This window comes from Amycolatopsis sp. NPDC057786 (assembly GCF_042797905.1).
GTDB lineage: Bacteria > Actinomycetota > Actinomycetes > Mycobacteriales > Pseudonocardiaceae > Amycolatopsis.
On sequence record NZ_JBHVKW010000042.1, the window covers coordinates 1 to 54,892 of the forward strand.

The window sequence follows — 54,892 nt, forward strand, 5'->3', positions numbered from 1 at the left end:
TCCCTTCACCGCACGAGACGCGGCCCAAGTGCCATGATGGGGCCTTTCATCGCAAATTTCGCGATGAAAGGCCCCTTCATGGCGTCGGTCTCTCTAGTCCTCGTCCTCGTCCTTCTGGTTCCGCATCGCGATCGGGACCCCGGCCAGGTCCTCTTCGTTGCAGAGAAGTTTCACGTCGTAGTACGGCGAACCCTTGCGGTCGTCGTAGTCGAGATGGACGGCCAGCACATCGACCGGTTCCCCGAGCCACTCCTGAGCCTGGCGTAGCCATGTCGCGCACCGTTCGAGCGCCGTGGGCAGGTCGTCGTCACGGAAGCCCACCGGGCGGTAGGGGACGTCCTGCACCTGATCACGGGGGTTCGAAGGCACCGGCAACGCCGGCGAGAGACCCGAGTCGTCCAGTTCGAGTTGGATCGTTTGCTCAGTCACCCTTCGAGCGTCCCCCAGAGAAGCCGTCTGAGCAAGGCGTACGGCCCTAAAGTCGCCGCTAAACGGGCACTCGCCACACTCCCGAGACCACTTCACGGCAGTTTTGCAAAGCCGTGACGTCCAGCCTGCCTGCACAGGCGAGCGCCCGCAGCGCCAGTTCCGCGTAATGCGCGGCCAGCTGATCCAGGGAAAGCGGCCCCGACGGCGAATACCAGCGCGCGACCCCGCTGCACATCTCCACCAGTGCGAGCCGGGTCACGGAAGGCTGGTCGGTGTGGAAGACGCCCGCCGCGACACCGTCCTCGATGGCGTCCGCCCACAGTCTTTCGTAGGCGTCGCGCAGCCCCACCACTTCCGCCCTGGCACCCGGGGTCAGCGCGTGGACCTCGTTGTCCACCACGCGGGTGTCATCCGGCTGGATGGCGTGTGCGAGCACGTGCAGCGCCACCAGGGAGCCGAGCCGCGACACGGGATCGGTGAGCCCGGCGGTCGCCCGCTCGGCCGCGTCGAGCAGGCGCCGCAGGGACTCGTTCATGATGGCGACCAGCAGATCTTCTTTGGTGCCCATGTAGTGGTACAGGCTGGCGGACGACAGCTCCGCCTCCTGCGCCAGATCCCGGATGCCGGTGCCGTGGAACCCCTTGGCGGCGAACAGTTTCACCGCCGCCTGGCGGACGCGTTCGCGGGTGCTCACAACCATGTTCCGGTGGTCCTGTCCCAGGAACCGGCGCGGAGGTCGCCCGCCTTCTTCAGCTCGCCCTTCGCGACCCGTTCCGACGGTGTCATCGGCAGTTCCGCCGCGATGGCCCAGAACCGGGGAACCTTGAAGTAGGCCAGTTTCGCCGAGCAGAACTCCGCCAGCTCGGCGGGCTCGCACCGGTGCCCCTCGTTCTCGTCGAGGACGATGTACGCCTTGACCTCCTCGCCGCGGATGTCGTCCGGCACCGCGATGACGGCGGCGAGCTTGACCGCCGGGTGCAGTTGCAGCGCCCGTTCGACCTCGTCCGCGGAGATGTTCTCGCCGCTGCGGCGGATCATGTCCTTGGTGCGGCCCACGTAGTACACGCGGCCTTCGGCGTCCATTGTGGCCAGGTCGCCGGTGTGGAACCAGCCGCCGTCGAACGCGCGCCTGGTGGCTTCGGGATCGTCGTGGTAGCCGTGCATCAGGCCGACCCCGCGGATCAGCAGCTCACCGGTTTCCCCGCGTGGCAGCGGTTTCCCGTCCTCGCCGGCGATCATCACCTCGCGCGAGGGTGTCGGCCTGCCGAGGCAGCCGGTGCCGACGGTCTCCTCGTGATCCGCCGGGTACATCCGGATGTCGCCGCCGGTCTCGGTCATGCCGAAAGCCTCGTACCACGGTGTGCCCCAGCGTGCTTCGAGCGCGGCGTGCAGGTCGCGCGGGATGGCCGAAGCGCAGATCGCGCGGACCTGGTGCGCCTTGTCCAGCTCGCTTTCCGGCTGCCGCAGCAGGAGGGTGGGCATCAGGCCGAGGCAGTAGAACCAGGTGACACCGTGTTCGCGGATCTTGTCCCAGAACTTCGACGGATGGAAGCGGTCGAGCACCACCAGGGTCGCGCCGCCCGCGAGCCCCAGCGCGACGTTCCACTGTGGATCGATGTAATGGAACGGTTGCGCGGTCAGGATGACGTCGTCCGTGCCGACCGACGGGTAGTCCGTGGCCAGGCCGGTCGCGAGGGTCGTCCAATACCGGTTCGGCAGCACGCAGCCCTTGGGCGCGCCCGTGGTCCCCGAGGTGTACTGGATGTTGACCGGGCGTTCGGCTTCGCTCGTGAAGACCGGGGCGGTACCGGAGCCGGTGAGTTCGCCGGGCGTGAGCACGCGTTCCAGCGAGGTCTCCGGCGCGATCTTGTCCAGCAGCTCCAGGAATTCCTCGGCGGCGACGGCGAACCTGGCGCCGGAGTGCCGGAGCACGTGGGCGCCGTCGAACTCGCGATATCCGGTGTTGACCGGGACGAGTACCCCGCCGATCTTGGCCAACGCCAGCCACAGCAAGGGGAACTCGGGCTGGTTGCGCAGCATCACCGCGACCCGGTCACCCGGTTCCACCCCGAGCTCCAGCAGCGCGCGGGCGAACTCGGTGCTGCGCGCGTCGACGTCGGCGAACGTGAAGCTCTCCCCGGTGGAGTCGAAGATCCACGCCGTCTTGTCCGGCCAGAGCGCGGCGGCCCTGGTGGTCAGTCCGAGGAGGGTGTCGATCCCGGCGAGCGAGGTCATGTCCGGCTCCGGAAGGCTTCGGCCGAGGCGGCGACCTCGGCGGAGTGCTCGGTGATCAGCGCGTGGCTGACTTCCAGTTCGAGTGCGGCGTCGAGGGAGCTGTCGATGCCGGAATCGAGGGCGCGTTTGGCCATCGTGGCCGCGGCCGCCGGATGCGCGGCGATCTTGGCCGCCCAGGCGAGGGCGGTGTCCATCAGGTCGTCGACGGGCAGGGCGGCGTTGACCAGGCCGAGCCGGGCCGCTTCGGCGCCGCTCACGCGTTCGCCCAGCAGCAGGAGCTCCTTGGCTTTCAGCGGGCCGACCAGCAGCGGCAGCAATCGCGACGCCGCGCCTGTGACGCTCAGGCCCAAGGAGACCTCGGGGAAGGCGAACACCGCGTCTTCGGCGGCGAGGATCAGGTCGCAGCCCATCGCGAACTCGGCGCCCGCGCCGATCGCGTAGCCGTGGACCGCGGCGATGACGGGCTGGCGCAGTCCGCGAAGACGGCGGGTCACGTCCTGTAGCCGGTCGAGCCGGGGGCGTGAGTCACCCTCCGGGGTGGGCTCCTTGAGGTCGTGACCGGCGCAGAACGCCCGCCCCCGGCCGGCAAGCACGACGGCGCGCGCGTCCGATTTGGCGGCCGCGTCGAGGGCCTCCAGCAGGTCGTCGACCAGTTCGGCGACCACCGCGTTGAGCCGCTCCGGGCGGTTCAGCCGGATCACGGCGATGCCGTCGTCGAGTGCGTAGTCCACGGTGCTCATGACAGCGAGCCTAGACGACCGATCGATCGATCGATAGAGTCGGATTCATGCGGGTCGACACGGTCTACGAGAACGCCCGGTTCCTCACTGGAACGGAGGAATCCGTAGCGCTGGCGGCACTGAACGGAAGAATCGTCGCTTTGGGTGACGACGCCGCCGAGCTTTCCGCGAAACGCCGTGTGGATCTCAGTGGCTCGGTCGTCGTGCCCGGATTCCACGACGCGCACAACCACATGGCCTGGTTCGGCATGGCCCTCGACGACGTCGCCCTGTCCGATTGCCGCAGCGTCGACGAGGTGTACGACGCCGTCGCGCGGCGCGCGGCCGAAACCTCGCCGGGCGGCTGGATCATCGGCAGCGGTTACGACCAGAACAAGCTCGTCGGCGGCCATCCGACGCGGCAGGGGCTCGATCGCGCCGCCCCCGGCCACCTCGTGCGGCTCAAGCACACGTCCGGGCATATGACCGTGGTCAACTCCGCGGTACTGGAGCGGCTGGACCTGGGGAACGTGCCGGTGGGCGGCGACGTCGTCCGCGACGAGGACGGTTCGCCGACCGGTCTGCTGCGCGAGCAGGCCCAGCTCATGCTGCGGCCGCTGACCTACCCGACGCCGGTGGAGCGGGTCGTCCGCGGCCTGGACAGGGCGAGCGAGCGGTACCTGGCCGAGGGCATCACCAGTGTCCAGGAGGCCGGGATCGGCGGGGGCCTCGTGGGGGAGACCCCCGCCGAACTCGCCGCGTACCAGCTGGCACGCGAACGCGGGGTGCTGCGCGTGCGGAGCACGGTGATGGTCGCGGCGAGCGTGCTCCACGACCTCGACGCGGGGGCAGGCTTCGGTCTCGACCTGGGGATGCGCACCGGGTTCGGCGACGAATGGCTGCGGCTCGGCGCGATGAAGCTGTTCGCCGACGGATCGCTGATCGGCCGGACCTGCGCGATGCACGAGCCGTTCGCGGGCGAGCCGGGCAACGTCGGCTACTTCCAGGTGCCCGAGGACGAGATCGCGCGGACCATCGCCGCCGCGCACAAGTCGGGCTGGCAGATCGCGACGCACGCCATCGGTGACCGCGCGATCACCGTCGTCCTCGACGCCTACGAGGCCGCGCTCAAGGCCGACCCGCGGCCCGACCACCGGCACCGCATCGAGCACTGCGCGGTGCTGCGGCCAGGGGAACTGAAGCGGCTGGCGTCGCTGGGGCTGATCGCCTCGCCGCAGGGCCGGTTCGTCAACGAGATCGGCGACGGAATGCGGGCCGCGCTGGGCCCCGAACGCGAGCCGTGGTGCTACCGGCTCAAGAGCCTGCTCGACGCGGGATGCGTGCTGCCGGCCAGCTCGGACCGCCCGGTCGTCGAGGGCGCGCCACTGCTCGCGCTGGCCGACATGGTGCGGCGCAAGACCGCGTCCGGCGTCGTACTGGGTCCCGATGAGCGGCTCACGCCCGCCGAAGCCCTGCGCGCGTACACGTACGGATCCGCGTACGCCGCTTTCGCCGAGGAGGACCTGGGCACGCTGGAGGTCGGCAAGCTCGCGGACTTCGCCGTCCTCTCGGCCGACCCGACCGACGAGTCCACTTTGGATTCGATCACCGTCGTCGCCACCGCCGTCGGCGGCGACATCGTCTACGAACGGAGCTGAGACCCATGCCGGTACGGGACGCGGTCGCGGACGACATCGAGGAGATCTGCGCGCTCATCGAGGAGCACGCGGTCTACGAGGACAAACACGATCTGAAGCTCGACAGGCAGGAGATGGCCGGGTTCCTCTTCGGGCCCGACCCGAAGGCCTGGGTGCTGCTGGCCACCCCTCCGGGTGAACCGGACAAGATCGCGGGCTTCGCCTTCTGCAGCTGGAACTTCTCCACCTGGGAGGCCCGGCCGGGGATCTGGCTCGACGACCTCTTCGTGCGCCCGGAACACCGCCGCTTCGGCCTCGGGCGGGAACTGCTCGACGAGCTGAGCGCGCGGACGCCCGGCCGGGTCGAATGGGACATGCAGGAGGGCAACGAGAAGGGCGAGGCGTTCTACGCTCAGCTCGGCGCCGAACCCGTCCCCGGCTGGATCCGGTACCGCTGGCGACCCCACGCTGGGTGAGTCGCAGATGAGCGGCAAGCCGTAAACTCGCACACATGGGTGAAGGGGCAAGCCGCAGGTCGTCGTCCGTGGAGGACTACGTCCGGGTGATCTACGGACTGGTGGAACGCGGTGAGGCCGTCACCAACACGTCGCTGGCCGGACGGCTGGAGGTCAGCCCGTCGTCGGCGTCCGGCATGGTCACCAAGCTGTCCCAGCTCGGGCTGGTCGCGCACGTCCCGTACCGGGGGATCGAGCTGACCACCGACGGCAGGCTGCTCGCCCGCTCGGTGCTCCGCCGCCACCGGCTGATCGAGACGTATCTGGTGTCCGAACTCGGCTACACCTGGGACGAGGTCCACGCCGAGGCCGACGCGCTCGAACACGCGGTGTCGGACAGGCTCGTCGAGCGGATCGCCGCGAAGCTCGGGAACCCGGTGCGAGACCCGCACGGCGACCCGATCCCCGCGCCCGACGGCAGCGTCGAGGAGATGCCGATGCGCATCCTCGACGACCTCCCGCCCGGCGCGGTCGGCGAGATCGTCCGCGTCTGGGACACCGATCCGGAGCTCCTGCGCTACCTCACCGAGCACTCCATCGGCCTCGGCGAGCGGATCGAGGTCGTCGAGCGCCAGCCGTTCGGCGGCCCGATGGTGGTCAAGGTCGGCTCGCCGCCGGACGCGGCGACCCACGCCATCGGCAAGGAGATCGCGCAGGCGCTGTCGGTCGCGCTGCGCTGAGCAGCCCGTGTCCGCCGTGTCCACAGTGGACGAGTACCGGCCGCGGTGGGAATTTTCCCTACGTCTCTGCATAATTACGTCACCCGGCTGCCGCGCCGACAGGTGATCCAAGACCCTTCCGATCATGTGATCCCGCGCCTAGGCTGCGCTATTCCGGGTGGCTAGCGAGCGTACGAAGGCGATGAAGATGACCGGTCAGCGGACACACACCATCGACCGGGGGGTGGCGGAAGGACGTGAACTCAGGCGGCTGCTGGAGACGGGGCCGTTCGCGGACGCCCTCAGGGCGGCGATCAGGGCGCGAGGCCTCGGCCTCGATCGGATCCGGTACCGGCTCAGAGGGCGGGGGTGCTCGGTCAGTCTCGCGACACTGAGCCACTGGCAGTCGGGCCGCTGCCGTCCGGAACGGCCGGAGTCCCTGCTGGTGCTCAAGAATCTCGAGGAGGTCCTCGGGGTGCCGCCGGAGTCCCTGTCACGGCTTCTGGGGCCGCCGCGAGGGCGGGCGGCCCGGTGTACGGTGCCCGGCGAGGGCATCGTGACGCAGCGAGGCCGGGACACATAGGGAGCGCGGGTGCGGGCGGTCGTCTTCGAGGAGTTCGGGGTGCTGCCCGAGGTACGCGAGGTGCCGGATCCGGTCGCGCCGCCGGGCGGGGTGGTGATCGCCGTCGAGGCGACCGGGGTGTGCCGCAGCGACTGGCACTCCTGGCAGGGGCACGACACGTCGGTGAAGCTGCCGCACGTCGCGGGGCACGAACTCGCCGGCCGGATCGCGTCGCTCGGCGAGGGCGTCCGAGGCTGGTCGGCCGGCGACCGGGTGACGGTGCCGTTCGTCTGCGCCTGCGGCACCTGCGCCCAGTGCGCGGCCGGTGACCAGCAGATCTGCGACCGCGAGTTCCAGCCGGGCGCGACCCACTGGGGCTCGTTCGCCGAGTACGTCGCCATCGAAAACGCCGAGGTCAACCTCGTGGCGCTGCCGGACTCGCTCTCCGCGGCCGAAGCGGCGGCGCTGGGCTGCCGGTTCGGGACGGCGTTCCGGGCCGTGCTGCGCCAGGGCGGGGTCCGGCCTGGGCAGCAGGTCGCGGTGTACGGCTGCGGTGGGGTCGGCGTCTCGGCGATCCTGCTGGCCGTCGCGGCCGGTGCGACGGTCGTCGCCGTCGACCCGTCTCCGCAGGCCAGGGCGCTGGCCGTGCGGATGGGGGCTGCTTCGACCGTCGATCCGTCCGCGTTCGAAGCCCACGAAGCCGTGGCTCTCCATGTCCGGGAGTTGACCGGCGGCGGCGCGCACGTCTCCCTCGACTGCCTCGGTTCGCCGACCACCTGTGCCGCCTCGATCGGCAGCCTCCGGAAGCGGGGACGGCACGTCCAGGCCGGGCTGATGCCGCCCGCGCAGGGCATCGCGCCGATCCCGATGCACCGGGTGATCGGCGGGGAGCTGGAGATCGTCGGCATCCACGGGCTGCAAGCGCACGAGTACCCCGAGATGCTGAGGGTGGTGGAGACGGCCGGAATCGACCTCGAAGGCATGATCGGCGACCGGATCGGCCTCGACGACGTCCCCGCGGTGCTGGCGGCGATGAACGACCCGGTGCCCGCGCGGGCCGGGGTGACGGTGGTCGAATTCGCACCGTGACCGGGTGAACGCACCGTGGTCAACCGGCCGATCGGAGTAGTCCGAAAGGTGGCGTCTCCCGGCACTTTGTGGCAGCTTGCTTGGCCGTGACAGTCATGGACGCTCCGTCCCGGCCGCGGTTCGGCAGGTCCGTGCTGCGCTGGTTCGTCGCGGCGGGTGTCCTGGTGCGGGGCCATCGGATCGTCGGCGCGCGCCCTGGCAAACTCGAGGCGTGGACGCGCTGATCCCTCGCCCGCGTACCGAAGTCGCGCCCGGCGCGGTGCATGTTCCCGACTGGCTCGACCTCGACGGGCAACGTCGCCTGGTCGAAGCGTGCCGCGGCTGGCGTGGCTACCGGCGGACGCGGCTGCCGAACGGCGGCGTCATGTCGGTGCGGACGGTCTGCCTCGGCTGGCACTGGCACCCGTACCGGTATTCGAAGGTGACCGCGGACGGCTCCCCGGTGCTGCCGTTCCCCTCGTGGCTGGGCGATCTCGGGCGGCGTGCCGTTTCCGCCGCGTATGGTCCGTCGTCGTACGAGCCGGACATCGCGCTGGTGAACTTCTACGACTCCGCGGCGAAGATGGGCCTGCACCAGGACAAGGACGAGGCTTCGCTGGAACCCGTCGTGTCGCTGAGCCTGGGGGACGCTTGCGTTTTCCGGTTCGGGAACACGGTCGATCGCGGGCGGCCGTACACGGATGTGGATCTCCGGTCGGGGGATCTGTTCGTGTTCGGCGGGGAGTCCCGGCTGGCCTTCCACGGGGTGCCTCGGATCCTGGCGGGGACCGCTGATCCGGCGCTGGGGCTGGTGGGGCGATTGAACATCACTTTGCGGGTATCGGGACTCGTCAGTGGTCAGGACGGTTCTATTGAGGGGTAAGGCAAAGGTGGTGTAGGGGTTCACCGCGCTCTGCCGGTCCGTGAAGGCCTCCTCGCCTACCCTGAGGGTAGGGAAGGAGGCCTTCACGGGCTTCCAACCTGTCGAACGTGTCGTGAAAGCCACTTTCGGGACATCAGGCGTCGCGAACGTGGCTTTCGCGACACGGGCGCCGGCGGCGAGGTGGTCGGCGCGGGTGAGTGGCCGGGGCGAAGGCTCCCTTCACCACATTAGACGCGGCGAAGGGAGCCTTCAGCCCACCACCGGCCCCGCCCGCGACCACGACGCCTTTGACTTACCCCTCAAAGAGAACCGTCCTCACCACTCACGAGAGCCGGAACCGCACCCGCTGCCCCGGCCGCACCTGCGCGGCCAGATCCAGATCCGCTTCCTCCACCACCGCGATCACCGGGTAGCCCCCGGTCACCGGATGGTCGGCCAGGAACAGGATCGGCTGCCCCGAAGGAGGGACCTGCACCGCGCCCGGCACGGCGGCTTCGGGCGGCAACTCGCCGCCACGCGCCCGCGACAGCACGCGACCCTCGAGCCGTACACCCACCCGATCGACGTCGGCGGTGGCGACGTAACCGGAGGAGACCAAAGTGGACAGTGCGCCGGGAACGAACCACGAAACCCGAGGCCCCGGAGTGACCCGCAGAACGGGGACGCCGGGCAAGGGAGCGCGAGGGGCGAGATCCACCCCGGGATGGGCCAGCACCTCCTGTCCCACCGGCAGGGTCATCCCCGCCGAAAGCGCGGGCGGGCCGAGTTCGCCGAGGGTGTCGGTCGCCCGCGCGCCCAGCACCGGAGGGACGTCGACGCCGCCACGCACCGCGACATAGCAACGCAAACCGTGAGCAGCCATCCCGAGAACGAGTTCGTCGCCGGGGCCGACCGGGATCGGCGCGTCCGAACCGAAAGCCCGTCCGCCGACGGTGATCGAGCAGGGCGCGCCGGTGACGGCGACGGTCGCCGGAGCCGGGAACCGCAGGACGAGACCGCCGAGAACGCATTCCAGGGCCGCGTGGCTCTCGGGGTTCCCGACCAGCCGGTTCGCCAGCCGCAGCGAACCGCGGTCGGCGGCGCCGGACCGGCCGACGCCGATCGCGGCCAGCCCCGGCCGTCCGAGGTCCTGCACGGTGGTGAAGACCCCGGGGTGGATCACTTCGATCTTCGCGGTCATGAAGTGAACCGGATCCTGGTGCCGGGCGCCAGCAGGTTCGGCGGCTGCCGCTCGACGTCCCACACCGGCAGGGTGGTCCGCCCGATCAGCTGCCAGCCGCCGGGCGAGGCGTTCGGGTACACCGCCGTGTATTCGCCCGCGATCGCGACCGAACCGGCGGGCACCCGCGTGCGCGGGCTCGTTCGGCGCGGCAGGTGCAGCGCGGGGTCGAGCCCGGTCAGGTAGGCGAATCCGGGCGCGAAGCCGCAGAACGCCGAGACGTAGGTCCCGTCCTCGTGCCGCCGGACGACCGCTTCCGCCGACATGCCCGCGGCGGCCGCGACGTCGGCGAGGTCCGGGCCGTCGTAGCGCACCGGCACGACGATCTCGGCGGCCTCGCGCGGTTCGACGTCCACTGTGGACCGATCGAGGACGTCGCCGGCGAGCCGGTCGTGATGGGTCCGGCCGGGGTCGAACCGGATGAGCAGGGTCCGCGCGGCGGGGACCAGCTCGACGACGCCGTCCGGCGGGTCCTGCTCCAGTGACGCGTGCAGCCCGAGCACCTCCGACGGATCGTCGAAGTCGACCATGGCCGCACGCGCCCCATAGGGCAGCACGCGCATCACGCGGCCTCGATGAAGGGTCCGATGTGGACACCGGCGGCGTCGAGTCCGGCGCGGATCCGCCGTGCCAGTTCGACGGCGCCGGGCGTGTCGCCGTGCACGCACAGTGAATGCGGTCGAAGAGCCAGCTCGGTCCCGTCGGCGGCGACGACCTTGCCGGTGGTCGCCATCGTGACCGCCCGGGAGGCGACCTCGTCGGCGTCGTGGAGGACTGCGCCGGGCAGTTTCCGGGAGACCAGGAGGCCTTCGGGCGTGTACGCGCGGTCCGCGAAGGCCTCGGCGTACGCGGGGAGCCCGGCCTTTTCGGCCTGTTCGGCCATTTCCGATCCCGGCGGGCACAGCAGCGCGAGCCCGGGATGGAACCGCCGGATCCCTTCGACCACCGCGGCCGCCTGCTCCGGATCCACCGCGGCCGTGTTGTACAACGCCCCGTGCGGTTTGACGTACCGCACCCGTGAGCCCGCCGCGCGGGCGAACGCGTCCAGCGCGCCGATCTGGTAGAGCACGTCGTCGGCGAGGTCGGCGGGGGCGACGTCCATCGCCCGCCGCCCGAATCCGGCGAGATCGCGGTAGGCGACGTGCGCGCCGATGACGACACCTCGCTCCGCCGCGCGCTCGCAGACACGCCGCATCACCGACGGGTCGCCGGCATGGAAGCCGCACGCGACGTTCGCGCTGGTGACGATGTCGAGCATGGCGTCGTCGTCGCCCATCTTCCAGGCGCCGAAACCCTCGCCCAAATCGCTGTTGAGATCCATCAGGCCACCCTGAACTCACTGTCGAGCTTGTCGGTCACGAACATGTAGCCCGGCGCGTGCGTGATCGCGAACGGTGGCCGCGAGGCCATCAGCGCCGCCTGCGGGGTCACGCCGCACGCCCAGAACACCGGCACGTCACCGGGTTCCGCGTCGACCGGGTCGCCGAAATCGGGCTTGCCGAGATCGGTGATGCCGAGCGCGCCCGGGTCGCCGATGTGCACCGGCGCACCGTGCACGGCGGGCATCCCGCGGGTGATGCGCACGGCGTCGTCCACGCGGTCTTCGGGGATCTGCCGCATCGAGACGACCATGGGGCCGTGCAGGCGCCCGGCCGGGACGCATTCGCGGTTCGTCACGTACATCGCCACGTTGCGGCCCTGGTCGACGTGCCGCAACGGGATGCCCTTCGCGGCCAGCGCCGATTCGAAGGTGAAGCTGCAGCCGATCGAGAACGCGACCATGTCGCTGCGCCACAGCCCGCTCGCGTCCGTGAGTTCGCCGGACAGCGCGCCGTTCTGCCACACGCGGTACCGCGGCAGGTCGGTGCGCAGATCCGCGCCGGGCGCCAGCCGCGTCGCCGGGTCGCCGGGATCGCTGACGTCGAGCACCGGACAGGGCTGCGGGTTCCGCTGGCAGAACAGCAGGACGTCGTAGGCCCAGTCCTCGGGGACGGCGATCAGGTTGGTCTGGGTGAAGCCGTTCGCCCAGCCGGTGGTCGGGCGGGCCGTGCCCGCGCGGAACAGGGCGCGGGCCTCGCCGGGGGACAACGTCGCCGGTTCGTCGAAGGTGGTCATCGCGGTGCCTCCTCTTCCGATTGTGGTCACAGAAGTTCGCGGCCGCGAGTCTCGGGCAGGCCGAGCAGCGCCAGTACGGCGATGCCGTAGCCGACCGCGCCGAACACCATCGCGCCGCCCGCGCCGAGGAAACCGACCACGGCGGGGAAGGTGGCGCCGATGGCCCGGCCGAGGTTGTAGGTGAAGCCCTGCCCGGTCCCGCGCAGCGCCGACGGGTACAGCTCGGCGAGGAAGGCGCCGAACCCGCTGAAGATCGCGGACATCGAGAACCCGAGCGGGAAGCCGAGGAACAGCACGAGTGTGTTCGCGCCCGCCGGGATCTGCGTGTACGCGACGATGAGACCCGCCGACAGCACCGAGAACAGCAGAAACGTCTTCTTGCGCCCCAAGAGGTCCGTGAGATAGCCGCCGGTGACGTACCCGATGAACGCGCCGGAGATCAGGAACGCGAGATAGCCACCGGTCCCGATGACGGTGAGGCCGCGGGTGGTCTTGAGGTAGCTGGGCAGCCAGGTCGCGAGGGTGTAGTAGCCGCCCTGGACACCGGTGGCGAGGAGCGCGGCGAAGAACGTCGTGCGCAGCAGGTCCGGTTTGAAGATGCCCGCCAGCGAACCGCGTTCCTTCTTCGTGGCGCGGGCCGCTTCGGCGACGGGCGCGTCCTGGACGTTGCGGCGGACCCACAGCACCAGCAGCGCGGGGATGACGCCGGTCCAGAACATGACCCGCCAGGCGATGTCCGGGCTCCAGATACTGAAGACGACGGTGTAGACGACGACCGAGAGCGCCCAGCCGACCGCCCACGCGCTCTGCACGAAGGCGACCGTGCGGCCGCGGTACTTCGCCTGCGAGTACTCCGCCACCAGCGCGGCGCCGGCGGCCCATTCGCCACCGAAGCCGAGGCCCTGCAGGGCGCGGAAGACCAGGAGCGTCTCGAAGTTCGGCGCGAACCCGCAGAGCACGGTGAAGATCGTGTACATCGCGATGGTGAGCTGGAGGGTGCGAACGCGGCCGATGCGGTCGGCCAGAATTCCCGCGCCGATCCCGCCGATCGCCGAAACCACCAGCGTCGTGGTGCCGAGCAGGCCCGCCTCGCCGCCGGAGAGGCCGTAGTAGGCGGTGATCGCGGCAAGGCCCAGCGGCAGGGTCTGGTAGTCGAACGAATCGAGCCCGTATCCGCCGAACGCGCCGACGAAGGCCCGGCGGCCTCGCGAACCGAGCGTGCGGAACCAGGCGAAGGGGCGTGTGTCTTCGGTAGTGGCTGTCGCGTTCATCGGCACCTCCAGAGGGTGAATCTCAGGGTGGCACGGGTCACATGGTTAGCCACTGTAGGTATTGTTCAACAATTCCACAAGGGGATCCTTGGCTGAGCCTCTTGTGTCTAGGTAGGATCGGTCACGTGACGATCGCGGAGGGTGGTCCTGCCTCGGTAGAAGGACTCGAGGCGGATCGCGGCATGATCAGCCGGACCAGTACGGCCGAACGGGTCGCGGGCGTCCTCCGCACGCGTATCGCGGAAGGCTTCTTCCTGCCCGGCGTCCGGCTGTCGGAGCAGGACATCGGCTCGGCGCTCGGCGTCTCCCGCAACACACTGCGCGAGGCGTTCCGCCTGCTCACGCACGAACGCCTGCTGACCCACGAGCTCAACCGCGGTGTCTTCGTGCGGGTGCTGCCGGTCGAGGACGTCGTCGACCTCTACAAGGTTCGCAAGGTCGTCGAGTGCTCCGCGGTGCGGGCGGTGACGGAGAAGCCGCCGACGTTCGGGAAGCTCGCGCGTCTCGTCGAGGACGGCAGGGTCGCCGAGCGGAGTGAACGTTGGCAAGACCTCGGCACCGCGAACATCCGGTTCCATTCGGCGATCGCCGAGCTGAGCGGCAGCGAACGGATCGACGAGCTGATGCGCGGCATCCTCGCCGAGCTGCGGCTGGTGTTCCACATGATGGCCGACCCGCGGCGCTTCCACGAGCCGTACCTCAAGCGCAACGCGGAGATCCTCGAGCGTATCGAGGCAGGCGACGGCCTTGGCGCCGAAAAGCTCCTCGCGCAGTACCTCACCGACGCCGAAAACCAACTGGTCGAGGCCTACGCCGAGCGCACCCCCTGACGCGTTTAGTCCTCTGAATGCGGTAGTTCGGGGTGCGAACCACCGCATTCAGAGGACTAAACGCGAGACGGGGCTAGGGGGTGACCCACTTCTGGTTGGCGGCGCCGGTGCAGGACCAGATCTGGAGCCGGGTGCCGTTGGCCGAGGAGTTCCCGGTGGCGTCCAGGCATTTCCCCGAACCGGAGTTCACCAGGTCGCGTGAGGCATTGGCCGCCCATCGCTGATTCGGTCCGCCCGCGCAGTCCCACAGTTGCAGCGGCGCGCCGTCCGCCGTGGACATCCCGGTGACGTCGAGGCATTTGCCCAGCGCCCGCACCGTGCCGTCCGACTGGAACGACCACTGCTGCGCGCCCGAACCGTTGCAGTCGTACAGCTGCACCGCCGTCCCGTTGGCGCTGTTCGCCCCGGCGACGTCGACGCATTTGTCGCCGAGCCCGGTGATCGCGCCGGTGCGGACGCCGCCGCCCGATTGCGTCCCCGACCACGTGAACGTCGCCGACGTCGAAGCGGGCAGGGTATACGTGAAGGACTGCCCGCCCCAGTTGACGCGCACGTTCTGGCTCGCGCCGCTGGTGTTGTACGCGATCAGCGCCTTCGACCCGTCCGGGTTCTTCCAAGCGACGTTACGCACCGCGGAGTTGTCGTTGGACGAGATCCGGTACGCGCCCGGCTTCACGAACTTCGTCAGGTGACCCATCGTGTAGTACTCGACGGTGTAGTCGACCTGCCCGTGCCGCGAATCTCCATTGTGGACGGTGATGAGGCCCGTGCACGTGCCGCAGCCGCCGTTGTGCGGCCCCATGTTCTGGTCCACCGCGAGGCTCCACTTGATGAAGCTCTTGCTCCAGTTCCGCGTGTAGTCGACGATGTTCGCCATGTCTTCGGCCTGCTGATGACTCACCCACGTCCCGCCCGAATGCTCCGTGCTGTACGCGGGCACGTTCGGGTACTGGTTGTGCACCGCGGTCTGCTGGGCGACGTCGCCGCCGTAGCCGTGCCAGGCCATCCCGCCGAAGTTCGGGTCGTCGCGGATCGACGCGTCGTCCATCGTGGGAGCGCCGAATTCCGCGTACTTGTCCCAGTTCCAGTCCAGCGCGAGGACCTTTGTGGACAGTCCCGAGGAACGAAGCGCGGGCAGCAGGTTCGTCTTCGTGAAGTACTGGAGACCCGTACCGTTCCAGTTCATCGACGGATAGCTCGCGCAGCAGGTCGGCTCGTTCTGCACCGACACGTAATGGATCGGCACTCCCTGCGCCTGGTACGCCTGGATGTACTTGACGAAGTACTGCGCATAGACCGGGTAGTACTCGGCCTTCAGCCAGCCCAGTTTGAAGTTCCCGTTGTCCTTCATCCACGGCGGCGCGCTCCACGGCGACGCCATCACCTTGGTCGCCGGATTGATCTCTCGCGCCTGCTTGGTCAGCGGCAGGATGCTGTCGAGATCGTGGCCGATCGAGAACTTCGCCAGGCTCGGATCGGTCTGCCCGGCGGGGAGATCGTCGAACGAGTAGCTGAACCGCGCCAGATCCGAGGAACCGAGCGGGTTGCGGATGAAGTTGACACCGATCCCCGAAACGGGATCGAACAGCTTCCGCATGGTCTCGTCGCGGGTCGCCTGCGACAACGCGCCGCTGCCCTTCATCAGCCACGCCGCGGTGTCGGTGAACGACGCGCCCGCGCCCTCGAACTGCTGGTACGTCGTGTTCTCGTCGACGGTGATGGTCTGCTGGCCGGTCCCCGTGCCCGCGGCGAAGGTGACCGGTGACTGCTGCTGGAGCCCGCGCGTGACGTTCACCCCGCGCGAGTCGTTCGTGGTGGTGAGCCAGATGTTCACGGTTTCCCCGGCGGCTCGCGCCGGGGTCGCGACGAGCGTGGCCGCCGCGATCACCGCGGCGCCGAGCAACGGCAGCCGCTTCACGGCGTCGTCCACTTCTGGTTCGCGCCACCGCCGCAGGTCCAGATCTGGAGTCTCGTTCCGTTCGCGGAGCTGTTTCCGGTGGCGTCGAGGCACTTGTTCGCCTGCGGGTTCACGATGTCGCGCGCACCACTGATCGCCCATTTCTGCGCGCCGGATCCGTTGCAGTCCCACAGCTGCACGGCCGTGCCGTCCGCGGTCCCGCCGCCGGAGACGTCCATGCACTTGCCGAGCGCGCGGATCGTGCCGTCGCCGCCGATGGTCCAGTTCTGCGCGGCGTTGCCGTTGCAGTCGGTGATCTGGATCGGGGTGCCGTTGGCGGTGTTCGCGCCCGCGACGTCGACGCATTTGCCGCCGATACCGGTGATCCGCCCGGTGCGCCCGGCGGTCTCGCTGGAAGTGACGTGCACGTAGTCGACGACGAGACGCTGCGGGAAGACCGTGCTGGAGTTCGGGTCGCCGGGCCAGTAGCCGCCGACGGCGAGGTTCAGGATCAGGTAGAAGGGATGGTCGAAGACCCAGCGGTTGCCGTTGAGGTCGGCGGGGGTTCGGGTCTGGTAGAGGTTGCCGTCCACGTACCACTTGATCTGGTTCGGCGCCCAGTCGACGGCGTAGGTGTGGAAGTCGTCGGAGAAGTTGGGGCCGTTGTAGGCCGCGCCGATGCCGCCCGCGCCCGAGTAACCGGGGCCATGGAGGGTGCCGTGCACCGTGTTCGGCTCGAAGCCGACGTTCTCCATGATGTCGATCTCGCCGCTGTTGGGCCAGCCGACGTTGCCGATGTCGGCGCCGAGCATCCAGAACGCGGGCCACATCCCCTGCCCGCGCGGCAGTTTCATCCGCGCTTCGAACCGGCCGTACGTCTGGGTGAACTGGCCCTGCGTGGATAGCCGCGCCGAGGTGTATTCGCAGCGCCCGTACCAGCAGTTGTAGTTGCCCGGGTTCTCCTTCTTCGCGGTGATGACCAGGTTGCCCTGGCCGTCGAGCGCCGCGTTGTTCGTCCCGGACGTGTACCACTGCCGCTCGTGGTTGTTGACGTTGTCGCCGGTCTCGAAATGCCACTTCGACGTGTCGATACCCGCACCGGCGGGGCCGGTGAAGTCGTCGGTGAAGGTCGCGGCCGTGACCGCGGCCTCGGAAGCCGGAGCCTGGGCGGTGGCCGGGAGTGAGCCGAGCAGGACGCCGGCGGCGAGGAGCGCCGCCCAGCGAAAACGGGAGGAGATGGACATCGTTGTCGCCTCTCTTCGCAGGCAGAGAACTACTTTGTTGTGCCTGACAACAAAGTATGCATGGTCTCTACCACTGCGACAAGACGTATTTTTCAGCCTCGAATTAAGGTCAGGCGGCCGTGCCCCGTTTCGACCCGGCCGTGCGCGGGTCCGCGCCTTGCTCCAGGAGGGCGGCGACCGGGAGGGTGGCGGCTCCTATGGCGACCGCGTCCGGGCCGAGCTGTCCGAGCTCGATCTCGGTCTGGTCGAACACGTGCGCCAGCGCGTGCTCGCCCGCCACCCGGCGGATCTCGGGCAGGTACTTCTCGCCGAGCGCCAGCCCGGCCCAGCCGCCCAGCACGATCCGCTCCGGGTTGAACAGGTTGATCAAATCGCCGATGCCGGCGCCGAGATAGCCCGCGGTCTCTTCCAGCACCTTGGCCGCGGTCTTGGACTTGCGCGCCGACTCCAGCAGGGCGGCGAACCGCGTCTGCTCGTCCTCGTCCGAGGCCTTCCCGCCGCGCGTCTTGCGATACCTGGCGAGGACGCCCTCCGCGCCGACGTAGGACTCCAGGCAGCCGCGTGATCCGCAGCGGCATTCCTGCCCGCCGTAGACGATCGTCGTGTGGCCCCATTCACCCGCACTGCTGGTGGAGCCCCGGTAGGTGGTGCCGTCCGTGACCACGGCCGCGCCGACGCCGGACCCGATCAGGGCGATCACCGCGTGCCGCGCGCCGCGGCCGGCACCGAACCACATTTCGCCCTGCCCCTGGGTTTTCGCGCCGTTGTCCACGAACAACGGCAGCTCAACGCCTTCCGCGCGCAGGAGGTCGGTGAGCGGGACCTCCTTCCAGCCGATGGTGGGCGCGTGCACGCGCAGCGCTTCACCCTGCTGGACGGTGCCGGGGACGCCGACGCCGACACCGAGCACGGTCGCTTCGTCGATACCCGATTCCGTGATCACCTCCCGGAGCCCGGAAGCCACCTGGGTGACCGCCGCGGCCGCGTCCGGCCGGGGCGAGGCGAGCGGGTGCTCGACGGAGGCGAGCCGGTTCATGGTGAGGTCGAACAGTTCGACCTTCACGCCGGTCTCGCCGATGTCGACGCCGGCGACATGCCCGTACGCCGGGTCGACGCGGAGCAGGACGCGCGGCCTGCCGCCGTCGGAGTCGACCAGCCCGGCCTCGGTGATGAGGCGTTCTTCACCGAGTTCGGCGGTCACGTTGCTGACGGTCGCGGCGCTCAAACCGGTCAGACCGCTCAATTCGTGGCGGCTGAGCGGGCCGTCGAAGTAGAGTTTCGACAACAGGAGGGAACGGTTGTGCCGCCGCAGGTCACGGACGGTGGTGCGCTTGGCAGGCATGCGGATACCCATCTTGTGGCGGCGGACCTTTCCAGGATGCCCCACGACCTTAGCCTCCGCCATGTATCAACTGGTGAAATAAGGGGGACGAGGGGTCATGACGGGGGACGACGAGCTCATCGGCGGCTTGCCGCCGGACTTCCGGTGGGGTGTCGGCAGCTCGGCGTACCAGGTCGAAGGCGCGGTCGAGGAAGACGGACGAACACCGTCCATTTGGGACACCTACGCCCGGTCCCCGTGGTCGGTCGACAATGGTGACACCGGCGAAGTCGCCTGCGATCACTACCACCGGATGCCCGCCGACGTCGCACTGCTCAAGGAACTCGGCGTCGACACCTACCGGTTCTCCGTTTCGTGGCCCCGTGTGCAGCCGCGTGGGCGCGGCGGCGTCAACCCGGCAGGGATCGCCTTCTACGACCGGCTGGTCGACGAACTGCTCAACAACGGCATCGATCCCTGGCTGACGCTGTACCACTGGGATCTGCCGCAGCACCTCGAAGACGCGGGCGGCTGGCCCGCGCGCGACACCGCCGTCCGGTTCGCCGACTACGCGATGCTCGTGTTCGAGCGGCTGAGCGACCGGGTGCGCCACTGGACGACGCTGAGCGAACCGTGGTGCACGGCCATGCACGGGTACGTCCACGGGGTGATGGCGCCCGGCCGCCGGGACCCGAAGGCGGGGATGGCGGCGGCGCATCATTTGCTGCTCGGCCACGGCCTCGCCGTGCGGCGGATGCGGGAACTCGCGCCACCAGGGACCGAGTTCGGCATCACGCTCAACCTGAGCACCGCCGACCCGGCCACCCCGAGCGAGGCCGACCGGGCCGCCGCTCGCTTCGAGGACGGGCTCGGGACGCGGTTCTACCTCGACGCGCTCGTCCACGGCCGGTACCCGGAAGACGTGCTCGAGACCCTCGCGCGGCAGGGCATCCGCCTGCCGTCGGAGCCGTGGGATCCGTCGATCATCGCGGCCCCGCTCGATTTCCTCGGCGTCGACTACTACTTCGGGACGAGGTATTCCGGGGTGGAGGAGAACGGGAACCCGGTCGAGCACTTCGGGATGCCCGCGTTCCGCAAGGTCCCGTTCGGGGCCCCGTCGACGGCGCTGGGCTGGGAGATCCTGCCGCACAAGCTCACCGAACTGCTCGTCCGGATCAGCCGCGACTATCCGGGCCTGCCGCTTTACGTCACCGAGAACGGCGCGGCGTTCACCGACGTTCCCGACGAGACCGGCTTCGTCCGCGACGACGACCGCGCCGAGTACCTGTCCGCGCATATCGCCGCCACGGCCGCCGCGCGGCGGGCGGGCGCGGACGTCCGCGGTTATTTCGCCTGGTCCTTTTTGGACAGTTTCGAATGGGCGTACGGCTACGCGAAACGGCTCGGCCTGGTGCGGGTCGACCGCGAGACGCAGGCGCGGACGATCAAACAGAGCGGGCTGGCGTACCGCGACATCGTCGAGCGGGTGCGCGGCGGACGGCGGTAGGGCCAGCTCCACCCTCGAACCGGCGGTCCGCTCCATTCTTCCCGGTGGACCCGCGTCCTAGGTTCGGCAGCGGAAAGTCTTTTGCCGCTACCGGAATACGTGGGGGACAGTGATGACCGTCAGGCTCGAGCAACGTGACCATGGGGAGGCGGCGCCACGGAAATCGTGGTGGCGAAGGCCGTGGGTCGGCCCCATGGCCGTCGTCGTCGTGGTGTTCCTGGCCTTCTCCATGCCGCCGTATCTGGCGATGGACCCGGCGCAGTCGCGGGTTCCGCAGCCGCCCGGGTTCACGTCGCACTACTGGTTCCTCGCGGCGCACGTGCTGTTCGGCTCGATCGCGATGGTCGGCGCGCTGCTCCAGATCTGGCCGTGGTTCCGGGCGAAGTACCCGGCGGTGCACCGGAAGATCGGCCGGGTGTACGTCTTCGCCGGGGTGCTCCCGGCGGGTTTGCTGGCCCTGACCGTCGGCGCGATGAGCCCGTTCGGCCCGGCGACGCGGGTGGCCAACGTCCTGGCCGGGGTGCTGTGGCTGGCGTGCACGTTCGCCGGCTGGCGCGCGGCGAGGCAACGCCGGTTCGGCGATCACCGGCGCTGGATGATCCGCAGTTTCGCGCTGACCATGTCGATCATCGTGAGCCGGGTGGTCGGGCCGATCGCGCTGATCACGCTGCAACCGCAGCTGGAGACCACGTTCGGCGGCAGCGAACTCGCCTTGACCCAGTCGGTCGCCGCGATCACGGCCTGGCTGAGCATGACGCTGGTCCTGTTCGCCACGCAGTGGTATCTCGATCGCCGCCCGGTCAGGAAGAAGTCAGCGATCGCGCGATGATCGTCCGCTGCACTTCGGACGCGCCTTCGTAGATCCGCGGCGCGCGGACCTCGCGGTAGAGGTGTTCGAGCAGATGGCCTCGCCGCAGCGCCCGCGCGCCGTGGATCTGCACGGCCGAGTCGACGACGTACTGCGCGGTCTCGGTGGCGAACAGTTTCGCCATCGCGGCGCGGCCCGCGAGGTTCCGCTCACCCGCGTCGTAGGCGGCGGCCGCGGCGTAGACCAGCAGACGCGACGCCTCGGTGCGGGTCGCCATTTCGGCGAGGGTGTGCGCCACGGTCTGCTGCTTCAGCAACGGTCCGCCGAACGCCACGCGAGCCTGGGCGTGGGCGACGGCGGCGTCGAGCGCGGCCTGCGCCATCCCGACGGCGAACGCGCCGACGCTCGGCCGGAACAGGTCCAGGGTCCGCATCGCCACGCCGAAGCCGCGGTCCTGTTCGCCGAGCAGCTCGTCCCGTTCCACGCGGACGCCGTCGAAGACCAGGGTGCCGATGGGATGCGGGCTGACGAGGTCGAGATGCTCGCCCGACAACCCGGCGCGGTCGGCGGGGACGACGAAAGCGGAGACGCCGCGCGAGCCCGCTTCCGGCGTGGTGCGGGCGAAAACGCTGTAGAAATCGGCCTCGGGGGCGTTGGAGATCCACATCTTCTCGCCGGTGAGGCGCCAGCCGTCGCCGTCGGGCTCGGCGGCGAGCTCCAGTGCCGCCGCGTCCGAGCCCGCGTTCGGCTCGGTGAGCGCGAAGGCGGCGACGGCGTCACCCGCGGCCACGGCGGGGACCCACTTCGAGACTTGCGAGTCCTGCCCGGACTGAAGTACCGGATAGGTGCCCAAACCCTGTAGTGCCAACGCCGTCTCGGCCTCGGTGCTCTGGCTGGCCAGGGATTCCCTCAGGATGCAGAGATCCGTCGCGGCGGCCTCTCGGCTCGGGCTGCCGCCGTCAACGCCGGGGAACAGCCGGGAGAGCAGGCCTAGCGCGCCCATTTCCTTGAGCAGGGGCCGGTTCACCGCGCCTTCGGTGCCGGATTCGGCCAGCGGGCGGAGCTTTTCGGCACCCAGCCGCCGGACCTCGTCGGCGAAGGCCTGCTGTTCGGGGCTCAGTGCAAAGGCGGTCATCGATCGCTCCCAGGTCGCCAGCGGGCGTGCGCGGTGCCGGTTTCGCCCGAGCGCAGCAGTTCCAGCCGCGGTTTCGGCCCGTCGGTCCGGCCGCCCTGCGGTTTCCGGCTGCCCGCCGCGAACTGCTTCGGCCACGGCATCGGATAGCCCTGCTCGGCGGCGGCGTGCAATGTCCATTGTGGATCGTAAAGGTGGGTCCTGCCGAGTGCGCACAGATCCGCGCGGCCCGCCAGGATCAGCGAGTTGACGTCGTCGTAGGACGAGATCGCGCCGACGGCGATCACCGCGATCCCGTACTCGCGCCCGATCTCGTTGCGGATCCGGTCCGCGTACGGCGTCTGGTAACTGCGGCCGTACTCGGGTTTCTCTTCGCTGACGACCTGGCCGGTCGACACGTCGATGCCGTCCGCGCCGTGCTCGGCGAACGCGCGGGCGATCTCGACGGCGTCGTCGACGTCGATCCCGCCTTCGTACCAGTCGGTCGCGGAGATGCGGACCGTCATCGGCCGCTCCGCGGGCCAGGCCGCGCGGACGGCGTCGAAGACTTCGAGCGGGAAACGCAGCCTGTTCTCCAGCGAACCGCCGTACTCGTCGGTCCGCCGGTTGGTCAGCGGCGACAGGAACGACGACAGGAGGTAGCCGTGCGCGCAGTGGAGTTCGAGGAGGTCGAACCCGGCGCGCGCGGCGGCTCGGGCGGACGCAGCGAACTGGTCACGGATCTCTTGTAGCTCAGGGATCGTGAGCTCGCGCGGGGTCTGATTCGCCGTGCTGTACGGGATCGCGGACGGGGCGCAGATCTCCCAGTTGCCCTCGGGGAGCGGCTGGTCGATGCCGTCCCACATCAGTTTCGTCGAGCCCTTGCGTCCCGAATGCCCCAGCTGGACACCGATGCGCGCCGGGGTGTGGCCGTGGACGAAGTCGGTCACCCGCGCCCAGGCGCGCTCCTGTTCCTCGGTGTACAGGCCGCCGCAACCCGGGGTGATGCGGCCGGTTTCGGAGACGCAGACCATCTCCGTCATCACCAGCCCGGCGCCCCCGAGCGCCTTGCTTCCCAGATGTACCAGGTGGAAATCGGTCGGGACGCCGTCTTCGGAGGAGTACATGTCCATCGGCGAGACGACGACACGGTTCGGCAGGTCGAGGTTCCCGATCCGGAACGGCTGGAACATCGGCGGCCGGACGTCGGAGTCCAAAGTGGACGCGAACCAGGTGTCCAGTTCGGCGGCGAACTCGGGATCGCGCAGCCGGAGGTTGTCGTAGGTGACGCGGCGGCTGCGGGTGAGGATGTTGAACGCGAACTGCGCTGGATCCTGGTGGGTGTACTGACCCATGTTCTCGAACCACTCCAGGCTCGCCTGTGCGGCACGCTGGGTGGAGGTGACGACGGGGCGGCGCTCGGCTTCGTAGGCTTCCAGCGCACTGTCCATATCGGACTGCTCGTGCAGGCAGGCGGCCAGCGCGAGCGCGTCCTCCATGGCGAGTTTCGTGCCGGAGCCGATGGAGAAGTGCGCCGTATGCGCGGCGTCACCGAGCAGGACGACGTTCTCGTGCCGCCAGCTCGCGCAGCGCACGGTGGCGAACGCGGTCCACTTGGAGTTGTTGGCGAACACCTGGTGGCCGCCGAGGACGTCCGCGCACAGCTCGCGGATGACCTCGATGGACTTCTCGTCGCTTTCACCCGGCGCCAGCGAGGTCGCGGCGATCTCGCCGAACGCGCGATGCCAGACGTCCTCGTGCAGTTCCAGGATGAACGTGCTCGCGGTGTCGCTGTACGGGTAGCCGTGGATCTGCATGATCCCGTGCGGGGTTTCCAGCACGTAGAACTTGAAGGCGTCGAACACGAGATCCGTGCCGAGCCAGATGTACTTGCAGCGCCGGGTCTGGAGGTTCGGGCGGAAGCTCTCGGCGAAGGCGTTGCGAGTCGGGGAGTTGACGCCGTCCGCCGCGACGACGAGGTCGTACTCGGCGCTCGCCTCGGCCGCGCTCGGCGCCTCGGTGCGGAAACGGACGTCCACGCCGAGTTCCGCGCAGCGTTCCTGGAGGATGCCGAGCAGCCGTTTGCGGCTCATCGCGGCGAACCCGTGCCCGCCCGAGGTGTGCACCGTGCCGCGGAAGTGGACGTCGATGTCGTCCCAGCGCGCGAACTCGCGGCGCATGGCGGCGTGGATCACCGGATCGGCGTGTTCGATCCCGCCGAGGGTCTCGTCGGAGAACACCACCCCGAACCCGAAGGTGTCGTCGGGCGCGTTGCGCTCCCAGACGGTGATCTCGTGGTCGGGATGGAGCTGTTTCGCCAGCGTGGCGAAGTAGAGCCCCGCCGGGCCGCCGCCTAACACCGCGATACGCACGTCGCTCAGGGTATGTCGTGGTATGTACGACCGTCAACGATACGGGATATGCTGACCCGTATGGAGCGCATCAACCCGCCAGAGCTCGGCCGCCCCTCCGGCTTCTCGCACGCCGTCGCCGCGACCGGGAGATTCGTCTTCCTCGCCGGTCAGACGGCGTTGGACGAGGAGAACCGCATCGTCGGCGACGGCGTGGTCGAGCAGTTCGAACGCGCGCTGTCCAATCTGCTCACCGCGTTGCGCGCGGCGGGCGGCGCGCCGTCGGACCTGTGCAGCGTGACCGTCTACATCGTCGACATGGACGATTACCGCGCCCACGCGCGCGAGATCGGCGCGGTGTGGAAACGGCTGGCCGGGAGCGAGTACCCCGCGATGGCGGGGATCGGCGTCAGCCGGCTGTGGGACGAGGAGGCGCTGGTGGAGGTGCAGGGCTTCGCGGTCGTTTAAAGCAGGGTGCGCGAGACGTGCGCGGCCGCGGCCTCGCCCAGCCTCGCGTGCAGCGTGAAGAACAGGTCCGCCGCCCGGATACCCGCCCAGCCGGGAGGCAGCAGTTCGGCGGGCAGACCGGGGTCGAGGTAGGGCAGCCGCCGCCAGTCGGTCAGCACACGGACGTAATCGGCGAACGCTTCGGCCTCGTCCGTGGTCTTACGCCGCTGCCACCGCCGCAGCGCGGCCAAGTGCTCGTCGAGGAAGGCGGTGTACAGCGACTCGAGCTGATCGAGGTCCCACCAGTCGCGGACCTTCTCCCGCACGTCGCCGAACGCGAGGTGCTCGGCGTGGAAGAGGTCGGCGTATCCCTCGAGTTCGAGCCGTCGCAGCATGTCGGAGGTCGCGTCGCGCAGATGGGCGGGCGCGATCCAGACCCCGGACGACGCGGTCCCGAAGCCGAGCCGGGCGAGTTGCGTGCGAAGAACATGCCTTTTGTGCCGTTCGGCTTCCGGGACGGAGAACACCGCGAGCAACCAGCCGTCGCCTGGAGTGGCGCGTTCGCGGCGGAAGATCCGCTCGTCCCCTTCGCGCAGGATCGCCAGCGCGGTTTCGGAGAGCTCGTACCCCGCGGCCCCGTTCCGGCGTACCGCGGACAGGATCCCGCGCCGTTTCAGCCGGGAGATCGACGACCGGACGGCCGGTTCCTCGACGTCCACACCCGCCAGCAGGTCGATCAGGGAACGGACGGAGAGCCAGCCGCCCTCGCCACGCGAATAGAGGCCGTACACGGTCACGATGAGCTGGCGCGGTTGCGCCGTCCGCCCCGCGCCGTCGACTTCGGTTGCCTCCGACACGGCCGTCACCCGGTCACCATAACAACGACGTCGTGCTCATGTTTCGGCCGTGACCGAAGCGTTCCGCACTTAGCGTCACGGTATGGAGGATCCCCTGATCGAAGCCCCTGTCCCGCCGGTGCCCCAGGACGTCGAGCCGGGTGGTGTCCGGTGGTTGCGGGCGAACGTCGCCCGGTTCAGCCGCCCGGAGGACCACGCGCGACGGCGGGCGCTGGTGCTGGCCGAGCTCGCTCCGATGCGATCCCTGCGGGACAAGGCTTTCGCGCTCGCCAGGGAAATGCGGGACGGGCCGGTGGAGCGGACCGTGTGGACGGTCCCGGTGGCCGTGCTGGCCGCCGAGCTCGGCCTGCCGGACGTTTCCCGCGACATCGCCAAGGTTTCCGGCGCTTACCATCCGCATACGGAGATCGGGACCGGCGCCGAGGAGGCCATGCGGCGGCTGGTCGAAACCTGCGGTGCCGCCGACGAGCGGACGGCCGCGCGGATCGGGCTCCTGGTGCAGGCCTGTGACGCGACAGCCAAGCTGCTCGGCAAGGCACTGGCCGCCCGCCGGCCCGGCGAGGACGTCGAAGCTCTGCTCGACCGGGTCCTGCGTGAGGATCCGCCGGTCCGGATCACCCGGCGGTGGGTCGGCGGTGAGGTGGTCGAGGTGGACCTGACGAACCGTCCGTTCGGCGCCGGGGCCAAGCGGTGCCCCGGAGAGACACAGGCTCGGCAAGTGGCCGCGGGAATTCTCGACGCGCTGAGTAGCCTCGGTATCGAGAAGATCGACACTGGAGGAAACTTGTCCGAAGCGCTCGACTGGAACAAGAACATCATCAAGGAGTTCCGCGAGAACGGGGGGAAGGTGGGCGGCCCGTTCGAGGGCGGTTCGCTGCTGCTCCTCACCACCATCGGGGCGAAGAGCGGCGAGCCTCGCACGTCGCCGCTCGCGTACGCCGAGGAGGACGGTAAGTACGTCGTCGCCGCGTCGTACGCCGGAGCGGACAAGAACCCGGCCTGGTACCACAACATCCTGGCGAACCCGAAGGTCACCATCGAGGTCGGCACGGAGAAGTTCGACGCGACCGCGACCGTCGTGGACCGCGCCGAGCGCGACCGTCTCTACGCGAAGATGGTCAGCCTGATGCCGGGCTTCGCCGACTACGAGAAGAAGACCGACCGGGTGATCCCGATCGTCACGATCGCCCGCTGATTCACCGCGCGCCGCTGGGGGCTTCGACGGCTTCCGGGCGCTTGAGTTCGGCCTCGGCCGCACGCAGTGCCTTGCGCTCCTGGCGGCGCGCGATCAGCTTCTTGCCGGTGAGGATCATCGGCTGCTCGACCCAGCGGTGGATCAGGTCCGCGATCGCGAGCCCGACCGCGAACACGGTCAGCGCGCTGATCATCCGGTGCTCGCCCAGCGGCGGGATCGCCTCGACCACCGCGAAATGCACCGGGCCCTGCAGCAGGTAGAGCGAGTACGAGCGCTCACCGACGAACCGCATCACCTTCGTGGCCAACAGCCAGCGAAGCGGCCCAGGCGAGATGAGCACGACCAGTAACATCGCCGAAAGCAGGCCGTACGCGATCAGCAGCCCGAGGTTGCTGCCGGTCTGCCACCACAGGCTTTCCATGTTGACGTGCAGTACCGCGAAGGCGCCGAGCACCGGGATCGCCGCGAGCGGGTGGGTCAGCGGTTTGAGCACCGCGTAGGACCGGCGGTAGTGCATCGCGATCGCCAGCACGCAGCCGATCAGCAGGATCGCGTAGTGCACGGTCGACCGGTAGATCGGCACCTGCGGCCCGTTGAGCACCCAGCCGCTGGTGACCCCGACCAGCCCGGCCATCAGCGCGAACGCGGCGAACGCCAGCGTGAGCTTGCGCCACGCCGCGGCCAGCCCGACCGCGCCGGCGACCACCAGCAGGAACGGCCAGACCAGGTAGAACTTCTCCTCGATGCCCAGCGTCCACGAGCCGCTGAAGAAGTTGTCGGCGCCGTCCGGCTTGCTGCCGGGCAAGAACTCGTTGAAGAAGGTCAGGTAGTACTTCAGCGCGTGCGGGAACTCGCGGGTGAAGAACTCCCCGCGCAGGCACACGAACACGATGATCCCGCCGAGGATCACGAGGTACGGCGGCAGGATCCGGAACGCGCGCCGCACGTAGAAGGCCGAAAGCGAGATCCGGCCGGTCCGGTCCTGTTCACGCAGCAGCAGCGTCGTGATCAGGAAACCGGACAGCACGAAGAAGATGTAGACACCGACCCAGCCGGACAACCAGCTCCACTTCGGACCCGCGAAGTGGAAGAGGATCACGATGGTCGCCGCGATCGCCCGCAGGCCGTCGAGCGCGGGGAACCGACGCATGGCGAGGAACTCGTCATGGTCCAAAGTGCGCACAGTGCCCCCTAATGGCGGTATCGGCCCGGAAGTATACGGGGGCCGTTCACTGCGCCTTCGCCCCGTGTCGAGGCGTCCTACCAGCGGTTTTCGAAGATCACCCAGCGTCACGCGCGGGTTCGACGTTATGCGTGAGCCGGAACCGGTTCGCCGGGTCGACGGCCGCCTTGACCTCGGCGAGCCGCCGCAGATCGGCCGGGGAGTACACCTTGGACGCTTCCTCGCCCGCGCCGCTCTCGCCGTAGACGAAGGTCAGCAGTTTGCCGGTCGACCAGGGCTTCAACGCGTCGAACAGCTTCGCGTGCGCGCTCCTGATCTCGGCGATCGAAGCGTGGTCCACGACGGACAGGGCCCGGACGGTGAAGCTCGCTTCACGGTCCCAGCCGACGCCGGGGTGCTCGGGTACGTCGGTCAGCGCGCCGCCGAGCAGGTCCAGCAGGAGGACGGTCGGCACCGGGGCGTCGGGGCCGGCGTGTTCGAGGATCGCGTCGAGCATCGCGTCGTTGAGCTCGGACACGGTGGCGTTGTCGGCGCGGTAACCGTGCGGGAAGGGCGGCTCGTTCGCGATCTTGCCCGATTCGGTGAACGGGAGCTCGGCGAGCGTGTCACCCAGTACGGGGGCGGCGGCGCGCAGCGGGGCGACGAGGCGCTCGCCCTCGGCGGGATCACCCAGATAGGCGACCCGAATCTGCGCGACGTGCTGCCCGCGCAGCGGTTCGGGCACCATCGGCAGATCCGGCATCGGGACCATGCCCAGCGACGACGTCATCTCGCGCGGCATGTCCGCCGCCCAATCGCGCCAGGCGTGGAGCACCGTGGACAGCGATTCGGTGCCGAACTGCAGGCTGCCGCCGTACAGCCGGGTGACCGGGACGAGCCGGAACTCCAGCGCGGTGACGATCCCGAAGTTGTCGCGGCCGCCGCGCAGCGCCCAGAACAGGTCGCGTTCGGTGTCCGGGGTGGCGCGGCGGAGCTCCCCGTCGGCGGTCACCACCTCGATCGCGGTCACCTGGTCGGCCGCCAGGCCGTACTTGCGGCTGAGCAGGCTGAACCCGCCGCCGAGGGTGTAGCCGACGACGCCGACGCCGGGGAAGGATCCGCTCAGCGGGGCGAGCCCGTGCTCCGCGGCCGCTTCGATGACCGCACCCCAGCGCACACCCGCTTCGACCCGTGCGATCCCTTCGTCGATCCGGATCCCGGTCATCCGGTGGGTGGTGACGAGCACGCCGCCTTCGAACGGGACGCCCACGCCGTGCCCCGTCGAGTGGACGGCGATCGGGAGGTCGTGCTCGGCGGCGTGACGGACGGCCTCGACGACGTCGTCGGCCGAAGCGGCGGGCACGATGACGTCGGGACGGCGGGGCACTGCGGTCTGGAAACCGGCGAGTTCGTTGTCGTAGTCCGGGTCGCCGGAGCGGAGCATCGTGGTCATACGACCAGCGTGATCCCGATTCGGCAAGAAGTCCAAGATCTGGTTTGTCTGGCAACTAGAATCATCCGTTATGGAATTGCGCCAGCTCGAATACTTCGTCGCGGTGGCCGAGGAAGCGAACTTCACCCGTGCCGCCGAGCGACTGCATGTCGCGCAGCCCGGAGTGAGCGCCCAGATCCGCCGCCTCGAACGCGAACTCGGGCAGCCGTTGCTCGACCGGTCGGCCAGGGCGGTACGGCTGACCGAGGTCGGCGCCGCCGCGCTCCCGCACGCGCGGGCCGCGCTCGCCGCCGTCGCCGGGGTGCGGCAGGCGGTCGACGATCTCACCGGGCTGGTCCGCGGCCAGGTCGCGATGGGCATGGTGTCGTCGCGTGGCCCGGTCAACCTGCCGGATCTGCTCGCGCGTTTCCACGAGCGTCACCCGGCGGTCGACATCACGCTCGCCGAGGCGACCTCCGACGTCCTGCTCGCGGGCGTCGCCGACGGCCGGTTCGACGTCGCGCTGATCGGGGTCTCCGGCGAGCCGCCGCCGGGGATCGGCCTGGAGGTCGTCCTCGACGAGCCGCTCGTCGCCGTCTCCGGGCCGGAGGATCCGCTCGCCGGGCAGGCCACGATCACCCTGTCGGAACTGGAAAGCCGTTCCCTGGTGAGCCTGCCGAAGGGCACCGGCATGCGCGCGATCGTCGACGCGGCGTTCCTCGCCGACGGCGCCCAGCCGAGGGTGACCCTGGAGGCGGGCGACCCGAACGTCGTCGCCGAACTCGTCGGGCGCGGGCTCGGCGTCGCCGTGGTGCCGATGTCGCTGGCGACGCATTACACGGAACTGCACGCCATGGAGATCACGCGGCCCGCCGGGCTGCGGGCGAAACTGGCGCTGGCCTGGCGGACGGAGGGGCCGGTCAGCCCCGCCGCCCGCGTGTTCATCAGTCAGGCACGGGCGCTGCTCGGCTTGTGAGCCGCCACAGAGAGGTGACCTCCTTCGCGTCGGCCCGTGGATGCCGGGGCCGGATGTCCTCCCGGCCCCGGACTTCGAGGCCGGACCGCTCGAACGCGCCGAGGAGTTCTTCGCGCGTGCGCAGACCCAGCAGTTCGGCGAGGTCGGACAGGATCAGCCACGCCTCCCCGCCGGGTTCGAGGTGCCGGGGCAGCCGGTCGAGGAACGCCTTGAGCATGCGGCTTCCCGGGTCGTAGACGGCGCGTTCGAGCGGGGTGTGCGCCCTGGCGGGCAGCCACGGCGGATTGCAGACGACCAGCGGTGCGCGGCCCGGCGGGAACACGTCCGCGTGGAGAGTTTCGATTCCGCCGAGACCGAGACGTGCGAAGTTGTCGCGCGCGCAGGCGAGCGCGAGCGGCTCGTTGTCCGTCGCCACCACGCGCTCGACCCCTCGGCGCGCGAGGACCGCGGCGAGCACGCCGGTACCGGTGCCGATGTCGAACGCCAGTCGCTTGGCGGGCAACGGAGTTCTCGCCACCAGATCGACGTACTCGCCGCGGACGGGCGAGAAGACCCCGTGACGCGGATGGATTTTCGCGCCGAGCGCCGGGATTTCGACGCCCTTCACCCGCCACTCGTGCGCGCCGACGACACCCAGCAGCTCGCGCAAGGACACCAGCGACGGGGTTTCGGAGGGGCCGTAGACCTCGGTGCAGGCCTCGCGTACGTCCGGCCCGCGGCGCAACGGCAGGATATGGCCGGGATCCAGCGGGACCAGCAGCCTGCCGAGGATCCGCGCCCGGCGTGACCGATGGTTCCGCTGGTCCCGAAAGGGTTTCCCCGCCGCCGTACCGCACCGCCGGGACATCGCGGCGAGCAGGTTCCGCGCGCCGGGGAAGTCGCCGTGCCAGGCGAGACCGGTGCCGGACGCGGCGAGCCGGAACGCCTCGTCGGCGGTGACGCGATCGTCGACGGCGACGACGGGCCGGGGCATTTTCGTGCCGACGGTGGTCAGCCAGCGCCGACCACCGTCCTTTGTGGACAGGGGGTTCATGTTTTCCGTTCCTGGATCCGCCCGCGGCGAAGAGACCCCGCGGGCGTGGCTCGTCGGGGACAAGGTCAGGAACGGCGGCTAGTGGACCACCGCGGCATGAACCGGTGTCGACACGAACCCGAGCTTACCGGAACGCGGCGGCGTGATCGGCCGCCCAGACCTCGAAGTCCAGCCCCGGCCTGCCGGTGACGTCCTGGACGGTCGAGGTGACCTCGCCCGGTTTCGTCACCAACCCCTGGAATCCGGCCAGCATCGTGTCGACGATGAAGTCCGGCATCTTCGTGAGCATGGCGGCGCGTGCTTCTTCGAGCGGGATCTCCTCCCAGCGCGCCGGGCGGCCCGCGGCCTCACCGATGATCCGGACCTGCTCGGCCTGCGTCATCGGCCGTGTGCCGGTGAGCGCGTACTTCGCCCCCGTGTGCCCATCGCCGGTCAGTGCTTCGACGGCCACCGCGGCGATGTCCTTCTCGTGGATCAGCGGCATCGACGCCTCGCCGTACGCGCCGCGGACGACGCCGTCCGCGCGGATCGACGGCGCCCAGGCGAGGGTGTTGGTCGCGAAGCCGTGCGGCCGCAGGAAAGTCCATTCCAGACCGGCGGCTTCGATCGCCTCTTCGACGGTGCGATGCCAGGCGCCGATGGCGTTGTCCTGCTCCGCCAGTGAATCGTCGACGGCGCCCGAGGAAAGGAACACCACGCGCTTCACCCGTTCCCCGAGCAGCGACACCGTGGGCACCAGCGTCTCGGCGGGGCCGGTGAGCATCAGGAACACCGTGTCGACGCCGTCGAGCGCCGGCGCGATCGTTTCCGGTTTCGCCAGGTCACCGCGGACGCCGCCGGCGGGCGGATTCCGGCTCAGCGCCCGGACCGGGATGTCCCGCGACCGCAGCTGGGCGACCACTTGCGAGCCGACGTTGCCCGTCGCGCCGGCGACCAGGATCGGCTTCATGCCGCCACCGCCGAGAAGATCGGGCGGTACCGCTTGACCGACCCGCCCGACATCCCCGGGTAGGTCTGCACCTTCTTCCACGCGTCGGTGGTCCCGATGCCGTCGGCGCCGGGAGCCGCGAGCGCGGCGAGGTGGGCTTCGGCACTGGCCCATTCGGCGTAGTTCAGCACCCTGGTCCCGTCGGTGCTCACGTGGAAGAACCCCGAGAACCCGCCTTCGGGACGCACGGGTTCCGACGCGAGCGCTTCGAAGACGAGGTCGATCCAGTCGCGCTGCCGCTGCTCGTCGGGGCCCTCGAACTCGACCGAGACGATCACGAGGCAGCCGGGCACCCCCTCGCCGCGCTGCCCGCGGTAGAGGCGGAAGACCGGTGCGCCGTCCAGCCCCTGAATGGCGTCTTCGCTGGTCCACTGCTCGTAGGTGAAGGCGCCGTCGTGATCTATGCCTTCGTACGCGGTGAAGGAGACAAGGCCGTCGTGGCTCTTGAAGGCCGCCCGCGCCGCGTCGGCGTCCGGCCATTCCCGCGCCACCACGACCGTCGCCCCGTCCGGTGTCGGCCAATGTCCCTTGTGGATGGTCATTTCGGAGGTCCCCTGTGCTGTCATGGCTCCAGCATGAAACTTAAACAAGGGTTCAAGTCAAGCTAGGATCGTGACCATGTCCAAACCGCCGTCCGAACTCACCATCGGGGAGCTGGCCCGGCGCAGCGGCGTCGCGACCTCCGCCCTGCGTTTCTATGAACGCCAAGGTCTCATCAGCAGCAGGCGGACCAGCGGAAACCAGCGCCGCTATCCTCGCGCCACGCTCCGCGTGGTCGCGTTCATCCGCGCGTCGCACCATCTCGGCATCCCGCTGGAGGTGATCGGCGGAGTGCTCGATTTCCTGCCGGAGGGCGCCGCGCCGGACCAGGCGTTCTGGCAGCGGGCTTCGCAGTGCTGGAGCGCCGAACTCAACAAGCGCATCGAGCAGCTGGAGTGCATGCGGGACCGGTTCACCGAATGCATCGGCTGCGGCTGCCTGTCCTTCGAGCAGTGCGTGCTGGTGAACCCCGGTGACGTCCTCGCCGCCAAGGGCCCCGGCCCGGCGCGGCTGATCACGGACTGACCGCGGCCAGTTTCCGTTCCAGCAGCCGCCGTTCGGCGCTGTTCTCCGCTCGCCGGATCGCCGTTTCGTAGGCCAGCGCCGATTCCTCCCGGCGGCCGACGCGGTGCAGCAGATCCGCGCGGATGGCGTGGTACAGGTGGTATTCCTCCAGGTCGAGGCCGTCGATCACGGCGAGGGCGGCTTCGGGCCCGTCCACTTCGGCGACCGCGACGGCCCGGTTGAGCGCGACGATCGGCGTCGGATTCGCCGCCAGCAGCAGGTCGTACAGCTGGACGATCTGCGACCAGTCCGTGCTCGCCGCGTCGGCCGCGTCGCTGTGGACGGCGTTGATCGCCGCCTGGATCTGGTACGGCCCCGGCTGGTTCCGCCGCAGGCAGGCACGGACCAGCGCCTGCCCTTCGGCGGTCAGCTCGCGGTCCCACCGCGACCGGTCCTGCTCCGCCAGCAGCACGACCTCGCCGTCCGCTCCGGTGCGGGCCGCGCGGCGGGACTCGGTGAGCAGCATCAGCGCCAGCAGCCCGGTGGCCTCCGGTTCGTCGGGCATGAGGGCGGTCAGCAGCCTGCCGAGCCGGATCGCCTCCGCGCACAGGTCTTCCCGCACCAGCCGGTCACCCGAAGTGGCTGTGTACCCCTCGTTGAACACGAGGTAGATCACGGCGAGCACCGACCGCAGCCGGTCCGGCAGGTCGGCGTCGTCCGGGACGCGGTACGGGATCTTCGCGTCGCGGATCTTGCCCTTCGCCCGGACCAGGCGCTGCGCCATCGTCGTCTCGGGGACGAAGAACGCGTGCGCGATCTCGCCGGTGGTCAAGCCGCCCAGCAGTTTCAGCGTCAGCGCGACCTGCGCGGTGATGGCCAGCGCGGGGTGGCAGCAGGTGAAGATCAGCCGTAACCGGTCGTCACGCACGGGACCCTCCTCCACCGGTTCACCACCGGCGCTGATCAGCGCGGCCTGGGCGTGTTTGTCGTCGCGCGCGGCTTCCCGGCGCAACCGGTCGATCGCCTTGTTGCGGGCGGTCGTGATGATCCAGCCCGCGGGGCTGGGCGGTGGACCGCTGGACGGCCAGCGGTCCACCGCCTCGGCGAAGGCGTCCTGCACGGCTTCCTCGGCGATGTCGATGCTGCCGAAGACCCGGACCAGTACGGCCACCGCGCGGCCGTACTCCTCGGTGAAGACGCGTCCGATCTCCTCGGTGGTCACACGCACGAAGGACCTTCGTCGCCCTGGAACGGCCGGACCTCGACCGGGAGATAGGTGATCTCGGCGACCCGGCGGGCCCATTCGAGCGCGGCGTCCAGATCCGGCGCCTCGAGGATGGTGAAGCCGCCGAGATGTTCCTTGCCCTCGACGTAGGGGCCGTCGGTCATCGCGATCTCGCCGTTCTCCTTGGCGCGCAGCACGGTCGCCGTGGTCGGCGGGTGCAGCCCGCCGGCGAAGACCCAGACCCCCGCGGCCTTCATCTCGTCGTCGAGCGCCTGGATCTTGCGCGCGATCGGCTCCAGGAACTCCGGCGGCGGAACGGGACCGTCGGGCTGGTACAGGCTGATCAGGTACTGGGTCATGGCGTCCTCCTCGGTCGAAGCGGCTTGTCACCACCTATACGAAGGGCATCCCGCCGATTCGACAGCCGGTGGGAATTATTTTTCGTGGCCACATCGTCGCAGGTCGATCCGGGATCCCTTGGTCAAGCAGGCCGCGATCCGGTGGACCTGCTGGCCGTAGCTGCGGCCCTGCACCGCGGTCACGGTGCCGTCCCGGCCGACCTCGCACGGGTTGCCCTCGGTGCAGCGCTCTCCGTCACGGTTGTGGGTGTTGTTGATACCCATGACCGTGTTCCCGTCGCGGGACAGCAGTACGGAGCCGGAGTAGCCGGGCCTGCTCACGCAGGTGTCGCTGGGCGCGTAGCGGACCGCGTCGTCCTGCTGATAGCCGGCCTCGCGCAGGTGCGGCACCACGGCCTCGATCGTGCAGCTCGGGCGGCTGCTGGAGTAGGCCATGAGGAGCCGGTCGCCGGCGCGCATCGGGGTGGTGGTCAGCCGGAAGACCTTCGCGCCCTCCCTGGCCAGCTGGGCGTAGGTCTTGTCGAGCCGGTACAGCGCGATGTCGGTGCCGGTCATCGTCGCGTAGACCAGCCGGGTGGCGCGGGCGCCGGCCTTCGGATAGCCGTCCCGGCCGGCGATGGTGACCGGACGGGGCAGGTCCGCGGGCCGGTCGACCAGTGCCTTCCCCGGTGCGGGCCGCCCGCTCGGCACGCAGTGGCCGTTGGTCAGGGCCAGCGCCGGGTCTTCGGGGCGCGCGGTGGCGGCCCGCACCACCGCTCCCTTGCATTCGCCCACCGTGGCCGTGCCCTCCACGTTCGGGACCGGGGAATCCGGGGGCACGTCGGTGCCGGTCACGATGCCGTTGATCCAAGCGGCGTTCTTCGAGACATCGGTGTACATGTCGGGGAAGTCGGCGCCCCTGATGCCGGGGCCGATGACCGTTCCGGCCAGCGCCCAGCCGCCGCCCGAACGGACCAGCGCGGGCCCGCCGGAGTCCGTCGTACCCGGACCGACGGGCGGCTCGGCGCGGCCGACGCACAACGGCAGCGTGTGCCCGTCGTCGTCCCAGCACCGGTCGAGCGGCACGACCTCCGTGTCCGCCTCACGGAGCTTGCTGGGGAAACACTTCGGGTCCTTGAAGTCGTCGCAACCGGTCGCCGCCGCGCCCCAGCCGAGGATGCGGACCGGCGTGCCGTCGGCGGGAGTGGCCGCGGCGAGCCGGATGGGCTTGGCGCGCACCGGGTTTCGCAGACGCAGCACCGCGATTTCCTCGCCGGGCGGGTTGTACGAGTTGTGGCGCCGGTAGAACTTGTCGACGTCCGTGACCTCGCCGCCGCGGGTGGTGTCCAGTGAGCCGACGCGGACCTTCCAGCCGCGGGGCACACCGACCGTCGCGCCGGTGGGGCTGTTGGCGCAATGGCCTGCCGTGACCGCCCATTGGGGTGCGATGAGCACCGCCCCGCACCGGTGTCCGTCCGGGCGAGGCGAGTCGTACCGCAGCGAGACCATGAAGTCGTAGGGCGTGGTGGACTCGGTGCCGCCGATGACGGCCGACGCGGGGGCCGCGGTGGCCGTCATCATGGCCAGCGCGAGCGCGAGGGATCGGATTCGCATACGGTACACGCTGGCCGGTCGGTGTCCGCGGAACTCGACGAGCGCGTAACAGTTCCGTGCCCGCCTTGATCGGTACTGCTGACTGGTACTGCCGGACCCAGGCTGAACAGACCGTGCCATCTCCTGGGAAAGCCCGGTTTTCTGGACTCGTCACCTCGTGAACGAGTCCACTTGGGAGAAACAGAAATGACGAACTCGCACGCGAACAGGGTCGCCGTCGTCACCGGAGCGTCCAGTGGGATCGGCGAGGCGGCCGCTCGGCGGCTCGCCGCCTCCGGTGCTTCGGTCGCGCTGATCGCCCGCCGGGCGGGCCGGCTGGAAACGCTGGCCAAGGAGATCGAGCGGGACGGCGGTACCGCGCTCGTGCTCGCCGTCGACGTCGCCGACGCCGTGGCGATGCGGGCCGCGGCGGCCGAGGTCGAAGCGGAACTGGGCCGCGCGGACCTCCTGTTCAACAACGCCGGCGTGATGCTGGCCGCGCCGATCGACGAACTCGCCACCGGCGACTGGCAGCGCATGATCGACGTCAACATGACGGGCCTGATGAACGCGATCGGCGCGTTCGTCCCGCATCTCGTCGCTTCGGCGGCCGAAAAGGGTGTCGCGGACCTGGTGAACACCTCGTCCATCGGCGCGCAGGCCGTCTTCCCGTCCTTCGCCGTGTACGTCGCCTCGAAGGCCTACGTGACGCACTTGTCGAAGAACCTCCGCGCCGACCTCGGACCGAAGGGTGTGCGGGTCGCGGCGATCGAGCCGGGACTGGTCGAGACCGAACTGCAGGGCCACGTCACCGACGCCGGCGCTCTGCGGTGGCTGGACGGCGTGCGCGAGTCGCTGACCTGGCTGAAGCCCGAGGACATCGCCGAGACCGTGGCGTTTCTGACCTCGCTCCCGGCTCGGGTGAACCTTCAGCAGGTCACCGTGATGCCCACCGCGCAGGTCTGATCACGGGAACAGGATCCGGGCGATCGCGCGGGCGCCGAACTCCGGATCCTCCTGGAGTTCGGCGCGCAGCGCGCCGGTGAGCCACAGGTTCGCGAAGCCGTGCATCAGCGACCACGCGGCGACTCCCGCCAGCGCGTCGTCGCTGACCGACGACGCGCCGCTGGTCAGCAGGGCTCCCGCTCGGTCACGGGCCGCGGTCAGCGCCGCGTCGTCCTCGCGGTGGAGCTCGGGGCGGAACATCACCTCGAAATGCGCGCGATGCTCGATCGCGAAGCGCACATAAGCCACCCCGACCTCGACGAAGTCCCGATCGCTCTCGGCCGCCAGCGCGTCCGCGAGCAGGTCGAATCCCTCGGCCGCGAGCGCGGTCAGCACCCCGGCCTTGTCACCGAAATGGTGGACCGGCCCGGCGTGCGAGACCCCCGCGCGCCGGGCGAGGTCGCGGAGGCTGATCCCCGCCGGGCCGTGTTCGGTGATGGCCGCGACGGCGGCGTCGAGTACGGCCCGGCGGAGGTCGCCGTGGTGGTAGGGACTCATGCCGACAAATCTAGTCATTGACAAGATGGGCCGCAATCGCGCATCTTGTCAGTGGAAAGATTCGCTGCTTGAAAGGCATGGTCATGGATCCCGGTCTCGCACCCGTACTGATGCTGATCGCCGTCACGGCGACGTTGGCCCTGCTGGGCGCCTTCGGCGTCCGACGGTTCAAGCCCTGGCCCGTCGCGGTGCGCGGCGGCGTCGCGGCGCTGTTCGTCACGACCGGTCTCGCGCACTTCATCGGCATGCGTGAGGAACTCATCGCGATGGTTCCGCCCGCGCTGCCCGTGCCCGGACTGCTGGTGACCGTCACCGGCGTCCTCGAACTCGCGGGCGCCGCCGGGGTCCTGTGGTCGCGCACGGCGCCGTGGGCGTCCGCCGGGTTGACGCTTCTGCTGCTGGGGATGTTCCCGGCGAACGTGTACAAGGCGCTGCACGGCCCGGTGACTTCGACGATGGACGAACTGGTGCCGCGGAGCCTGATGCAGGTGGTGTTCCTCGCCGCGACGGTGTCACTGGTGGTGTATTACGCGCGTACTCCCGACAGACCCTTTGCCCAAAGGAGACCTTAAGTCTTTCCCAAGTCCGGGCCCCGCTTCCGGTAATGGCACTACCCTCTGAGAATGAAGATCTCATTGTGGATCGGATTCTGTGGGCTGTGCATCCTCGCCGGGCACATGCTTCTCGGTGCGGTCGGTCTCGTACTGCTGATGAGCTGTCTCCCGGCGGGGCGCGAACACGAATCCGGTGACAGAAAAGGGAAAACGTCCGCGCGACTGGCCTGAGCTCAGCCCAGTGCGCTCGCGAAGGCGAGCGCGCCGAGAACCGGAACGGCGATCGCCGTGAGCACCATCGCGCGGCGGCTCGGTTTGGGACTTTCCAGTAATGTCCGGATGCCGGCCGGAACCAACGCGACACAAAGTCCGGCGGTGCCGATGATCGAAACGAATTCGGTCCCTTTCAGAACGCCGAGCGGCAAAAGCCCCATCGTCGCCACCCCGATCGACCCGACGACGCCGAGCACTTTCGCCCGATAAGCGGCGAAGGCGAGCACGTACCAGCCGAACATGATCGTGAACGACAGAAAACTGAACAGATGCAGGTTCTGATACGACTCGCTGACCACGCTCTCGGCGAACCCGGCGCCGCGGCGTTCGGCGAGTCCCAGTGCTGCCTGGTCGATCCCCGCGTGAAAGGTCCGTTCGAAGAGTCCAAAGAGGACGAACAGGCCACCCCAGGCGGCCAGTGCGGGTTTCGTGCGGCCGATCTTCGTGGCGAGCGTGACGATCGCCGGCCACAGCAGGACGTTGCCCGCCAGGAAACACGTGTACGCGGCGGTCATCAGCGCGGGATGGTCGCTCATCGCCTTGAGCTGGCTAGGGAAGAAGAAGTCGAAGCGCGCCCGGAGCAGCGTTCCGGTGAGCAGCAGGACCGGGCCGAGGACCATCGAGACCGCGGCGACGCGGCGGCCGGGGAAGACGTAGTCGGTTTCCATACCCGGTGAGCCTGCCGCTCGTGGTGGTGGCGCGGATCGGAGCACGGTCCGGTCTTCTGGCTCAGACCTTGGGTGGAGTCGGGTTCTTGGGGTGGCCGTTTTGCTCTGCCGGCTGGAGAACTCGCGGGTGGGTGTTGCCGGTTTTTGGCAAGGCCGCTGAGTGCCTGCGCGACTCGGCACCTGGGGCTGAACGGGGTCGTCGCCGGTATTCGGCTATGTGCGGTGTGCGTGGCGCCTGGCGAACTCTCTGCCGCACGGACGGGCTGTTGTCGGTTTCCGGCAACGCGACCGCTTTGGTGGGGTGCCCGAACGAGCTACCGCCGTCTCACGTTGCCGTTTTCTGGCGACAGTGCTCAGAACGGTGGTGGCTCGTCGGCTGGTGGCCGGGGTGGGTGAAGCGGGGGTGGTGTGCTGTCGTGGGTCTGGCCGGTGGGGGTGGTGATGGTGAGGGTGCCGTCGGGGGCGAGTCGGTAGGTCCAGCCGGGTTCGTCCTTCAGCCGATGATCCCGACGGCAGAGATCGACCAGCTCGTCGGCGTTGGTGTGGCCGCCGTGCTGCCACGGCAACGAATGATCGATATCGCAGGCTTGGGCAGGCCGGTGACAGCCGGGTCTTCGGCACTCCCGGTCCCGCACCCGCACGAACTCGTCCAGCCCCGCGGTGGGCCGGTAGCGGTCCCGGCCCAAATCGAGGACCTGCCCGGAGAGCGGATCGGTGACGATCCGCCGCAGCACCGTGTTCGGCCCGGTCGCGATGTGCCGGGCCAGCCCCGCGGGCAGCGACCCATGCCCCGCCAGCTCCGCTGGCTCGTCGTTCAGGCCGAGGTAGGTGAACAGGTCCATGTACAGGAACACCTCGCTGCGTTCACTCCCGCCGCCCTGGCCGCCGAGGAGGAGGTCGAGGGCGACATCGGCACGCAACTGGTCCAGGGTGCGGGCCTCACCACCGGTTTTCAGGGCCCGCGCTGCGCGATCGATCCGCTGGTAGGCGGCGGCCGCCTTCTCCACGGGGGCGTCCTCGACCTCGATGGACGCGACCCCGGTCTCCCCGTGACGCAACGTGAGACGACGGCCGTCACGATCACGCGAAGCCCGCCGGTCGGCACCCTCGGGATCGATCGTGTTCGCCGCGTGATTAGCGGCTTTGCGGACCTGGTCGGGATTCTTGTCCGCGATCCGATCCTCCAGCACCGCGTCGACAGCCCGCGCGTCGTCGTCGGAGAGCCACGAGGTGGCGGTGGCGACTTTCATCGCACCGAACCCGCCGAGTTTCCCCTGATCCATCAAACCCAGCGTGCGGGGCAGACGAGACGTCAACGCCTCCGCCGCGGCGACCAGAGCACCCGCGTGATTGTCCACAACGGACAGGGCGAACGCGACCTCCTGGGTGACGCTGCGGGCGCCGTCGCGGTGCCGGTTCAGCTGCGCCACAGCCCGGAACCGGACCGCCTCCAACCGCGCGATCCCCGCCGACGCCGCCTCGGCAAGCGCCACGGAATCCTTATCGTCCAAGGAATCCACAACATCATTCACCGACGCCAGCACAGCTGGGTCGGTGAGGTTCTCCAGAAGCGCCACCGGCGCGGAATGAGTATCCACCCCGCGAACATACGACCCACCACCGACAAAACCCGCACCCAAGGACACGGATGGCATTGCCGTTTTTCGGCAACAAGACCGCCGCAAAGTGGCGTTGCCGATTTCTGGCAAACAAGAGCTACGCCAGCAGACAAGGCATCTCGACCTCCGAAGGTTCTATAGCATTACCGATTTCCGGCAACGGCCAAGTCCTGAACACGCCACTGCCCGGTGCCCGGCCAAGACTGGGCACCGAACAGCGGCGTTCCCCGCTCAGTTGGTATCGAGCGCGACAGCGATATCCCCGACCGGCAAAGGGAAATCGCCGACCTTGGTCGCAGCGCCGGTCAGCAGATCGACCGTGTGGAACGTCGACGGCCCGGCGGCCGGGTTGAGCACGGCGAACGCGCTCACCGAGGTCGTCTTTCCGTTGGTGAGGTCGCTGTAGATGTCGAAGCCCGCGATCGGGCCGGTGTCGACGCCGAGCGCGCCGGTGGGGCTGAGGAATCCGGCGTTGGCGGGCGCCTGGATGAGCACCTGGTCGGTGGCCGTGCCGATGTCGAACAGCGTGGTCGCGGTGTCGGGATTGAGGTCGTTGTTCGTGTAGGCGGCGGCCGTGACGCCTCTGGTCGGCCCGCCCGCCGGCGGTGTGGTGAGAATGGTGTCCTCGACCGTGACGTGGTCGGCGAGGTTGTGCCGCAGGTTCTGGCCGTAGTCGCTGATCACTCGCAGCCGGTCGGCGGCAGGGTTGAAGTCGACGCCGAAGTTCGTGCCGTACAACGGAACACTCAGTTGCGAGACTTTCGTGACGACGACGTCCGGCGCCACGGGCGGGAATTTGATCGTGTAGATACAGCCGGACCGGTGACGGCGACGAGCGCCACCGCGCCGCCGGAACTCCCGGCGCTGGGCACCAGTTGGTCCAAAATGGACAGTTCGGCCGCCCGGCCGGTGAACCCGGACGGTTCGGCGGGCAACTGCCTGGGAACGCGTACGGCGGATCGCGGACCTGGAATCGGTTCCCCGTCTTCGAGCAGCGCGGCGTGCGCCGCGGCGAGTTCCGGCCCGGGTTCGACCCCCAGTTCCTCGACGAGCCGTTCGCGGACCTCCTGGTAGAGCCGGAAAGCCGTCGCCCGCTGACCTGTGGCGTGGTACGCGCGGATCAGCCGGGCCTGCGCGGGTTCGTCCAGCGGCTGGTCCGCCGCGGCTTCGGCCAAGTCGGCCAGTACCTCGTCGGCGGCGCCGATCGCCAGCATCGCGTCGCCGTAGCGGGCGAGCAGCGCACGACGTTCCGCGATCAGCGCCAGGACCTTCGGATGCGTTGAGAGCAAAGGAATATCAGCCAGCGGCCGACCGCGCCACCAGCGCAGGGCCTCGCCGAACAGCGCGGCGGCACGGCCGGTCTCGCCGTCGCGCTGGGCGTCGTTCGCCTCGGCGACCAGCCCGCGGACGTGGGGAAGGTCGATCTCGACGGCGTCCCAGCGCACCGCGTAACCGCCGCCGACATGCGGCAGGATCTCGCTCCCGGACCGCGCCGGACGGCCGGGTTCCAGCAGCCGCCGCAGATGTTTGACGTGCGTCTGGAGCACGTTCACCGCGCTGCGCGGCGGCCGTTCGCCCCACAGCGCGTCCAGCAGCTCCTGCTTGGACATGGCCTCGCCGCCGGCGAGCACCAGCAACCCCAGGACGGCACGGCGGCCCGGTGGGCCCAGGTCGACTTCCGCCCCGGCCAGCCAGACGCGCAGCGAGCCCAGCACCTGGATCCGCACAGCCACCGGCAGGAACGTAGCGAGCGGTTCCGCGCCGCACAAGGACGAACGGCGGAAAGAACCCCGCCGCGCCCGGCTTTGGGGCCGCTCAGGCTAATGCCCCGCCGGTGCGAGGTCGTGACCGTTCCAGGTGAACCGGGCCGTGGTGACCGCGTCGTCGCCGTCGCCGCCGGTGATGAGCTGGTGGATCCCGACGCCGCCGAGTTCGGCGTAGGTGCACCATTCGTGGTCCGACGTCAGCATCAGGTCGAGGTCGAGTTCGGACAGCAGGCCGAACACCTGCCCCCGGTTGGTGGTGTCGACGCCGACGAACACCTCGTCGAGCAGGATCACCCTCGGCGCCTCGGGCGCGGCCTGGTAGTGCGCGGCGACGGCGGCGAACAGCGGCAGGTGCAGCGCGATCGCCTTCTCCCCACCGGAAAGCGCGCCGTGCAGCTTCTTGGTCAGCAGCTGCCAGCCCGCGCCGTTCGCGCGGTCCACCTTGACCACGAACCGGTGCCAGGACGTGTAGTCGAAGACCTGCGCGAGCTGCTGCTCCCAGCTGGTCGCCGTGTCGTCCGCCTTCGCCTGCTCGACGCGCTCACGGAAGAACTTGTGCAGCGACACGCGATCCTCGGCGGTCAGCCGATCCGGATCCTTCAGCAGCAGATCCCGCGCGGTCTTGGTGCCCGGCGGCAGATCGGGGGAGACCTGCCAGACCAGCCGGACGGCCACCCTCGACGCGGTCCGCACGCGTTCCAGCCGCGCGTTCATCCCGTCGACGAGGTCGTTGGCCTGCCGGATACGGGCCGCGAGATGGCGGCGGGTGTCACCCGTCAGCGTCTTGTCGAACAGGTCGCTTTCCCGGTCGGTGATCTCGTGCCTGCTCTGTTCCGCTTCCGCGTAAAGGATCTTCAGCAGTTCGGCCGCGCCGACCCGCAACCCGTCGACGACGGCGGTGAAGATCTGGACGTCCTCGTCGGTCTCCAGATCGAGTTCCGCCCGCGAGCTGAGGGTGTTGCGGCAGGTGTGCACGGCTTCGGAGAGCCGGTGCAGTGCCTCGCCGAGGTTGCTCGGCGCGTGCGGCACGGACGGCCAGGCCGCGGCCACCAGCCGGGCCGTTTCGAGCGCCGACCGCACGCCGTCGGAGGCGGACAGGGTGGCCTGGAACTTCGGCAGGTCCTCGATCCCGCCGTCGGCGGGGAAGACGCCGGTCGCGAGCTTCCGGAACCGGAGCGCGGCCGCGTCCTGCTTCTTGGCGGCGTCCTCGCGGGCCCGCGCGTCTGTCGTGCGGCGGACGCCGAGCGCGCCCAGCGACACCGCGAGCTCCTTGGCGTCGGCGTTCGCGGCGCGGAGTTCGCCCGAGAGGTCACGGAGTTTCGCGCGCAGCCCGTCGATTTCGGTGAGTACCTCGCGCTGGCCGCTGCCCGCGGTCCCTTCGATCGCTTCGAGCATCGCCGTGAGCTTGACGCGTTCGGCCTCCGCCTCGGCAGCATCGTCCTCACGCCGGGCCGCGTTCGCCTCCGACCGGTCCGCCTGTTCGGCGCACAGCTCGGCCCGCTGGTTCGCGGTGAGCAGGTTCCCGTGCTCGTACAACCAGTTCTCACCCTGGTCGGAGTAGGTGCGCAGGGCCGTGGCGAGCGCGGCCAGCGGCGCGCGTTCGGTCGGCAGCCCGCTCTCCGATGCCTGGGCGGTCAGCTCGTGCAGCGCGGTCTTGGCCTCGGTCTCCAGCGCGGAGACGGCGGTCTCCAGATGCCGGACGGCGGCGTCGGCGGCGGTCAGCTCGGCCTCGGCCGCGGTCAGTTCTCCCGTCGCGGCAAGGAGATCTTCGTGGCTGGGGCGGGCGGCGCGTTCGATCTTGATCAGCTCGCGCCTGCCGCGCAGCCCGGCAAGCTCGCCCTCCAGCTCGGCGATGGTCTTCTCGCGCAGGGAAATCCTGTCCCGCAGTTCGGCGATCCGGCGCTCCCGCGCGCGAAGACGGGCGGACGCGCCGATGTACGCCGGGGCGTCCTTCGTCCAGCTGCCCGACAGACCGCCCATCCGCCAGCCGCCGTCCGCGCCGATGGCGGCCGGGCCGGAGGGGAGCGTGTCGTCGAACGCGATCACTTCCAGGATCCGGCGGATCTTCGCCGGGGAAAGTTCCGCGTCGGGTTCGGGTACCAGGACGTCGGCGAGTGACCGGCCGGTGGCCACCGGCAGTGTCCCGGTCTCCGCGAGCACGTCGTGTCCGTCGACGACACCGTGGGAGTTGACCCAGGCGTCCAGCAAGCCGGCGCCTTCGAGCGCGGCCTCGATCCCCGCCTGAGCGCTTTCCGGGACGGAGCCCGCGAAATCGACCAGCCGCCACAGTGGCGCGCCGCTCATCTCGGCGCGGTCCGTCGTGCGGGTGCGCGGCGGTTCGGGCGCGAGGACGTCCTCCGTTTCCAGCACGCCCGCCTCGACGAGGAGTTCGTCGTGCTCGGCGCGCGCGGTGGCCAGCGCGGCACCGGTCGCCGCCTCCCGCCGGATGATGTCTTCGAGCACGGTCTCGGCGACGACGCCGAGCCTGCCCAGCAGCGCGACCTCCGCCTCGGCGTCCCGGACGACCGCTTCCACGTCGGGGAACCGCAGCTCGCGGCAGCCGATCGCCCATTCGGCGAGCCGGGTGCGCAGATCGCTCAGCGCGAGTTCCCGCGTCGCCGTCGTGAGGTCCAGCCGCTCCTGCGCGGCCGAGAAATCCGACCGCGCGCGGTCGAGATCCGCCTCGGCCCGGTGCCGCCGTCCGACCGCGAGTTCGTGTTTGTCCAGCGCCCGGCCGAGCGTCTCGACCTGGTCGCGCTTGCCGCGGACGGCGGCCTGCAGCAACGGACGGAGCCGGGCCGGTTCATTCAGCCCGGCGACGAGTTCGTCGTGCACCCCGGCCAGGTTCGCGCGGGTCGCGGCGGCACGGACCTCGGTCTCCAGCGAGCGCACGAGGTCGGCCTGCCGTTTCGCGACCTGCTTCGCCGCCCGCGAACGCTCCTCGTCGGCGTCCGCCTCGGCACGGAGACGATCCGCGTCCGCGCGCAGTGTTTCCGCCTTTTCCCGGGTGGACAACGCCCGTTGCCGCAGCTTGTCGAGCTCCTGGCCCTTGCGGTACGACTCGGATTCGGTCAGCCCGGCGAGGCGCGCTTCGGTCTCTTCGACGTCTTTTTCGAGTTTCGCCGCCCGTTCCTCGGCGGCTTCCTTCTTCGCGGCGACCTCGTCGTGCTCCTCGGCCGAACGGCGGGCCGCCGCGGCGAGTTCGTCGAGTTCCGTGGTCGCGGTGATGAGGTTCGCGGCGCCCGCGCGCAGCACACGCTGGGCGTAGGTCTTCTGCCGTGCGGCGAGCGCGCGGGTCGCGTCGACCTCGGTCTCCAGCGAGCCCAGCCGTTCGCGTTGCGCGTCGAGCCGCTCGAAACCCTCGGCGAGATCCGCGATCTCCTGCTGCCCCAACGGCGGAAGCGCGCGGGACAGCAGATTGGACAGCAGGCTCGGGTCGAGCCGCTGCGAGAGTTTGGGCATCCGCAGCTGGAGCAGCGCGGTGATCAGCGCGTCGTAGCGCTGTTCGCTCAAGGTGGGGAACAGTTTCGCGCGGATCGCCGCACGGTACTCGGCCGCACCGTCGTGCACGGTCCCGTGCTCGCCGAGGGCTTCCTCCAGCGCGTTCTTGGTCAGCGGCTGGCCGGCCTCGTTGACCAGCGGCAAACCGTCGCCCACCCGCAAATCGGTGGTGAAGAAGTCGGCGTGCACCGTGCTGGTGTGCGTGCTGGCCTGGAGCCGCGCGCCGCAGGTGAACCACTTCTCGCCGGCCATGCCGAATTCGAGCCAGACGTACCCGACGCGCGTGGCGCCGGAAGCGCCTTCGCCCATCAGGTTCCAGTGCATGCTGCGTTCACTGGTGCCGAAGGTCGACAGCCGGTTCGCGCGCAGGCTCGCGTCGAACAGGAACGGCAGCAGCAGCTCCAGCGCCTTCGACTTCCCGCTCCCGTTGGGGCCGCGCAGCAGCAGGCGCCCGTCGTGGAACTCGAAGATCTCGTCGTAGTAGCGCCAGATGTTGAGAATGCCCGCACGGGAGGGGATCCACCTCGTCACGGTCACGGCGCCTCCTCGGTGCGGTCGGTGTACCTCGCGGCGGCCGGGAGCGGCCGGACGAGTTCGGCTTCGGTGCGGATCAGGCCGAAACCGGTCAGCACGGCGAGCGCGTCGACGGTCAGCCGCCGCGCACCGTCCCTGCCCCGGTACGTCTTGGCCCAGCGCGGGAAGCGTTTCAGCAGCTTGGCGGTGGCCTTCTGCAGGTAGTCGGTGGTCCGCGGCTCGTCGAGCGCGTCGAGCAGCAGGAGCGCGGCGACCTTGGCGTTGCTGCCGTCGTCCGGGAATCGCTCGTCGGTCGCCAGCCCGTCGACGTCGACGAGCAGCACGCCCTCCGCGCGTTCTTCGAGGACGAAACCGCCCTGCTCCGCGGCTCGCCGCAGCAGCTGGCGCCCGGTCGGCGTGCCGAGGTACGCGCGCTCTTCCGCGGTCAGTTCGGCGAAGTACAGCACCGGGTCGTCGACCAGACGGCGGAAGACCGTGTGCCGGAGCCACAGGTTCCGCTGGACGTCCGACGCGCTCGGCGTGTCCTCGTGGCGGCCAGACGAGAGGCCGTAGCGCTGCTCGTGTGACACCGCCTCCAGCAGTTCCTCGAACCGCAGCGCGACGTCGTCGGCGGGTACGGCCAGCTGCGACGGCCCGACCGGCGCGGCGAGCAGCCGCAGCAACAGGGTCGCGTCCACCCGGAAAAGCACCTTCGCCGCCGGATCGTCCACAAAGGACTCCGGGTCGCCGTCGGCGGCTTCGAGGACGCCGTAGGACTCCAGGAGTTTGAGGACGTCCACGAACGCGAGACGCTCCGCCCTGGTGGCTACGTCGAAGGTGGTGACGAGGTCGTCGGCGGCACTCGCCTGCGAGACGCGGCCGGCGAGCAGGCCGATGGTGGTCACCGGCACGGTCAGCAGTTCGGCGGCCACCACGCACAGCAGGACGTAGCGGCGGCGGTCGAACGCGGCACGCCCGGAACGCAGCCGTCGCGCCGGACGCGTGGGATCGGTGGCCGCGCGGACCTTGACCAGCCGGGCGTAGCCGAGCCGCGGTTCGACGGTGAGCGTCCAGCCGCAGTAGTAGTCGAACCACTGCCGGATGGGCTCGCGGCGGCGGCGGATGAGGTCGAAGGTCTCGGGAGCGCCGCGTTCGCCGATCAGCGGGGTGGCCAGCAGGGCCCGGATCCCGCGCGCGACCTCTTCGCGTTCCGCGATGACCAGTTGGTTGGTGAGGCTCACGCACCGCCTCCGGCCGTACTGATCTCGATTTCGTAGTCGGGGCCCCGGAAGACACCGCTCGTGGTGGTCAGGCGCGCGACCGCGCCGTTCCGCGGCGGCCGCAGGACGATCTCGATCTGGCCGTCGGACGTCGTGCTTCGCCGCGTGCCGCCCGTGCCGGGGCTGCTGCCCAGCGCCTGCCCCAGCAGATCGAGCAGCCGCTCGAAAACGCTGTGGTCCAGCTTCTCGAACGCCGAAAGCCGTACGACGCCGCCGGTGTCGAGCATGTTCCACGCCGCTTCGAGTTCGGCGCGTTCCGCGATCGCCTGCTGGACCCGTGCCGCCCTGATCGCGCTGACGTCGCGCACTCCCCCGGTCCGGGTGAACCGCTCGGTGCGGCCCGCCGAGCGGAGCAGTTCCGACACCTCGACCGGCGGCGCGTCGAGCCACGACGCCGTCGTGCTGACCACTTCCGGATCCGCGTGGGCGAGATGCGCGTGCCGCGCGGAGCTCAGCCCGAACATCGTGGACCACAGGCGATGCAGGTCCTCCTGCGCCGGGACGACGGTGAACCACCGCGCCAGCTCGCGGAAATCCGCGACCGCGCTGCTCGCGCGCCGCCGCGATTCGGTGATCCGGTCCAGGACCTGGAGGAGTGTGATGATCGCGCGTCGCGCGAGACGATGAAGGTCCTCGACCCGCGGCGCCGCCCCGTCTTCGGGCAGGAACCACGCGCGAAGGCCGTCCCAGCGCGCCTTGCGGACGTCGAGCCAGCGCGCGTCTGGGTTCGGCAGCGCCGCTCCGTTGAGCGCCCGCCGGTGCACCCGCTCGACGCCGTGGTCGTCGATCTCCTTGATCCGGGTGGCGATCGTGTGCGTGTGGTGTTCCAGGTCGTTCAGGAACTCCTGCAGATAGGTGACCATGGCCGCCTTGACCTCGTGGAACGTCGTGAGATCGGCTTCGGCGTGCAGGAGGCGCTGGAGGTCGCCGTTGAAGCGCTTCGTGTTGTCGCGGAAGGCTTCGAGGTGGCTTTCGACTTCGGTGAGCGTGCTGAACACGCGCCTGTCCGTGCCGTCTTCGAGCTGCTTCGCGAGCTCGCCGAGCCGCTCACCCAGCGCCTCGAGCGTCGCGGTCTGGAGTGCCCCGGACGCGTTGAGCACCTCGTTCGCGCGGACCACCCCCGCGTACGCCGCTTCGCCCTGCCGGGTCAGCGAGTACTGGAGGTTGCGGCGCTCGTACTCCGACGCCGTCCGGTAGTCGCCCGCGTGGCTCTGGACGACGTCGAGGTGGCCCTGGGCCTTGAGCTGGTCCAGCGCTTTGACGAGGTCTTCGTCCGCCAGCGTCTCCAGCCAGCCGACTTCACGCAGCCTCGTGCGGACGTCGTCGATCCCGAGCGCCGTCTCCAGCCGCTCGTTCGCCTCACCGAAGGCGTGCAGGATCGCCAGGGGGAGCCCGGATCTGCTGCCGTCGGTGAAACGGAACATCTCGGGCGGAACACGGATCGGATCCATGCGTCCTCCGGCGGCTGGTGCGTGGAGCTACACGTTAGGGGGTCACCCAGACGAGTCCGAACGGCCCATCTTTTTCACGCAGAGTGCTCACGTCGTGAACATCTCCAGGCGCACCGTCGTTCCCTCGACGGTGACCTTGCGGTAGACGTGACGACCTTCGATGACCTGGTCGTCGTTCATCACCCCGGGAGCGAAGTTCGACGCTTCGAGCAGCTTGGGCACGTCCTCGGCCGGAAGGGTGAGGACGACGACGTAGCGCGAGTCGATGCCCCGGTCGTGCTGCGTCTCCAGCACCTTGCCGCTGGCGGGCACCGAGATCCCGCCGAACCGGAAGGCGTCCTCTGGTTTCGGGCTGGGCGGGGTCGTCGCGCAGCCTGCCAGGAGGAGGGCGAGGACCGCGAGCAGGGTTTTCACCTACCGTGAGACGCACGGTGGACGTAAGCGTTCCGTCACACTTGGACGGGGATGACAGGGGCGGTGCGACACGTTGTACTGGGTGTCAACGACCGAAGGAGACCAACAGTGACGGAAAAGGCTGTTCTCGCGGGCGGCTGCTTCTGGGGTATGCAGGACCTGTTCCGCCGGCACCCCGGGGTCGTTTCCACCAGGGTCGGCTACACCGGCGGCGACGTGCCGAACGCGACCTACCGCAACCACGGCTCGCACGCCGAAGGCATCGAGATCGTCTTCGACCCGGCGCAGCTCTCGTACCGGCAGATCCTGGAGTTCTTCTTCCAGATCCACGACCCGACGACCCGCAATCGCCAGGGCAACGACATCGGCACGAGCTACCGGTCGGCGATCTTCTACACCGACGACAAGCAGAAGCAGGTCGCCGAGCAGACGATCGCCGACGTCGACGCCTCCGGCAAGTGGCCGGGCAAGGTCGTCACCGAGGTGACCCTGGCCGGTGACTTCTGGGAGGCCGAGCCGGAGCACCAGGACTACCTGGAGCGCATCCCGAACGGCTACACCTGCCACTACGTGCGGCCGGAATGGCAGCTCGGCGAGCGCTGATCGTCGCGCTGCACGTCTCTTCGGTGCACGCGTACGAGGGCCGTCCCTCTGACGGCCCTCGCCCCGATCCCGCTCCGGTCTCGCGCGACCATGTCGAGGTGCGCGCGGGACTGGGGCTGGTGGGGGACCGGTACTTCAACCATCCCGCGCATCGCTCGGCCGCGGTCACGCTGTTCTCCGCCTCTGTGCCCGGCGATCCGCTGCTGGCTCGGCGGAACATCGTGCTCTCGGGCTTCGACGTCGACGCTTTGCCGCGAGGTTCGGTGGTGGCTTTGGACTCGGGCGATGGTCCGGTGCGTTTCGAGGTGCACCGGCCCGCGAATCCCTGCGCTTGGATGGACGTCGTCTACCCTCCGGGCACTTTCCGCGCCTTGCGGGGCCGCGGCGGGAAGCGGTGCGTCCCGCTGGACGACGGCGTCTTACGCGTTGGGCCGGTAGAGATCTACTAGGCCCCTTTTGATCTGTTCCGTTGTCATGCTTTGCCGCTGGTAGACGTACTGCGCCGCCGCGAGTGGTGCGAGCAGCGCGTCGGCCCTGAAATGCGCGTCCGCTTCCGGCTCGATCTCGCTGATCAACGCGACCAGGTGACTGTGGTGCAGCCGGTACGCGCCGGTCGCGAACCGGGCCATCGGCGTTTCGGTCTCCGCGACCATCAGCAGCTCGCCATGAGTCTCGAGTCTGTCGACGTACTTCTCGAGGAACGCGCTGAGCCTTTGGGCTGCCGGCGCTCCGGGCCCCAGTGGCGGTGGCCCGCTGATGAACGCCTCCTGGAACTCGCGCTCGTTCTCGTCGAGCAACGCCTGCGCCAACGCGCCCTTGTCCGGGAACCGGCGATACACGGTCCCGATCCCGACGCCCGCCTCCACCGCGACCTCGTCCAACGCGAGCCCATCGATCCCTTTGGCAGCAACGAGCTTGGCCGCCGCGTGGACGATCTTCTGCCGGTTGCGAGCCGCGTCCGCCCGCTCTGGAGCCCCGGCTCCTGCGATGGGAAGCACCCGGCCAGCCTAACCGGTGGACAAGTGGAACTTTCTCCAGTTAACTAAGTGGAGAAAGTTCCACTTAAGGAGACTTGGATGTCCGTCGAACACTTCACGAGCGATGACGCTTCGACCTGGTTCCAGCGCCTTGACCAGCAGATCTTCCTGGCCGACGTCGTCGCGCAAGACAGCGGCGCGGCCATGTCCGTCGGCTTCGCTCGTTACGGGAAGGGCGAGAAGAACCCGTGGAAGATGACCTACGACGAGGCTCTGGTCATCACTTCCGGCACCTTCACCGTCGAGGGACCTTCGGGCTCGGTGACAGCTCGCGCCGGTGAGGTGATCTATCTGCGCGCGGGGACCGAGGTGGTCTACGTGGCCGATGAGGACACGGAACTGGTCTATGTCACCTATCCGCATTGGCTGCCCGCCACGGAATCTTCAGTCGAAGCTCACCGTCTTGACGATTTCCACGTGGCCTGACGGCGGCTTGAACCTCCCAAATGGGACAAGTAGCCTCAGTCTGAGGGGGAGGGGTTCTATGACGGGGTTCGAAGCTGATCCGAAAGCCCTGCGCGACGCGGCCGATCAGGCCAAACGAGCCGCGGGAATCGTGCGCGAGCTGGATCTGGAACGGGTGGCGGCGCTTTCCGGCGCATTGACCGGAAGTGAGTCGGCGAAGACCGCCGCCGAGCTCGGTCCACATTGGGAGAACTCGATCGGTGTCTGGGCGAAGGGGGTGGATTCCTACGCGGCATCACTGACCACCGCCGCGACCGCGTACCGGGTGCGAGACGGCGCCGGTGAACAGGAATTCGACGGGACAGGTGGCCGATGATGGTCACCTGGGCCGATGTCAGCCAGTGGAAGGCTGACGGAATAGGGCAGATCGGTGACCACTTGGCCGCACAGAACCGCCAGGTGCTCGGTTTGCAGGACGAGATCGACGGCGCCAAACCCGCCGGGTGGGCCGGTGAGGCGGCGGACGCGGCGGCCGAGAATCTGCGCGCCCGCTGTCAGGAACTCGAGGATCTCGCGGCGCGCCTGTCCGCGGCCGTGAAGATCATCGACGACACCGAGCAGGCGGTGCGCGATTTGGTGCGCAGTGTCGAGACGACCGAGGATTTCGCCGCCAAGAACGGTTTCCGGATCGACAACGGCAAGGTCGTCGAGACGGAAAACGCCGGTGGGTTTCTCTCCAGCATGCTGGTGCAGGTGGAGGTGGAAGCCATTCTGGCCCGCGCCGGCCAGATCGACACCGAACTGAATTCGGTGCTCAAGCGCATCCTCGCCGGCGAGATCGGCGACGCCGGCGCGACGACGCTGGCTGCGGCCGCCGCGGCAGGCGAAGACCGCATCGCCGACGAACAGCGCCACCGCGATCTTCTGGCGAAATACCAGGTCAAAACGGACGGCACGACAGTGTGGCCGAGCGGTCTGACCGGCTGGCTCGCGGAACGAGCGGGGTTTCTCGAAGGAGAAGATCACCCAGGCGGAAGCCAAGCTGCTCGACGATCTGCAGATGCGCAAGGGCTTGCTCGGGCTCAAGGAGTTCGCCGATATCCGGCAGGACGCCTTGCACGTCGCCGAAGGCAAATTCGAGGGCAAAGGCCTGACCGACGGCCACGCCGACGCGTTCCGTCACGCCTACTGGAACGCGATGATGACGCAGCGGTACGGCGAAGAATGGGCCCGCGACTTCGCCACGGCGCACGAACGGAACCCGAGCAGTCACCACGTCCCGGTGGCCATGGACCTGCACAACAACGAAGTCGGCCGCGCGATCGCCCGAGCCAACCCGGACGCCAGTCCCGAGCAGATGGCGAACCTGATCGAACAAGCCGTCAAGGACGGCAAAATGGTGGTCATCGACAAGAACGACACCCTGGTATCGTCCAACGAATCGCCTCCTGGCGAGACCCGCGAAACCAAGAACAAGCCTTGGCCCACGGACAATCCGGGGCGCAATGACGACCACGACCCCGGCGACCCGTCGGCGACTCCGGACCAATACTGACCATGCGCTTGATAGTGACTCTGCTCGCCTTGCTCGCCCTTGTGATGGGCTGTGGCACGAGCACCCCAGGAGTGACAGTGGAATTCGACGAAGGTCTCGAAAAAACTATAGGTGATCTTGCCAGGTCAGGCGGCTCGCGCCCGCTCAAGGAACTGGCACCCGGCGATTGGACTTCGGTGCACGTCCTCACTGGTCCCGCTTCAGGCGCGCGAATCGAACGCGAACTTGGCCGTCCCGTCACGGTCGAAGGCGATGGCACGCACAGTGGCGACTACGTCCAGGACGGCAACCTGCTGGTGTTCGACCGCGACGGTGCCACCACGCGGATGGTCAGCCTGGGCACTCTCGCAGCCCTTGGGGAGGGGAAGTACCGGGCCGATGTGGTGCTGCGGGCGCAGGGGGGCGCCATCACGATGACCGACCCGGACGGCCGTCCCGCAGGCTGATCAGAGCGCATCAGGGTTTCGGAAGCCAAACCGCGACTTCGGTAAGCGCATCGAGAACCGTGTTGTCGAGGTGGCCGTTCATGATCTCCGCTTCTGCCACGGCCACTACGCGGCCGTCTCGACGGGAGTCGAAGTGGTGTCCGGTGAAGCGGATGTCGGCCAGATTCAAAGCCGTGCCTGCCAGCGGTTTTATGTCGCCGATCCCATGAATCTTTTCGATTCGCTCAAAGGCCGTCGCGTCGGCCCGGTCGCGAAAGGAGACCCAGGCGACCGAGATCGCCGCGGTGTTGCCGCGGTCATCGCCGATCGCCAGCAGCGATCGGTCGAGTGACTTGCATGGTGTGCGCAGGAAGAATTCCCGAATTTGGTCAGTGGATGCGGCAAGGCATTTGACATCGTTCTTCATGGTCTTCTTGATGGATCGCAGGCCAAGACGATGCCACGCCTCGTCCGCTTTCCCTTTCTTGGCGGAATTCTTGCCGTCATTCTTGCGAATGTTCAGATCGCGTGACAGGGCGCTGTCGACCGCGGAACCGCTTCCGGACGTTCCGGTGCCGATGCTGATCGCTCCGGTGGTGCCGCCCGCGACAACGAGAACGAATGCAGCCGCTACGACAAGCGTTCCCGCACCCT

The 54,892-nt window shown here is 69.3% G+C and carries 58 protein-coding genes (1 of these 58 cut by a window edge); 23 read left to right on the forward strand and 35 right to left on the reverse strand.

Annotation, left to right across the window (positions count from 1 at the left end; all coding sequences use genetic code 11):
* Positions 1–93: 93 nt before the first annotated feature.
* From ACFVM3_RS21755 to ACFVM3_RS21770, 4 genes are read right to left on the reverse strand one after another with little or no spacing between them, the layout of a single operon-like run.
* A complete protein-coding gene (locus ACFVM3_RS21755; RefSeq protein WP_034308634.1) occupies positions 94–429 on the reverse strand; it encodes a hypothetical protein in 336 nt (111 codons plus the stop codon).
* Positions 430–487: 58 nt separating this feature from the next.
* Complete coding sequence (locus tag ACFVM3_RS21760) at positions 488–1,129, reverse strand: TetR/AcrR family transcriptional regulator (protein ID WP_378441189.1); 642 nt, start codon at positions 1,127–1,129, stop codon at positions 488–490.
* Positions 1,120–2,664 (reverse strand): ATP-dependent acyl-CoA ligase, encoded by a 1,545-nt coding sequence (locus ACFVM3_RS21765; protein ID WP_378441191.1) that lies wholly within the window; start codon positions 2,662–2,664, stop codon positions 1,120–1,122. The genes ACFVM3_RS21760 and ACFVM3_RS21765 overlap by 10 nt, the downstream gene beginning before the upstream one ends.
* A complete protein-coding gene (locus ACFVM3_RS21770; protein ID WP_378441193.1) occupies positions 2,661–3,404 on the reverse strand; it encodes an enoyl-CoA hydratase/isomerase family protein in 744 nt (247 codons plus the stop codon). Before ACFVM3_RS21770 ends, ACFVM3_RS21765 begins: the two co-directional genes overlap by 4 nt.
* A gap of 47 nt (positions 3,405–3,451) precedes the next feature.
* On the opposite strand from ACFVM3_RS21770, the gene ACFVM3_RS21775 reads away from it, so the two are divergent.
* The 7 genes from ACFVM3_RS21775 (at position 3,452) to ACFVM3_RS21805 (ending at position 8,707) form a co-directional block, all read left to right on the forward strand.
* Positions 3,452–5,041 carry an amidohydrolase gene (locus tag ACFVM3_RS21775; protein WP_378441195.1) on the forward strand — a complete coding sequence of 530 codons (1,590 nt, stop codon included), beginning with the start codon at positions 3,452–3,454 and terminating at the stop codon, positions 5,039–5,041.
* A gap of 5 nt (positions 5,042–5,046) precedes the next feature.
* Positions 5,047–5,496: a GNAT family N-acetyltransferase gene (locus ACFVM3_RS21780; protein ID WP_378441197.1), complete on the forward strand. Its 450-nt coding sequence runs from the start codon at positions 5,047–5,049 to the stop codon at positions 5,494–5,496.
* 35 nt (positions 5,497–5,531) lie between these two features.
* Complete coding sequence (locus ACFVM3_RS21785) at positions 5,532–6,215, forward strand: metal-dependent transcriptional regulator (protein WP_192743702.1); 684 nt, start codon at positions 5,532–5,534, stop codon at positions 6,213–6,215.
* 181 nt (positions 6,216–6,396) lie between these two features.
* Positions 6,397–6,777, forward strand: coding sequence for a transcriptional regulator (locus ACFVM3_RS21790; RefSeq protein WP_378441287.1), 381 nt, complete (start codon positions 6,397–6,399; stop codon positions 6,775–6,777).
* Positions 6,778–6,786: 9 nt separating this feature from the next.
* The gene (locus ACFVM3_RS21795; RefSeq protein WP_378441199.1) at positions 6,787–7,845 is read left to right on the forward strand and encodes an alcohol dehydrogenase catalytic domain-containing protein; all 1,059 of its coding nucleotides are present in this window, start codon (positions 6,787–6,789) and stop codon (positions 7,843–7,845) included.
* Between the two features lie 86 nt (positions 7,846–7,931).
* Positions 7,932–8,069 carry a hypothetical protein gene (locus ACFVM3_RS21800; RefSeq protein WP_378441298.1) on the forward strand — a complete coding sequence of 46 codons (138 nt, stop codon included), beginning with the start codon at positions 7,932–7,934 and terminating at the stop codon, positions 8,067–8,069.
* Positions 8,057–8,707 (forward strand): alpha-ketoglutarate-dependent dioxygenase AlkB family protein, encoded by a 651-nt coding sequence (locus ACFVM3_RS21805; RefSeq protein WP_378441201.1) that lies wholly within the window; start codon positions 8,057–8,059, stop codon positions 8,705–8,707. Before ACFVM3_RS21800 ends, ACFVM3_RS21805 begins: the two co-directional genes overlap by 13 nt.
* A 322-nt stretch (positions 8,708–9,029) precedes the next feature.
* On the opposite strand, the gene ACFVM3_RS21810 is transcribed toward ACFVM3_RS21805, so the two are convergent.
* From ACFVM3_RS21810 to ACFVM3_RS21830, 5 genes are read right to left on the reverse strand one after another with little or no spacing between them, the layout of a single operon-like run.
* Positions 9,030–9,887 (reverse strand): biotin-dependent carboxyltransferase family protein, encoded by an 858-nt coding sequence (locus ACFVM3_RS21810; protein ID WP_378441203.1) that lies wholly within the window; start codon positions 9,885–9,887, stop codon positions 9,030–9,032.
* Positions 9,884–10,489, reverse strand: a complete 606-nt coding sequence (locus ACFVM3_RS21815) for an allophanate hydrolase subunit 1 (RefSeq protein ID WP_378441205.1) — start codon at positions 10,487–10,489, stop codon at positions 9,884–9,886. The genes ACFVM3_RS21810 and ACFVM3_RS21815 overlap by 4 nt, the downstream gene beginning before the upstream one ends.
* A complete protein-coding gene (locus ACFVM3_RS21820; protein WP_378441207.1) occupies positions 10,489–11,247 on the reverse strand; it encodes a LamB/YcsF family protein in 759 nt (252 codons plus the stop codon). Before ACFVM3_RS21820 ends, ACFVM3_RS21815 begins: the two co-directional genes overlap by 1 nt.
* A complete protein-coding gene (locus ACFVM3_RS21825) occupies positions 11,247–12,041 on the reverse strand; it encodes a putative hydro-lyase (RefSeq protein WP_378441209.1) in 795 nt (264 codons plus the stop codon). Before ACFVM3_RS21825 ends, ACFVM3_RS21820 begins: the two co-directional genes overlap by 1 nt.
* A 26-nt stretch (positions 12,042–12,067) precedes the next feature.
* Entirely contained in the window at positions 12,068–13,312 is a 1,245-nt protein-coding gene (locus ACFVM3_RS21830) for an MFS transporter (protein WP_126730590.1), read from the reverse strand.
* 182 nt (positions 13,313–13,494) lie between these two features.
* Between ACFVM3_RS21830 and ACFVM3_RS21835 the strand changes: the two genes are divergently transcribed.
* A complete protein-coding gene (locus ACFVM3_RS21835; RefSeq protein WP_378441289.1) occupies positions 13,495–14,142 on the forward strand; it encodes a GntR family transcriptional regulator in 648 nt (215 codons plus the stop codon).
* A 73-nt stretch (positions 14,143–14,215) separates the two neighbouring features.
* Here the strand turns inward: ACFVM3_RS21835 and ACFVM3_RS21840 are convergent, their stop codons facing one another.
* The 3 genes from ACFVM3_RS21840 to ACFVM3_RS21850 form a co-directional block, all read right to left on the reverse strand.
* The gene (locus ACFVM3_RS21840) at positions 14,216–16,072 is read right to left on the reverse strand and encodes a ricin-type beta-trefoil lectin domain protein (RefSeq protein ID WP_378441210.1); all 1,857 of its coding nucleotides are present in this window, start codon (positions 16,070–16,072) and stop codon (positions 14,216–14,218) included.
* Positions 16,057–17,283 (reverse strand): RICIN domain-containing protein, encoded by a 1,227-nt coding sequence (locus ACFVM3_RS21845; protein ID WP_378441212.1) that lies wholly within the window; start codon positions 17,281–17,283, stop codon positions 16,057–16,059. Before ACFVM3_RS21845 ends, ACFVM3_RS21840 begins: the two co-directional genes overlap by 16 nt.
* Before the next feature lie 109 nt (positions 17,284–17,392).
* Positions 17,393–18,637, reverse strand: coding sequence for an ROK family protein (locus ACFVM3_RS21850; protein WP_378441291.1), 1,245 nt, complete (start codon positions 18,635–18,637; stop codon positions 17,393–17,395).
* Positions 18,638–18,722: 85 nt separating this feature from the next.
* On the opposite strand from ACFVM3_RS21850, the gene ACFVM3_RS21855 reads away from it, so the two are divergent.
* Positions 18,723–20,111, forward strand: a complete 1,389-nt coding sequence (locus ACFVM3_RS21855; RefSeq protein WP_378441214.1) for a GH1 family beta-glucosidase — start codon at positions 18,723–18,725, stop codon at positions 20,109–20,111.
* Between the two features lie 193 nt (positions 20,112–20,304).
* On the forward strand, positions 20,305–20,940 hold the full coding sequence (locus tag ACFVM3_RS21860) for a DUF2306 domain-containing protein (protein WP_378441216.1): 636 nt from the start codon (positions 20,305–20,307) through the stop codon (positions 20,938–20,940).
* Here ACFVM3_RS21860 and ACFVM3_RS21865 read toward each other — a convergent pair.
* Entirely contained in the window at positions 20,912–22,054 is a 1,143-nt protein-coding gene (locus tag ACFVM3_RS21865) for an acyl-CoA dehydrogenase family protein (protein ID WP_378441218.1), read from the reverse strand. The two genes, ACFVM3_RS21860 and ACFVM3_RS21865, sit on opposite strands and share 29 nt — an antisense overlap.
* Complete coding sequence (locus ACFVM3_RS21870; RefSeq protein WP_378441220.1) at positions 22,051–24,402, reverse strand: bifunctional salicylyl-CoA 5-hydroxylase/oxidoreductase; 2,352 nt, start codon at positions 24,400–24,402, stop codon at positions 22,051–22,053. Before ACFVM3_RS21870 ends, ACFVM3_RS21865 begins: the two co-directional genes overlap by 4 nt.
* 48 nt (positions 24,403–24,450) lie before the next feature.
* On the opposite strand from ACFVM3_RS21870, the gene ACFVM3_RS21875 reads away from it, so the two are divergent.
* Positions 24,451–24,849, forward strand: coding sequence for a RidA family protein (locus tag ACFVM3_RS21875; protein WP_378441222.1), 399 nt, complete (start codon positions 24,451–24,453; stop codon positions 24,847–24,849).
* On the opposite strand, the gene ACFVM3_RS21880 is transcribed toward ACFVM3_RS21875, so the two are convergent.
* Entirely contained in the window at positions 24,846–25,694 is an 849-nt protein-coding gene (locus tag ACFVM3_RS21880; RefSeq protein WP_378441224.1) for a PaaX family transcriptional regulator C-terminal domain-containing protein, read from the reverse strand. The genes ACFVM3_RS21875 and ACFVM3_RS21880 overlap by 4 nt on opposite strands.
* A gap of 775 nt (positions 25,695–26,469) precedes the next feature.
* Between ACFVM3_RS21880 and ACFVM3_RS21885 the strand changes: the two genes are divergently transcribed.
* Positions 26,470–26,880 carry a nitroreductase family deazaflavin-dependent oxidoreductase gene (locus ACFVM3_RS21885; RefSeq protein ID WP_378441292.1) on the forward strand — a complete coding sequence of 137 codons (411 nt, stop codon included), beginning with the start codon at positions 26,470–26,472 and terminating at the stop codon, positions 26,878–26,880.
* Position 26,881: 1 nt separating this feature from the next.
* On the opposite strand, the gene ACFVM3_RS21890 is transcribed toward ACFVM3_RS21885, so the two are convergent.
* Together ACFVM3_RS21890 and ACFVM3_RS21895 are read right to left on the reverse strand one after the other, a co-directional pair.
* Positions 26,882–28,063, reverse strand: coding sequence for an acyltransferase family protein (locus ACFVM3_RS21890; protein ID WP_378441226.1), 1,182 nt, complete (start codon positions 28,061–28,063; stop codon positions 26,882–26,884).
* A gap of 97 nt (positions 28,064–28,160) precedes the next feature.
* Positions 28,161–29,495 (reverse strand): FAD-binding oxidoreductase, encoded by a 1,335-nt coding sequence (locus ACFVM3_RS21895; protein WP_378441228.1) that lies wholly within the window; start codon positions 29,493–29,495, stop codon positions 28,161–28,163.
* Positions 29,496–29,565: 70 nt separating this feature from the next.
* Here ACFVM3_RS21895 and ACFVM3_RS21900 point away from each other — a divergent pair, with 70 nt between their 5' ends.
* Positions 29,566–30,450 (forward strand): LysR substrate-binding domain-containing protein, encoded by an 885-nt coding sequence (locus ACFVM3_RS21900; RefSeq protein ID WP_378441230.1) that lies wholly within the window; start codon positions 29,566–29,568, stop codon positions 30,448–30,450.
* On the opposite strand, the gene ACFVM3_RS21905 is transcribed toward ACFVM3_RS21900, so the two are convergent.
* From ACFVM3_RS21905 to ACFVM3_RS21915, 3 genes are all read right to left on the reverse strand, one after another.
* Entirely contained in the window at positions 30,419–31,483 is a 1,065-nt protein-coding gene (locus ACFVM3_RS21905) for a methyltransferase (RefSeq protein ID WP_378441232.1), read from the reverse strand. The two genes, ACFVM3_RS21900 and ACFVM3_RS21905, sit on opposite strands and share 32 nt — an antisense overlap.
* Before the next feature lie 124 nt (positions 31,484–31,607).
* Positions 31,608–32,432 carry an NAD(P)H-binding protein gene (locus ACFVM3_RS21910; protein WP_378441234.1) on the reverse strand — a complete coding sequence of 275 codons (825 nt, stop codon included), beginning with the start codon at positions 32,430–32,432 and terminating at the stop codon, positions 31,608–31,610.
* Positions 32,429–33,037: a hypothetical protein gene (locus tag ACFVM3_RS21915; protein WP_378441235.1), complete on the reverse strand. Its 609-nt coding sequence runs from the start codon at positions 33,035–33,037 to the stop codon at positions 32,429–32,431. The genes ACFVM3_RS21910 and ACFVM3_RS21915 overlap by 4 nt, the downstream gene beginning before the upstream one ends.
* A gap of 52 nt (positions 33,038–33,089) precedes the next feature.
* Between ACFVM3_RS21915 and soxR the strand changes: the two genes are divergently transcribed.
* Positions 33,090–33,536, forward strand: a complete 447-nt coding sequence (gene soxR / locus ACFVM3_RS21920) for a redox-sensitive transcriptional activator SoxR (RefSeq protein ID WP_378441237.1) — start codon at positions 33,090–33,092, stop codon at positions 33,534–33,536.
* Here soxR and ACFVM3_RS21925 read toward each other — a convergent pair.
* The 3 genes from ACFVM3_RS21925 to ACFVM3_RS21935 form a co-directional block, all read right to left on the reverse strand.
* Positions 33,526–34,743 carry an RNA polymerase sigma factor gene (locus tag ACFVM3_RS21925; RefSeq protein ID WP_378441238.1) on the reverse strand — a complete coding sequence of 406 codons (1,218 nt, stop codon included), beginning with the start codon at positions 34,741–34,743 and terminating at the stop codon, positions 33,526–33,528. The two genes, soxR and ACFVM3_RS21925, sit on opposite strands and share 11 nt — an antisense overlap.
* Entirely contained in the window at positions 34,734–35,099 is a 366-nt protein-coding gene (locus ACFVM3_RS21930) for a YciI family protein (protein ID WP_378441240.1), read from the reverse strand. Before ACFVM3_RS21930 ends, ACFVM3_RS21925 begins: the two co-directional genes overlap by 10 nt.
* A gap of 75 nt (positions 35,100–35,174) precedes the next feature.
* Positions 35,175–36,692 (reverse strand): trypsin-like serine protease, encoded by a 1,518-nt coding sequence (locus ACFVM3_RS21935; RefSeq protein ID WP_378441242.1) that lies wholly within the window; start codon positions 36,690–36,692, stop codon positions 35,175–35,177.
* Between the two features lie 186 nt (positions 36,693–36,878).
* Here ACFVM3_RS21935 and ACFVM3_RS21940 point away from each other — a divergent pair, with 186 nt between their 5' ends.
* Positions 36,879–37,637, forward strand: coding sequence for an SDR family oxidoreductase (locus tag ACFVM3_RS21940; protein WP_378441244.1), 759 nt, complete (start codon positions 36,879–36,881; stop codon positions 37,635–37,637).
* On the opposite strand, the gene ACFVM3_RS21945 is transcribed toward ACFVM3_RS21940, so the two are convergent.
* Positions 37,638–38,174 (reverse strand): TetR/AcrR family transcriptional regulator, encoded by a 537-nt coding sequence (locus ACFVM3_RS21945; protein WP_378441246.1) that lies wholly within the window; start codon positions 38,172–38,174, stop codon positions 37,638–37,640. It abuts the gene before it with no gap.
* A gap of 77 nt (positions 38,175–38,251) precedes the next feature.
* On the opposite strand from ACFVM3_RS21945, the gene ACFVM3_RS21950 reads away from it, so the two are divergent.
* Both ACFVM3_RS21950 and ACFVM3_RS21955 read left to right on the forward strand, forming a co-directional pair.
* Positions 38,252–38,746, forward strand: a complete 495-nt coding sequence (locus ACFVM3_RS21950) for a DoxX family protein (protein WP_378441294.1) — start codon at positions 38,252–38,254, stop codon at positions 38,744–38,746.
* A 51-nt stretch (positions 38,747–38,797) separates the two neighbouring features.
* Positions 38,798–38,959 (forward strand): hypothetical protein, encoded by a 162-nt coding sequence (locus ACFVM3_RS21955; RefSeq protein ID WP_158005348.1) that lies wholly within the window; start codon positions 38,798–38,800, stop codon positions 38,957–38,959.
* Positions 38,960–38,961: 2 nt separating this feature from the next.
* Here ACFVM3_RS21955 and ACFVM3_RS21960 read toward each other — a convergent pair whose 3' ends face one another.
* The 8 genes from ACFVM3_RS21960 to ACFVM3_RS21995 form a co-directional block, all read right to left on the reverse strand.
* Positions 38,962–39,669, reverse strand: a complete 708-nt coding sequence (locus ACFVM3_RS21960) for a hypothetical protein (RefSeq protein WP_378441248.1) — start codon at positions 39,667–39,669, stop codon at positions 38,962–38,964.
* A gap of 353 nt (positions 39,670–40,022) precedes the next feature.
* Positions 40,023–41,246 (reverse strand): DUF222 domain-containing protein, encoded by a 1,224-nt coding sequence (locus ACFVM3_RS21965; RefSeq protein WP_378441296.1) that lies wholly within the window; start codon positions 41,244–41,246, stop codon positions 40,023–40,025.
* 273 nt (positions 41,247–41,519) lie between these two features.
* Positions 41,520–42,074, reverse strand: a complete 555-nt coding sequence (locus ACFVM3_RS21970; protein WP_378441250.1) for a DUF4394 domain-containing protein — start codon at positions 42,072–42,074, stop codon at positions 41,520–41,522.
* Complete coding sequence (locus ACFVM3_RS21975) at positions 42,035–43,021, reverse strand: BTAD domain-containing putative transcriptional regulator (protein ID WP_378441252.1); 987 nt, start codon at positions 43,019–43,021, stop codon at positions 42,035–42,037. The genes ACFVM3_RS21970 and ACFVM3_RS21975 overlap by 40 nt, the downstream gene beginning before the upstream one ends.
* A gap of 87 nt (positions 43,022–43,108) precedes the next feature.
* Positions 43,109–47,092 (reverse strand): TIGR02680 family protein, encoded by a 3,984-nt coding sequence (locus ACFVM3_RS21980; RefSeq protein ID WP_378441254.1) that lies wholly within the window; start codon positions 47,090–47,092, stop codon positions 43,109–43,111.
* Positions 47,089–48,309: a TIGR02678 family protein gene (locus tag ACFVM3_RS21985; RefSeq protein WP_378441255.1), complete on the reverse strand. Its 1,221-nt coding sequence runs from the start codon at positions 48,307–48,309 to the stop codon at positions 47,089–47,091. The genes ACFVM3_RS21980 and ACFVM3_RS21985 overlap by 4 nt, the downstream gene beginning before the upstream one ends.
* Positions 48,306–49,799: a TIGR02677 family protein gene (locus ACFVM3_RS21990; protein WP_378441257.1), complete on the reverse strand. Its 1,494-nt coding sequence runs from the start codon at positions 49,797–49,799 to the stop codon at positions 48,306–48,308. Before ACFVM3_RS21990 ends, ACFVM3_RS21985 begins: the two co-directional genes overlap by 4 nt.
* 87 nt (positions 49,800–49,886) lie before the next feature.
* Positions 49,887–50,213, reverse strand: a complete 327-nt coding sequence (locus ACFVM3_RS21995) for a hypothetical protein (RefSeq protein ID WP_378441259.1) — start codon at positions 50,211–50,213, stop codon at positions 49,887–49,889.
* 108 nt (positions 50,214–50,321) lie between these two features.
* On the opposite strand from ACFVM3_RS21995, the gene msrA reads away from it, so the two are divergent.
* On the forward strand, positions 50,322–50,816 hold the full coding sequence (gene msrA, locus ACFVM3_RS22000) for a peptide-methionine (S)-S-oxide reductase MsrA (protein ID WP_378441261.1): 495 nt from the start codon (positions 50,322–50,324) through the stop codon (positions 50,814–50,816).
* A complete protein-coding gene (locus ACFVM3_RS22005) occupies positions 50,795–51,265 on the forward strand; it encodes a molybdenum cofactor biosysynthesis protein (protein ID WP_378441263.1) in 471 nt (156 codons plus the stop codon). Before msrA ends, ACFVM3_RS22005 begins: the two co-directional genes overlap by 22 nt.
* Here the strand turns inward: ACFVM3_RS22005 and ACFVM3_RS22010 are convergent.
* Positions 51,236–51,814 (reverse strand): TetR/AcrR family transcriptional regulator, encoded by a 579-nt coding sequence (locus ACFVM3_RS22010; RefSeq protein WP_378441265.1) that lies wholly within the window; start codon positions 51,812–51,814, stop codon positions 51,236–51,238. The genes ACFVM3_RS22005 and ACFVM3_RS22010 overlap by 30 nt on opposite strands.
* 78 nt (positions 51,815–51,892) lie before the next feature.
* On the opposite strand from ACFVM3_RS22010, the gene ACFVM3_RS22015 reads away from it, so the two are divergent.
* Together ACFVM3_RS22015 and ACFVM3_RS22020 are read left to right on the forward strand one after the other, a co-directional pair.
* On the forward strand, positions 51,893–52,279 hold the full coding sequence (locus ACFVM3_RS22015; RefSeq protein WP_378441266.1) for a cupin: 387 nt from the start codon (positions 51,893–51,895) through the stop codon (positions 52,277–52,279).
* Positions 52,280–52,337: 58 nt separating this feature from the next.
* Entirely contained in the window at positions 52,338–52,634 is a 297-nt protein-coding gene (locus ACFVM3_RS22020; protein ID WP_378441268.1) for a hypothetical protein, read from the forward strand.
* Here ACFVM3_RS22020 and ACFVM3_RS22025 read toward each other — a convergent pair.
* Complete coding sequence (locus ACFVM3_RS22025; protein WP_378441270.1) at positions 52,544–53,299, reverse strand: hypothetical protein; 756 nt, start codon at positions 53,297–53,299, stop codon at positions 52,544–52,546. The two genes, ACFVM3_RS22020 and ACFVM3_RS22025, sit on opposite strands and share 91 nt — an antisense overlap.
* A 19-nt stretch (positions 53,300–53,318) precedes the next feature.
* Here ACFVM3_RS22025 and ACFVM3_RS22030 point away from each other — a divergent pair, with 19 nt between their 5' ends.
* Entirely contained in the window at positions 53,319–53,813 is a 495-nt protein-coding gene (locus ACFVM3_RS22030) for a DUF6973 domain-containing protein (RefSeq protein WP_378441272.1), read from the forward strand.
* Between the two features lie 77 nt (positions 53,814–53,890).
* Positions 53,891–54,259, forward strand: a complete 369-nt coding sequence (locus ACFVM3_RS22035; protein WP_378441273.1) for a hypothetical protein — start codon at positions 53,891–53,893, stop codon at positions 54,257–54,259.
* Between the two features lie 10 nt (positions 54,260–54,269).
* Here the strand turns inward: ACFVM3_RS22035 and ACFVM3_RS22040 are convergent, their stop codons facing one another.
* On the reverse strand, positions 54,270–54,892 hold the 3' portion of the coding sequence (locus tag ACFVM3_RS22040; protein ID WP_378441275.1) for a hypothetical protein. It continues 79 nt past the right edge of the window; the window shows 623 of its 702 coding nt (coding positions 80–702); the start codon falls outside the window, past its right edge; its stop codon occupies positions 54,270–54,272.

Coding starts and splice junctions, on each gene's coding strand:
- ACFVM3_RS21760 (WP_378441189.1), bottom strand. CDS start 1,129: ATGGTTGTGAGCACCCGCGAACGCGTCCGCCAGGCGGCGGTGAAACTG.
- ACFVM3_RS21765 (WP_378441191.1), bottom strand. CDS start 2,664: ATGACCTCGCTCGCCGGGATCGACACCCTCCTCGGACTGACCACCAGG.
- ACFVM3_RS21770 (WP_378441193.1), bottom strand. CDS start 3,404: ATGAGCACCGTGGACTACGCACTCGACGACGGCATCGCCGTGATCCGG.
- ACFVM3_RS21775 (WP_378441195.1), top strand. CDS start 3,452: ATGCGGGTCGACACGGTCTACGAGAACGCCCGGTTCCTCACTGGAACG.
- ACFVM3_RS21780 (WP_378441197.1), top strand. CDS start 5,047: ATGCCGGTACGGGACGCGGTCGCGGACGACATCGAGGAGATCTGCGCG.
- ACFVM3_RS21785 (WP_192743702.1), top strand. CDS start 5,532: ATGGGTGAAGGGGCAAGCCGCAGGTCGTCGTCCGTGGAGGACTACGTC.
- ACFVM3_RS21790 (WP_378441287.1), top strand. CDS start 6,397: ATGAAGATGACCGGTCAGCGGACACACACCATCGACCGGGGGGTGGCG.
- ACFVM3_RS21810 (WP_378441203.1), bottom strand. CDS start 9,887: ATGACCGCGAAGATCGAAGTGATCCACCCCGGGGTCTTCACCACCGTG.
- ACFVM3_RS21815 (WP_378441205.1), bottom strand. CDS start 10,489: ATGCGCGTGCTGCCCTATGGGGCGCGTGCGGCCATGGTCGACTTCGAC.
- ACFVM3_RS21820 (WP_378441207.1), bottom strand. CDS start 11,247: ATGGATCTCAACAGCGATTTGGGCGAGGGTTTCGGCGCCTGGAAGATG.
- ACFVM3_RS21825 (WP_378441209.1), bottom strand. CDS start 12,041: ATGACCACCTTCGACGAACCGGCGACGTTGTCCCCCGGCGAGGCCCGC.
- ACFVM3_RS21830 (WP_126730590.1), bottom strand. CDS start 13,312: ATGAACGCGACAGCCACTACCGAAGACACACGCCCCTTCGCCTGGTTC.
- ACFVM3_RS21835 (WP_378441289.1), top strand. CDS start 13,495: ATGATCAGCCGGACCAGTACGGCCGAACGGGTCGCGGGCGTCCTCCGC.
- ACFVM3_RS21845 (WP_378441212.1), bottom strand. CDS start 17,283: ATGTCCATCTCCTCCCGTTTTCGCTGGGCGGCGCTCCTCGCCGCCGGC.
- ACFVM3_RS21850 (WP_378441291.1), bottom strand. CDS start 18,637: ATGGGTATCCGCATGCCTGCCAAGCGCACCACCGTCCGTGACCTGCGG.
- ACFVM3_RS21855 (WP_378441214.1), top strand. CDS start 18,723: ATGACGGGGGACGACGAGCTCATCGGCGGCTTGCCGCCGGACTTCCGG.
- ACFVM3_RS21860 (WP_378441216.1), top strand. CDS start 20,305: ATGGCCGTCGTCGTCGTGGTGTTCCTGGCCTTCTCCATGCCGCCGTAT.
- ACFVM3_RS21865 (WP_378441218.1), bottom strand. CDS start 22,054: ATGACCGCCTTTGCACTGAGCCCCGAACAGCAGGCCTTCGCCGACGAG.
- ACFVM3_RS21875 (WP_378441222.1), top strand. CDS start 24,451: ATGCTGACCCGTATGGAGCGCATCAACCCGCCAGAGCTCGGCCGCCCC.
- ACFVM3_RS21895 (WP_378441228.1), bottom strand. CDS start 29,495: ATGACCACGATGCTCCGCTCCGGCGACCCGGACTACGACAACGAACTC.
- ACFVM3_RS21900 (WP_378441230.1), top strand. CDS start 29,566: ATGGAATTGCGCCAGCTCGAATACTTCGTCGCGGTGGCCGAGGAAGCG.
- ACFVM3_RS21905 (WP_378441232.1), bottom strand. CDS start 31,483: ATGAACCCCCTGTCCACAAAGGACGGTGGTCGGCGCTGGCTGACCACC.
- ACFVM3_RS21910 (WP_378441234.1), bottom strand. CDS start 32,432: ATGAAGCCGATCCTGGTCGCCGGCGCGACGGGCAACGTCGGCTCGCAA.
- ACFVM3_RS21915 (WP_378441235.1), bottom strand. CDS start 33,037: ATGACAGCACAGGGGACCTCCGAAATGACCATCCACAAGGGACATTGG.
- soxR (WP_378441237.1), top strand. CDS start 33,090: ATGTCCAAACCGCCGTCCGAACTCACCATCGGGGAGCTGGCCCGGCGC.
- ACFVM3_RS21930 (WP_378441240.1), bottom strand. CDS start 35,099: ATGACCCAGTACCTGATCAGCCTGTACCAGCCCGACGGTCCCGTTCCG.
- ACFVM3_RS21935 (WP_378441242.1), bottom strand. CDS start 36,692: ATGCGAATCCGATCCCTCGCGCTCGCGCTGGCCATGATGACGGCCACC.
- ACFVM3_RS21940 (WP_378441244.1), top strand. CDS start 36,879: ATGACGAACTCGCACGCGAACAGGGTCGCCGTCGTCACCGGAGCGTCC.
- ACFVM3_RS21945 (WP_378441246.1), bottom strand. CDS start 38,174: ATGAGTCCCTACCACCACGGCGACCTCCGCCGGGCCGTACTCGACGCC.
- ACFVM3_RS21950 (WP_378441294.1), top strand. CDS start 38,252: ATGGTCATGGATCCCGGTCTCGCACCCGTACTGATGCTGATCGCCGTC.
- ACFVM3_RS21955 (WP_158005348.1), top strand. CDS start 38,798: ATGAAGATCTCATTGTGGATCGGATTCTGTGGGCTGTGCATCCTCGCC.
- ACFVM3_RS21960 (WP_378441248.1), bottom strand. CDS start 39,669: ATGGAAACCGACTACGTCTTCCCCGGCCGCCGCGTCGCCGCGGTCTCG.
- ACFVM3_RS21990 (WP_378441257.1), bottom strand. CDS start 49,799: ATGGATCCGATCCGTGTTCCGCCCGAGATGTTCCGTTTCACCGACGGC.
- ACFVM3_RS22005 (WP_378441263.1), top strand. CDS start 50,795: ATGGCAGCTCGGCGAGCGCTGATCGTCGCGCTGCACGTCTCTTCGGTG.
- ACFVM3_RS22015 (WP_378441266.1), top strand. CDS start 51,893: ATGTCCGTCGAACACTTCACGAGCGATGACGCTTCGACCTGGTTCCAG.
- ACFVM3_RS22020 (WP_378441268.1), top strand. CDS start 52,338: ATGACGGGGTTCGAAGCTGATCCGAAAGCCCTGCGCGACGCGGCCGAT.
- ACFVM3_RS22030 (WP_378441272.1), top strand. CDS start 53,319: ATGCGCAAGGGCTTGCTCGGGCTCAAGGAGTTCGCCGATATCCGGCAG.